Source organism: Legionella worsleiensis, assembly GCF_001467535.1.
GTDB lineage: Bacteria > Pseudomonadota > Gammaproteobacteria > Legionellales > Legionellaceae > Legionella > Legionella worsleiensis.
On record NZ_LNZC01000011.1, the window covers coordinates 1 to 57,671 of the forward strand.

The following is a 57,671-nucleotide window of genomic DNA, read 5'->3' on the forward strand; positions in this document are numbered from 1 at the left end:
TCAACCAAGATAATTTGGACAAATCCTGGTTGCAAGCAACCAGGCTACGTTTGCTAAGTTAGGGTTAATGTTCACGTTTAACATGTATTTTTCAGAGAACCCCATTGTGCCAGGGATAGGCAAATAGATTGTTAATCAGGCTCAGCAAGAGTAGATACTGTCTTAAAGGCAAGCAAAATTTTCATTAAAAGGTTGCTTGCTTTTAAAGACAGTATCTACCAAGCTATTGTCTTTTAGTTCAGGTTGTTTTTATAGGTTTCGTTAACGTAACAGGTTGTCCCAAGGACTATGATTGTCCATATAAAAACGTACCAGGCGGGTGCGAGCTGGTTATTGAACAGTTCAATGAGTGTAATGGCTATTAGCGGCATAGTACCACCAAATAAAGCTTGACCTATGTTATAGCCTGTTGAAATGCCACTGGCGCGAATGCGGGTTGGGAACATTTCAGCGAGCATGGTTGGAACGGTTGCGTTAATCGGTGCCAGTATCAATGCAAACACGAGTTCAGCAATAAGCACATACCACCAGTTCTTACTGAGGATTAATCCAAAAAAGGGAAATACATAGATTAAGAGGGTAATTAATCCCAAAAAATAAATGGGTTTTCTACCCAGAATATCTGATAGGTAACCCATAATTGGAATGAATAATGTAAGGGTTAATAAGGCTAACAGATTGATTAACAACGCATCGTATAATTTGAATCCTTGATAGTTGACCAAAAATGTAGTGACATATGCAATCAGTATGTAGTTTGACATGGCTAAAATACTGGTGAGCATAATTGCTTTAATTAGTGGTATTTTATATTCAGTACAGATAATTCTAATCGGAGAATTCTGTTTGTGTTTTTGGGGTTCAAATGTGGGCGATTCTTTGCTTTTTATTCGTAGACAGATACCTAATATGCCAAGCACTCCTCCAATCAGGTAGGGGTATCGCCATCCTGATTGCAAAAGTGATTCGCCTGTAAATATGGAGCTGAAAATAGAGGCAACCAGAGCACCTGAAAAAATACCTAAAAAAGCACTGCTCGAAACCAGGCTCCCGGCAAATCCACGTTTATTATGAAACATGTGTTCAATCAGATAGGTAGTTGAACCAGGAAGTTCGCCACCTACGGCAATACTTTGCATAAGCCTTAATATGGAAAATACCAGGGTTGCGGCTATACCTATAGAATTAAAATCTGGCACCAAGGCAATTAATGTAGTTGAGACGGTCATGATAGATACTGAAACAATCAGTGCTTTTCGTCTGCCAAAGTGATCGGCATAATGGCCAATAAGGAGGCCGCCTATAGGGCGCATGATAAATCCTATAGCAAAAAGACTGAATGTCGCCACTAGAGAAATAAAAGGAACTTCAGAGGGAAAAAAAATCCTGGCAAAAACAGGAGCAAAACTGGCGTAGAGGATGAAGTCATACCACTCCAGAGTATTTCCAAATAACCCCGCAACAATACTGTATTTTTCATTATTTTTCATGGCCGTCACTTTTATGCGGTTTATTCGATCTCATCCTTGCTCCATACCCAGTTCAAATGAAAAAAACTTTTTCAATGAGCTATGCAATGACGTGGTTTAGCGAAAAACCATTTAATATTCCCGGGGTAAATGGATTAACCTGGTTATTTGTTTTAAGCAAATAACGACCTGAATTACTGTTCACTTCAAACAGAATTTGTAAATTTGAACTGTCTTGTTCATCCACCAGAACATTCACTTTTTCTAACAGTCTAAATATAGCCCATGTGCCTTGCTCTGCAAGTTCATAGTGATTCCCTTCTATAGAATCTAATGCCAATTTGGCATTATTTTGTGGCCAACTGAATTGAATAAACGATTCGCTATTTTGCGTGTCTGTTAATTTAGTAGCACCGATTTCAAGTTTTAAACTGGCAACGACAGGATCCAGACTAATTTTTTGTAGACTGAATTCAATTTTACTTTCATCACTATGGGCGGGAAAAAACATATTGGTAATAATATTGGCACGAATGATTTCGTCTATCGCATCGTTGGAGATGGGTATTACAAAATCATTGACTGATTTTGTTTTCCACTCAGCATTGGAAACATCCAGAAATGGTTTGATGTATTGTTCTGAAAAGGTATTTAATATGCCATGCGTTGCAAAGAAACGATTAAAATCGTTTATTTGAATTTCCTGATGTTGTCTTGAATCAAAGGGATAACGTCCCGCTATAGTATTTTGAAACTCCCTATAAACCGTTTGCTCCCATTGTTGATTGATGTAGTTTCTGGTGTCTTTGATGAGAATAACCCAGGTATCTCCTGCCAATTGTTTTGTCCAGGAGCTGAGTGGTTCGGGGAGTTGACGGGATTGCATAAAAAGTGCGCTGATAGGATCTGCTGCATTTTCGTTAATAAATCGTGATTTAGTCAACGTAAATGCTGTTTTACCGCCATCGTTTACAACCGATAATGTGGCAATAAAATGCTCTAGTTCGTTGATTTTTATATTGATGTCTTTGATACTTGTGCTGCTGGTCAGGTTCAAATCGGTAAACTTATGCGCAACAAATTGATTGAAAACAGACGTGCCGTCATCAGATAAATCAGGTTTGGTTTCTCGTTGTACCAGAGAAATCAGTGTTCCTATGGCATCAGTTTGCTGCAGGGATTTTACAATTTGACGACCTTGTTGGTAATCGTGATAATGAATTGGTTGAGATTTCTTGATGAATGTTTGCCACCAGGTTACGTAATCAAAACAGTACGCCTGAATGAGCAGATTATTCAGTTGCGCCAGATCCTGGCGAGCAAGAACCCAATTTTCTGCCTGAAGTTTGCTGCTTATATTGGGAATAGTGCGAATCACAGTTGTAAAACCGGATTTGGTGAAATAGACAGGCAGTTCATTCGTTGATAAGTGAAATCCATCAACAGTAATTTTTTGTTTTGTCTGCGGAAAAGATTCTTTGGCAATTGAGTAATAAAGATAACTGGTTGGTAGAGCATTTAAGTAATTTCGTGCATCACTAATCACCTGAGGTTTGACGGGTACATTGTGCAGGGATTTACTTAAGGTCCTCTTAAGCAGTACTAATTGATTTTTATTTGCATTTGGCGATTGTTGCCACTGATTTTTAAACCATTCATAGACCTCATATTCCGAAAAATGTTCCGGTTGCCCAAGCATTAGATAGATTTTCAGTGCTTTATAACGAGTTATAGGAGTATTGCTGGGATTATTGATTACTTGTTCCAGCTCATTAGTTAAAGACGGGAGGAATTCGCCTTCCAGTTTGTGTTTGGCGTTATTGTGCAGGCTAACTTTTAACTGATGAACATTAGGAAGTGAAACGGAATTAGCTGATATATGGTCCATTTTGTCTGCTGCTTTTGACAAGTGGTACAACGCCTGCGGGCCATTTTGACCTTGATTATTCAAGGTATCATAAGCCAATAATTCTTTACTGGTTTCATCGAGTAAATGTGCTGTTTTGTAATGGTTATAACTTAACAAGAGCAAGCTCATTACTGCGATACCTGAAGCTATGGCTATGAGTGGTCTTTGAGATACGGGCTGAATTTGGGGAGCTTGACTGCATTGCTCTTGTATTGATTTTAATGCCCCTTCAACAAAATAGGCTCTGAAATTGGTGGCTTGTGGAAAGGTATCCTGAACCACCAAAGCATATTCGTGTTGAATTTTTTTATTAAGTCTGTCAATACTTACTCCACCTTGTTCTGCGCTGGTAAAATAGAGGGAGTGCAAATGAAACATCTTGGGAGATATGCCTTGGATTAATGCCTGAATAGGGGCTCTCAGGCTGGATAATTGCAGTGGAAATTCCCGAATTAAACTTCGTTTTATGGTGGAGCGAACGGGATGCATTTTGGTAATCACCTGGTGGCCAAGATGCTCGATTAATTGATTGAATTGTTGAGAATAGGTTTCAATTTTTTTGCGTGTTTGATTGATGCAATCCAGAGAAAAGCCTAAAGGTTTGGACAGTTCCATTGCATGATCCATCTGATAAAATTCAGTGAATCCTGCTAACGTGTCCATTTTAGTAAATATGAGTGCTAACTCAACTTGATAACCCAGATTGGAGCCAAGACGCTCCAGTAATTGCAGATGTGATTTTTTTGTTTCGGTAAAAGCAGCCGGATCTGCAATTAATAAATCATTTACGTCTACGCATAAGATTAATCCGGTAATTTGAAGATAGCGGTTACATCGATTGAGTTGTTTTAAGGTATTTTGTAAGAGGGTTTTGCTGTTTCTAAGCCAACTCTCTCCGAGTTCAACTATAATTCCCTGTTGATTAAAATAGATTTTTGCATTTTGCTCGCTAAATACAGGCATGATCTCCATGGCACTTTGTTTTAAAAGCGCAGATTTACCTTGTTCGTTGATGCCTGTCATAACAACAAAGGACAGTTGATTGTTTTGCGGTTTGAGCTGATTCAGTATTTTTTTTATAGCATCACATAATGCGTGTAAAGAGTTATCCATTAGTCATCCAGCATTGCAAGTTGGGTATGTCCAAATAAAAGGTTTTTTGCTTTATTTTCCAGCACTATGTGGCTGGTTAAATAGGCTAGGGCAACAAAACTGACTGCAACAATAGCAGTTATCAGTGAAGCCTTATAGTTTTTTTTAAGTGTTTTGGGTATGGGATTTTCATGAAACAGTTTATGAGGTTTATTGAATCGATATTGTTGAATAATTTGATATAAGTCTTCAATGGTATTGTCAAGTGCCTGACGACCATCTGCTTTTAAATGATACTCGCCTTCAAATCCAACGATAAGACAAAAATAAACCAGTTCGATTAAATCAAGAAATTGATTGGGTCGTTCTTTGATGTAATTCAGGATTTCAAAAAATCGTTGTTGTGGTTGAGCCCCATCACTTGTTAAAGGAGTAAACGACTTGAATTCAGCCGCCAGATTATAAATTCTTAAATAATTTTTACCTAGAATTTCATCAATAGTCGCTGATAATAAATAGTGCGCAATGCTGATGAGATCTTGTGGGTATTTAGAGGCATCCAGCTTGCTGTGAAAAGCTCGCAATTCATGCTCAATGTTTTCTCTAATTTGTTCAATGGGTGGAAGACTCGGACTTAAACACAGCCTTTCAAGCAATGAGAGTAAAGGCCCTGCTGCTGCAACCAGCGAGTTGGCAGAAAAGGGAGCGATAAAAAGTTTGGAACGATAGTATCCCTGCGAAACCAGGTTGGGTTCCGATATTGCAAGCCGGCTGACAAGTGAGGCCGGATAGTGCTCAGCTGTCATTAGTTTGCTCCAAAAGAATATTGACAATGCATTTAATTCTCAATGAAACGAACGGATAAAAAGCAGAGTGCTGTGATCATAGCGGAATATGGTTCAAGTCTTTTTATCTAACCCTGCTATTGCTTGCATTGATGCAATGCTAATCGCCATTATAGTTCGTTTAATACGAGATTTCGTGGTGCAATTGTACCGTTAAAAATAAGATGATACGTTATAAACTGCTCGTTGTTCAAGTTTACTTTATCGGATATCTCTTATTCCAGAAGTAAAAAGTTTCTGGAGAATAATTCATGAACTTTGTCAGGTTGCTCAAATCCCTTTTAGATTTAAGCAGAGCACGAACCAACTAGAGAGTTACCGTCGATTGAAGTATAAATGACCGATCTGCGTCAACCCTAACTTAGAGAGAAATCTCCTCATTGAGCAGTGTGTCTTTTTAAGGACTTCCTGATTGCTTTTGTGATAGCAATCGTTAAATGTCAATCTACAGTGACACACTGTTTTTGATAAGGGATTACTTGCGGGTAAAAACTAAAAGAGACCAGCCGTCCTGATGGGAAGTACCGGTGTGAGTGAACACATCCTGATACTCTTTAACGAGCGTTTCTGCTTGCTCTGTTAAAATGCCTGAAACAACCAGTTTTGCTCCTGGATTCAGCAGTTGATAAAACCGATCTCTTAATGACATAAGCGGAGCAAGAAGAATGTTTGCAATGATTAAATCAACCGGTTCTTGCAGCGCCTCAGGAGTACTTATGGACAGAAACTGTTCGTTAATGTGATTGGTCATCGCATTATTTTGCGTTGCTTGCAGGGCTTGATGATCTATATCCACACCAATCACATGCCTGGCTCCAAGCTTTATCGCTGCTAATGAAAGAATACCGGAACCACAGCCATAATCGATGAGCGTTTTATTATCGAGTTCGGCCTGTTCCAACCAGGTCAGGCATAGAGCCGTTGTTGGATGAGTTCCCGTGCCAAATGCCAACCCAGGATCCAGCATTAAATTCACAGCATCAGATACTGGAGGTGTCATCCAGGTAGGACAAATCCACAGGCGCCTACCAAATTGTTGTGGCTTAAAATCATCCATCCAGGCTCGTTCCCAATCTTTTTCGGGTAGAACCTCAATACTGCACTGCAAAGACCTTTTGGAATGGGTTAAGTGTTGTTTTGCTGCCTCGGCATCTTCCGCCTGCGCATATAATGCCTGAATAATCACTTCCGGCCATAACGGGGTTGTACCTGGTTCTGGTTCGAGCACTGGATTATCATTTTTATCTGTAAGCATAATAGACAAGGCTCCAGACTCTTCGAGTTCCTCGCTGATTTGTTCTATCTCATCGCTTGGGCAATGCTCTACTTTTAATTGATACCACACCATATTAATCCTTCAGCATTTTTTCCAGATAGTGAATATTGGTACCACCATCTATAAACGATTTGTCGTGCAGAATGCGCTGATGTAATTCAATGTTGGTTTTTATTCCATCAATGATGATTTCATCCAGAGCATTACGCATTCTTCCCATAGCTTCAGCTCGGGATTCGCCATAACTGATGAGCTTGCCTATCATAGAATCATAGTTAGGGGGTACGGTATAACTGCTGTAAATATGCGAGTCAAAACGGATGCCGGGACCTCCAGGCTGATGCAGTAATTTTATGGTTCCTGGTGATGGCATAAATGTTTTTGGGTCTTCTGCATTAATTCGACATTCAATGGCATGACCTCGGAATTTAATGTCTTCCTGAGTCAGGGTCAGTGGAATATCACTGGCAATTTTGATTTGTTCTTTGATTAAATCGATGCCGGTGATCATTTCGGTTACTGGATGTTCTACCTGGATACGGGTGTTCATCTCAATGAAATAAAAGTGGCCATCCTGGTATAAAAACTCAAATGTGCCAGCGCCCCTGTATTGCAAATCTTTACAGGCTTTTATTACAGAATCACCTACTTTTTTTCGCAGCTCTGCTGTAATTCCCGGTGCAGGAGCTTCTTCTATAACTTTTTGATGGCGTCTTTGCATGGAGCAATCACGCTCACCTAAATGAATTGCATGGCCTTTGCCGTCTCCAAGTACCTGAAATTCAACATGTCTTGGATTTTCCAGGAATTTTTCCATATAGACAATAGGATTGTTAAACGCCGCCTTAGCCTCGCTGCGGGTAAGTGCAATGGCATTTAACAAATTAGACTCGCTGTGCACAACACGCATTCCTCGGCCGCCGCCGCCACCAGCTGCTTTAATGATTACGGGATAGCCAATAGCTCGTCCAATTTCCAGATTGCGTTCATCATCATCCCCTAAAGGGCCATCAGAACCGGGAACACAGGGCACTCCAGCCTTTTTCATAGCCGCAATTGCGGAGACTTTATCGCCCATCAAGCGAATGGTATCACCTCTGGGTCCAATAAAACGAAATCCGCTTTGTTCCACTATATCGGCAAAATCAGCATTTTCTGATAAAAATCCGTAGCCCGGATGAATTGCCACCGCATCGGTGATTTCTGCGGCGGAGATAATAGCGGGTATATTCAGATAACTTTTTTGTGCAGGAGCCGGGCCAATGCATACGGTTTCATCGGCAAGTCGGACATGCAGCAGATCCTTATCAACGTCTGAATGAACGGCAACAGTTTGAATGCCAAGCTCTTTACAGGCACGTAATATACGAAGCGCAATTTCGCCTCTATTCGCAATAACTATTTTACTGAGCATAGACACGCCTCACTATTCTATAATAAACAAAGGCTGGTCGTATTCAACTGGTTCCCCGTTCTGAACCAGGATTTCCACAATTTTACCCGCACGATCCGCTTCAATTTCATTGAACATTTTCATGGCTTCAACAATGCATAAAGTATCACCGACTTTGACGGATTGACCCAGAGTAACAAAAGGAGGGGTTTCAGGTGACGGTGAGGTATACATGGTTCCAACCATGGGGGAACGAATTTTATGCCCTGATGCAACTACAGCGGCTGGTTTGCTCTCGTTATGATGTGCCGCTGGAGCATTTGGCGCTGCACTTGATAGATTTTGTTGTTGTATCGTAGAAGGCGCAACATAATGAACCTGAGGGGATTCCATGGTAACGCTGCTGTGGCGGCTTAGTCTTAGTGATTCTTCACCTTCTTTGATTTCAATTTCAGAAATGCCGGTTTCTTCCAACAATTCAATAAGCTTTTTGATTTTACGAATATCCATTGTTTATTCTCTCTACTTAAATTCTTGAATGATTGCTTTTAACGCCAATAAATAACCTTGTGTACCCAAACCACAGATAACGCCTGTCGCAATATCAGAAAAATAGGAATGATGGCGAAAGGCTTCACGAGTATAAATATTGCTGATGTGAACTTCTATAAAAGGAATAGCAACGCCAGTGAGCGCATCACGCAATGCAATACTGGTGTGGGTGTATGCAGCGGGGTTGATAATAATAAAGTCAATTTTGTCACTTTGAGCCTGATGAATGGTCTCTATAAGTTCCACTTCGGAATTACTTTGAACACAGGCCAGCTGGACTCCCGCAGCGTTTGCTTCATCAAGAAGCTGTGCATTAATCTCGCTTAAAGACATAGCGCCATAAACGGATGGTTCTCGAGTGCCTAGGAGGTTTAGATTCGGGCCGTGTAGAACAAGTATTTTTTTCATTAGACTTAAGCGTAGTCTGATTTTTGGCAGATTTTGCCTTATATTTGATAATTTGTCTATATATCTTCGAGGATATCGGCAAGATCTCTGCATGTTACCTCATTATTCTCATGACTTGAGTGCTTACCAGGAATGAGTTGCCCGCCTGTTCAGGCAGGATTGGTTTTATGCTTTTGGAGTGAATTAGTGCGTTTATTTATGCATTAAAATTAATCAAAATGTATTTGTTTTGAAAATAAAATTCCTTCGTAAATATTAATTTCAAAAATCTTGAAATTATGCTAGCTTTGAGTGGTTTGGAGAAATGTTTTTACATTTTGAAAAAAAACAAGTTGGTTTTATGTCAGTTGTCATTAAAATATTTGTGTTATATTACAATAAGTTAATTGAAAAAAGACGTGTTGAATGAGCCCTCTAATTCATTCAGTAAAAGCCAAGTTTAGATCATCCTTGATTTGGAAGTTTGAACGTAGTACAAACTACCAAGGTACGGCTGACGTAGCGGTACTTTGGTAATATAACTGAAAAATTAAAGGGTTATATAACAACATCGACGCTCCAGGAAGAGTTGTCGTATGGGAATTAAGTTTAAGGAGTTAGAATCAATGCACCCAAATTTTTATCTGTCACCTCTTGCTGTTGCTTTAGCATTTGGTATTTCCTCACCAGTAAAGGCAGCAGAGCCTGTGCCTTTGCAGAAGTCTTCTATTGTTGAACTAAAGCAAAAATTCAAATTATCCACGCCGGGTGCTGTAAAGGGCATTGCGGTTTCCAATGACACTTTAGAGTTTGTAAAACAACACACAGATAAAAATAAAGTGACTCATGTTCGCATGCAACAACACTACGCCGGTTTCCCTGTTTTTGGTGGCTACGCCATTATGCACAGTACATATAAGGCTGGAATGTTAGCTCGTGCTCAGGCTAATGTTCAAATGAATGGCCAGGTATATCAAGGTCTTCAAGCGGAACTGGGTCAACCTGAAGCTTCTTTTGTCAAAAATGCTGACGCAGCATTGCAACAATTCAAAAACAAATACGCCAATCAGCACGTCAGTGAAGAACATGTGACGCCTATGATTTACGTCGATGAAAAAAACAAAGCGCACTGGGCCTATAAAGTGAGTGTGTTTTTGCGTCATGATGATAACATTCCAGAGCGTCCAACAGCGATTATTGATGCCCAAACCCATAAACCTTATGTGGAATGGAATGATGTCAAGACTCGATTGTCTCCGGTGCACGGAATAGGTTTTGGTGGTAATCGCAAAGTTGGCGAATATCAGTTTGGTAAAGATTTACCTCTACTGGAGTTGAGCCGTGATAATCTTGTAGAACAGTGTTATATGGAAAATTCCTACGTTAAAGTAGTCGATATGGGACATAAATACTATTCAAATAATAAGCCAATGCAGTTTTCCTGCAAAACATCCGATCAATCTGATATTTTTTACACAGGATACTCAGGAGATGGATACGATAGAGATAATGGCGCCGCTTCACCAACAAATGATGCCATGTATGCTGGATATGTCATCAAACATATGTATCACGATTGGTATGGTATTGAAGCCTTGACCAAGTCTGATGGCTCGCCAATGCAACTGGTGATGCGTGTTCATTACGGTTACGGTTATGAAAATGCCTACTGGGATGGAAAACAAATGACCTTTGGTGATGGTGATACTATGATGTATCCATTAGTTTCACTTGGCGTTGGCGCCCATGAAATCAGCCATGGTTTTACAGAGCAACATTCTGAATTGGAATATTTTGGTCAGTCAGGTGGCATGAATGAGGCATTTTCAGATATGGCTGCTCAAGCTGCTGAATATTACTCTACAGGCAAAAGTAGCTGGCAAATTGGCCCTGAAATTATGAAAGAAGACAGTGGTTATGAAGCATTACGTTACATGGATAAGCCAAGTCGTGATGGCCGGTCTATTGATGTTGCCGATGATTATTACGGTGGTCTGGATGTGCATTATTCCAGCGGTGTGTTTAACCATTTATTCTATATACTGGCTAATCAACCTGATTGGACTATTCGTAAAGCGTTTGATGTAATGGTTAAGGCCAATATGGACTATTGGACGCCTTATTCAACATTTGATGAAGGCGGCTGTGGTGTATTAAACGCAGCGAAAGATCTGGGTTATAATCTGGACGATATTAAAAAGTCATTAAGTGAAGTCACCATTAATTATAAATCCTGTTTTACTCAAGGAAAATAATCAGTCCGTTTTGTAAAATCTCGCCAGAAGCGTCCCAACTGCTTCTGGCTTTTCCATATGAATATGATGCCCGCCATCAAGATGCTCAATAGTTAAATGTTTAATTGCTTTCATCCGGTTTTGCATCTGTTCTGAATTAAATGAAAATCCTTTGCTTGCCCAAATTAAACAGGTTTTTACTTTGATATTGTTCAGGCAGGAAATAATTTGTTGCTCCGTCATTCGCAAGGGGGATGGGTCTAACAATCTGCGATCATGCCGCCAATAATACAGTCCTTTGTCTTCTTTTATTCCACGCTCACATAATGATTGTGCTATATCCAGAGAAACATATCCTTTTAGGGCGCGTGCCAGGGCGGCACTGTGGAATTTTGGATATCCTTTTGCTTTTTTGCCTACTTTTCGGGTCAGTGAGGTACTGTATTGGGATAATTGTTCACATGCTGATGTGTCTGGAGATGAGAAAGGGCCTAAACCTTCGATGAGGGCTAACGATAAGAATCGATGAGGTGCCACACCAGCAACCAAACTACCCAGACAGGCGCCCATAGAATGACCGAGTAAATGCACTTTTTCTGCTTTCAAGGCATCCAAAATATGAATAATGGTGAAAATTCCATCAATGAAGTGGTAGTTGGCGCCTTCGGGGAGGTGGGAAGAATGCCCATGACCAGGAAGATCGACGGCAATAAAATAATAGTCATGGTGCAAAAGCTGAGCAAGCTTATCAAAACTGTTGGCATTATCCAACCAACCATGAAGGGCAATAACCGGTGGGTTTTCAGGATTTCCCCATGCTTTGCAGGCTATGGTTAATCCAGGGATACTCAGTTCAAGTGGTGTCATAGGTTATCTTAATAGTCTTTCTTCCTCATAGCATAGTACGTAAGCGGTTCAGATGTAAATCCAGATATTTCTTCTTGTGGCGGTTATTAATCCGTCTTAAGGAGAGCTATAATTGAATAAACGTATTATTTTAATTGTCTTGTTGATGCTATGATTGGAATAGAAACCTGGATAGGGTAAAACTAAAATGCAACACGGTGAAACCTCCATTTCGCTAATAACATATAATATTCATAAAGGTTTTGGTGTTGGTGCTGTTCGTTTTTTGCTGCCTGAAATGCGAGAGGCAATAACCACGTTAAGTCCTGATTTTGTCTTTTTGCAAGAAGTTCAGGGAAAACACCGAAAACGTGAAAAGCGTATTAATTCCTGGCCTGATGCGCCGCAATTTGAATACATAGCGGAGAATATATGGCCGCATTATATTTATGCAAAAAATGCAGTATATCAATCAGGCCATCATGGAAATGCCATTTTGAGCAAGTATCCCTTTGAACGATTTGAGAGCATCAATCTCTCCACGATTAACAGAGCTTCTCGTGGCATATTGCATACTCAATTGAATATTGGCGAGACTAAAATCCATTTATTATGCATCCATCTGGGGTTGTTTAAAGCGGAACGTGCTGAGCAATGCAAGGCGCTAATCCAGAGAATTAAAATGATGGTGCCAAGTAATGAACCTTTATTAATGGCGGGTGACTTTAATGATTGGCGTACGGTGATTTCAAAAACATTGGCTGATGACTTGGGTATTGAAGAGGCTTTTGTGACCGTTGAAGGGCAACATGCTCGTTCATTTCCAGCTATTAAGCCTGCTTTATGTGTTGATAGGGTCTATTTTAGAGGTATGAATGTAAAAGAGGTTGCCTGTTTGCAGGGCAAGCCCTGGCGGATGTTATCCGATCATCTGCCTCTCTATGCTCGCTTTGAATTGCTGGAAAAATCATCATCGGATAAAGGTGCTGATTAAAAATACAGGCAAGATAAGGTCTCTTGCCTGCATTGAATAGTAGCCGAACTGATTTTATTCCATATCGCTTTGGTATTCACCAAGACAAGCCATGCTGTTTAAGCGTGCTCTTTTAAGTAAAGCGTCCTGAGCTGCGGTGCAGTTTTCTTTTTTACCTGCCCAAGCTTTTAAGCAATCTTCCTGTAATGCTCGACCAAAAGAGAAGCTTAATAGCCAAGGTTGGTAGCCAATGATGTTCATGGCATTTAAGTTGGCTGTAGCTTGCTGTGGTGTTTGCCCACCGGATAGGAAGTTGATGGTTGGCACTGATGCCGGAACATTATTGCGAAAGACGTTAATGGTAAAATCAGCAACTTCATCAGGCTCACTGAACGGTTTCACCTCTTTGCCGCATGTAACCATACTGGGTTTTAAAATGATGTGTTCTAATTCAACCTGATGAATGAACAGCGCATGAAATACTTCATGTAACACCATCTCGCATACCTCGGCACATTGCTCAATGCTGTGATTGCCATCCATTAATACTTCCGGCTCGACTATAGGAACGATTCCCACGGATTGGCAGGCTGCAGCATAACGAGCCAGATTTTCAGCGCCAGATTTTATGGCGGTCAGGCTGGGAGTGCATTCGGAAATACTGTACACATTACGCCATTTGGCAAATCGGGCACCTAAGGCTTTGAATTCGATTAATCGTTCAGTTAAACCATCAAGACCTTGCGTGACTTTCTCATGTTCTGTATGCGGTAAATCTACAAGACCTTTGTCCACTTTAATACCAGGAATAATTCCTTTTTGAGCAAATAACGTTGCTATAGGAGTCCCATTATCGTCTTTTTGATAAAAGGTTTCTTCAAACAGAATGACGCCATTGATGTATTGCTCTAAATCAGGAGTTGTGGCAAGTAATAAGCGATAATCTCTGCGATTTTGTTCTGTATTTTCGGTATTGATAGACGCAAACCGCTTTCCTATGGTGCTATTGCTTTCATCAGCGGCTAATATCCCTTTGCCATCGTGTAGCATTTGCTCCATGGTATTTGATAGTTCTTCGTAATTCATCATGTGTTTTTTCTCCTAAATGTCGGAATGTTGCCCTTTCATCTGAATGGCAACGGTATTAAGCCTTAAGCAAAACAGATAAAATAACGGGGTGTTACCTTTCCAGATCCAATACGCATCCTTTAATTGTGGTGAATTAAAACAATGCCGCAGTAGAATAACGATGCTCTTGTTGTTCTTCAATCATAAAATAAAAAAAGGTGTAATGGTTTGGCAAATAAACCCCCCGATATTTAATTCGGTTTGCCTGGCCTGTTAACGTGAGATGTATTTTTCACGGATAATCTGCTGCATTGCAAAACCATGGTCTTTTAAATAATCAAAAGCGTCGTCGATCATACCTGGATTTCCACATAAATAAACAACATCATGCGCTGGATTTAAATTAAGTTCAGGAAAGGCATGCTGTACATACCCTTTAAACTCATTTTCTTGCAAATCATGATGCTCGGTACGGCTGAGATAAGGTCTGAACGTGACCTGAGGATGAGTGTTTGCAAAATGGCGAAATTCATCAGCATAAAGAATTTCTTCCCGGCGTTGTACGCCTTGCAGAATGACGACCTGTAGTTCAGGATTTTGTACTAAACGCTTGCTTAATTCGGTTAACATGGCTCTGTAGGGGGTGGTGCCAGTGCTGGTTGCAACCAAAATGTAGCGGCCTGGAATCTCATCTTTCAAGACTAATCGCCCAAAAGGGCCGTTGATATTAATTGTATCACCTTGCTTTAAATTAAATAATAACTCTGTCCCTGGCCCACCCTCAAAATAGCCTGCAGCGAATTCGATACGATTATCCTGCCCGGGAGCATTCGCAATACTGTAGCTGCGCTTTAAACTTTTACCGTCATGATCAAAATGAATTGTAATAAATTGACCTGGTAAGTAAGCAAAAGGCGGAGTGAGATTGCATTTAAAAATAAAATGTTTCACCTTGGGAGAAATCATAGATGATTCCTCGAGGGTAATAGGAAATGTATTTACTTGCATGACGTGCATCAACTTTTAGGATAAAGTGGTTAATATAGGGGAAAAATTATGCATTGCAAGAGTTAAGCACATATAATTAATATATGACGACCATAGATTTGATTACCATATTAGGCAATTTTAGCCAATCCCTTTATCCGGTGCAGCGCTTGATCACCGGTGCAGCTTATTTGTTAGGTATTTTGTTTGTCATGAAAGCTATTGGGAAATTTAAAAAAATCGGTGATCATCGAGCCCAGTCTTCATCACAGGAAAAAATGTATACCCCCTTGATGTATCTGGTCTTTGGTGCGGCATTGATTTATATACCCTCGGTGATTCAAGCCATGGCCAATACTGCTTTTGGCGTAGGCAACATCCTGACTTATAGCCCACCTCCCACTCCCAATATTTATAATTCCATAGGGATAATTATCCGCACTGCTGGTGTAATATGGTTTGTCAGGGGATGTGTTTTGGTCGCTCATGCCAGTGAGCCGGGAACGCAGCATGGTCCCAAGGGCCTGGTTTTTATTATTGCAGGGATTTTTGCAATCAATTTTGATAACACTATTGCCGCAGTTAATGATCTTTTAGGAAAATTTGTAAGCTGGACTTTAGCTGTTAAATCCAGCCAGGGTTATTAAAGCCTTATCAAAAAAGGTTAGCAGGTCTTGTTACTCTTCTTCGCCACAGATTTTCAGATTGTTTGCTCTGGCAAAATCCATAATGGATTGATATACCTGAGGGCTTGATTCTTTTAACTTGGGGTCGAGCAGAACGCAATGATACCCCTCACTGTTCACGCTAGGTTGCAGGAGTGGGGAATAATGAATGCGACTGTTTTTAAAGCTCGCCAGGGTGCCGCTCATGCGTTCAGCCCAGTCACTGGGACGAAATGTCTTACCCTGAGAGGTTACTCCTTCTATAACAATAGTCTTTTTCTTTCTATCGGTCATAAATCTATGCATAATAAATACAGTATGATAAGTATAACATCATCACGCTGCTGGCGGGTGGATATTTATCAATTTTGGTGAATTTTATTTTGATTAGGGGTTTAAAAATGCTTTTCAATAGTAGTTTTTGTCCCTTTTATGATAGCATGTCCATGATTTTGATATTAATGAGGTTTGATTGCGAATGAAAAAAGAAAGTCATTCTGGGATTTATTTGTTGCCAAATATATTAACTACCGCCAGTTTATTTGCAGCATTTTATTCTCTGGTCTCCTCAATGAAGGGACAGTATGAAGCAGCAGTTGTTGCGATGTTTATTGGTATGATCGCTGATGGGCTGGATGGCCGTATCGCCCGCTTAACAAATACGCAGACTGAATTTGGGGCGCAATACGACAGTTTATCGGATATGGTTACTTTTGGTGTGGCACCTTCCTTGTTGCTTTATAATCTCACCTTAAGCCAACTCGGCAAGTTTGGGTGGCTTGTTGCGTTTGTTTACACCGCTGCCGTTGCACTGCGTCTGGCACGCTTTAATACCCAGCTGGAAACTGCTGACAAGCGCTATTTTCAAGGGCTTCCCTGTCCTCCTGCGGCTGCGGTTATGGCTTCGTTTGCCTGGATTTGTTTTCAAAATGAATGGCAGAATTTATTTGTATCTGTTTTAACTGCAGTTTTTGCTGTATCCGCATCAGTACTCATGGTGAGCAACTTGCGTTATTACAGTTTTAAAGAGGTGGATTTTAAGGGTAAAGTTCCTTTCTTGTATGTTTTGCTGCTTATCATATTATTTGTTGCAATCGCTTTAAATCCGTCTATTGTTTTATTCTGCGGATTTAGTATTTATGGTTTGTCTGGCCCTGTAATGACTTTAATCTGCGTGCAGAAAATGAGAAAGCAAAGACGTGATGCAAGTAAATAACTGGTCTTTTTTAGACCAGTTATTCGCCTTCACCAAAATAATTATTAATGAGTTGAACCAACGCCTCATTCATCGCCAATTCATCGGGGCCATCAATTTCCAGCGTTAACTCGCTGCCTTTGTTGGCGGCAAGCATCATAACACCCATAATGCTTTTTCCATTAACGGTTTGCGAATCCTTGGTTACATCGATATGGCTTTGAAATCGTGCCGCAGTTGAGACAAATTTCGCTGAAGCTCTGGCGTGTAAACCCAGTTTGTTAATTATGGTTATTTTAGTCTTAATCATAGCGCATACAATGTACCACGAGTTAGCCATCAGGTATAGATGAGACGTGCTGAAATAAGGACAAAATCATTATTTTGTCGTTTTTGACGGATTTTTTGTAACTCCCAGGGAATGGCATCCTGAGAACGTCTTTTGATGCGAAGGATTAAGTACCTGAGGGGGCACGGTTCTCTTTAACAGCTTTGTAAGCACCAAAGCAGAAAATCGATAGAAAATTCTGTTTTGAGAGGAGGTATTCATACTTTATGGGCATCATCGTCACAATGAATGACGATGATGTGGGCGGTATAATGTGCAGTTTATTCTCGATGATCTCTTAAGCCCAGTATTTTTTCTTTGTGTTTTACCAGCTGCCTGTTTAACTTATCAACGAGTAAGTCAATAGCCGCATACATATCCTCAGACTCTGAACTGGCATGTACTTCACCTTTGGTGACTAAAATAGTTGCTTTAGCAATTTTTCTAAGTTCCTCTTCTATGTCAAACACCACGCTGATTGACGTAATGTGTTCAAAATGACGCTCAAGTCGTGCGAATTTTTCTTCCGTAAACGCTCTGAGTGCAGGAGTAACATCCAATCGATGTCCAGTGATGTTGATTTGCATAAGGCTCTCCTTCAGTTGAATAATTAATTAACTACGAATTACTTTTCGTTCATTAGATGGGGCTATTCCCATGGCTTCCCTGTATTTTGCAACTGTTCTTCGGGCAACCTGAATGCCTTGATCCGCTATTAATTCAGCGATTTTACTATCACTTAGAGGTTTTTTCCTATTCTCAGCTGAAATTAATTTTTTTATGATGGCGCGTATTGCTGTAGATGAACACTCTCCTCCAGCATCCGTATTCACGTGACTGGAAAAAAAATATTTTAGTTCAAATACGCCACGGGGGGTATGCATAAATTTTTGCGTAGTTACCCTCGATACAGTTGATTCGTGCATATCAAGAGCGGACGCCACATCATTTAATATCAATGGTTTCATGGCTTCATCGCCAAGTTCAAGAAATCCTTTTTGGTATTCTACGATACAGGTGGCTACTTTGAGCAATGTCTCTTGACGACTTTGAATGCTTTTTAAGAACCAGCGGGCTTCTTGTAAATTATTTTTTAAATATTGGTTGTCTGTACTGTTGTCTGCTCGCTGAATTAATGAGGCATACTGGTTGTTGATACTCAGATGCGGTAAAACGGTATGATTCAGGGCTACCTGCCACTCATTGTTGATTTTTTTTACAATTAAGTCCGGGATGATGTATTCGGTGATGTCCTGATGGATTAAATTGCCTGGCTTGGGATTTAGCCGTTGAATAATTTGTAAAATCTCATCTATTATTTTCTCATTGATTTGATGTTTTTTCATCAACTGTCGGTAATTGTGCTGCCCAAGCAAATCAATGTCTTCCAAAATAATTTTTTTTGCCACGGTTAAATAGTCTGTATCTAATGGCAGTTGCTCCAGTTGCACCAAGAGTGTTTCAGATAAATTGGTTGAAGCACAACCAACAGGATCAAATAATTGAACCCGGTGTCTCACGGCTTCAATTTCATCAAGATCAAGAGGAAAATCTTCACTATTCAAGCTGGCATAAAGCTCCTCAATGGATATAGTTAGAAATCCATCTTCGTTAATCGCATCAATAATAGTTGTTGCTATAACTCTGTCTATGTCGCTCATGGGAGATAGATCAAGTTGCCAGCGCAAATGGTCTTGCAAATTAGTCGTAGTGCAGTGTAAGTTGTCAAAGTTGTAATCGTTATCATCAAAATTGGTGCGTTTATTAGCATTATTGTAGAGTTGAGACCATTGAAAATCAGTTGGTTCATCATTATTTTGGCGTTCTGCTCCATTTTGAGTTGGTTCTTCTTTGTCTTCAACGGGCGTTGCTTCCAGCATAGGGTTTGATTCGACAACAAGTTGAATTTCTTGTTGTAAATCTATTGTGGATAATTGTAACAATCTGATTGCTTGTTGTAGCTGGGGTGTTAACGTGAGATGTTGCCCTATAGTAAGTTGCAATGACTGTTTCATGCAAATCCTCTTTGTTTTCACTGCTATTATTTATCAGTTTAAACGATTCACAGGGATAATCCAGTACCTAACAGGCTTAATTTAAATAGATCACATTTTGACTATGCGATTTTACTAACATAATGAAGGGGTTAAACTGGTGATAGTGACTTTCACTTTTTTGTTGATTATTGATGAGGAGCATATGCCCCAAATAATGGGGCAAAGGTAATTATTTAACTTTTTTCTCTTTAAACAGCACGTGCTTGCGTACTTTAGGATCGTACATCATCAGCTCCATCTTTTCAGGATGGTTACGTGGGTTTTTAGTTGTGGTTTTATAGTATCCAGTTCCTGCTGTGGATTCCATTTTGACTTTAACAGTAACAGCTGCCATGGCTTATCCCCTTGAATTATACTTTCTCGCCTTTAGCTCTGATTTGATCCAGAACCGCTTTAATACCTAATTTGTCAATAATACGCATACCTTTAGTACTCAGTTTTAATGAGACAAATCGATTTTCTTCTTCAACCCAGAACTTGTGGTTCTGAATGTTAGGCAGAAAGCGTCTTTTAGTTTTATTGTTAGCGTGCGACACTTTGTTACCAGTCATTGGTCGCTTGCCAGTTACCTGACATACTCTAGACATTCTGTTACTCCAAATAGGTTCTATATTGTAATCGTCTTTGTAAAATTCGGGGCTTTCTTTAAACAAAATAGCCGGATGTGAAATACAAGAGCGGTTTTATAACAAAAAAACTCCAATATTGCAATAATTTTTACTTCACCACGCTAATTTAATACGCTCTTTTGGCAATAAGTCATGCTAATATCATTCTTAAAAAAAACACTTTTTATAATTAAAAGAAGAGATTAGCCTATAGCACCACGGTTAAGTGAGTCATGGCGCTTTAGTCAATTTAGCAAAAAAAAGCAGGATGAGGAAGTGTGGTAGAAGTTTTAAACAAAACCAGTATAATTCTTCCTTTTCGAATTGAGTTGTTTTTAAAATGCATCGCAAGATTAAAAGTTATGTTCTCAGGGCAGGGCGGGTTAGTAATCGTCAGCAGCAAGGTCTGGATTTATGGCTTGCAGAGTACGAAATTCCCATGAACAATCAACCCTTGGATTTATCCAAAGAATTTAACAGAACGGCAGAAACAGTCGTTGAAATTGGTTTTGGAATGGGTACTTCATTGCTGACTATGGCAAAAAATAATCCTCAAACCAATTATCTGGGAATAGAAGTTCATAAAGCCGGTGTTGGTAGTTTGGTTGCCGATTTGCACGATCATCAACTGACTAACGTGAGAATTATGGCTCATGATGCGGTGGAAGTGTTTCAAACTAAGTTGAGTGATGAATCTCTGGCAGGGGTACAGATTTTTTTTCCAGACCCCTGGCATAAAAAACGTCACCATAAACGCCGCCTGATTCAACCGGAATTTATCCAATTGTTGACAAAAAAAATTAAAAAGGGCGGATTCATTCACTGTGCTACAGACTGGATGGAGTATGCAACACACATGTTGGAAGTCCTGAATGGAGAACCCACACTGGTTAACCAGCACGCAAATGGGGGATACTCGCCAAAGCCTGAGTCCAGACCACTGACGAAATTTGAACTCCGAGGCGAGCGTTTGGGACATGGAGTATGGGATTTAATTTTTCATAAAAAATAAGGATGTTCTATGTTAAGGAAAACAGTTTTAATTAGTAGTTTCCTCATATCATGTGCGGCTCATGCTGCTTCTGAAATGCCATTATTGGCGCATCTCACCGAAATGGCTGGTGCTTCAGGTTTTGAAAAACCGATACGACAGGCCATAGAAAAGACTTGGCAACCCTTACTGACAGATTTAAAGGTAGACGGTATGGGTAACCTGATTGGGCATAAAAACAATCAGAAAGGGCCAAAACTGTTGTTTATGGCGCATATGGATGAAACCGGTTTTATGGTGGAATCCATCACTCCAGAGGGATTTTTAAAGGTTGTTCCTTTAGGCGGAATTGCCAATGCGGTTATTTACGCCCAACGCTGGACTGTTACTACAGCGAAAGGCGCTGTATTGGCCTACTCAGGCATGGATTCACCCCATCTTTTGGGTGACAAGAAACTGCTCGGCTCGCCTGATATGAATTTTTTATTTCTGGATATAGGTGCGGAGAGTTGCGAACAGGCGCAAAATGAATTTGGAATGCGTCCAGGGCTTGAAGTGACGCCGGTCAGCGAGTTTAGTCAGCTAAGCCCTAACCGATTTTTGGCTAAAGCGCTTGATGATCGTATTGGCCTTGCGTCTATCAGCGATACTCTTGAATCATTAAAACAAAAACAACAACCTAACCGCCTGTACGTTGCCGCAACTGTGCAGGAAGAAATTGGGCTTCGTGGAGCCAGTACGGTTTATCAGGCAACACATCCCGATGTGGCAATTAATATTGAAGTGGGTATTGCTGATGATTATCCTGCCCTGATGGCTGAGCGTAAAAACCGCATCTTTTTAGGTAAGGGCCCAAGTGTCTTTGTATACGATCACTCGATGATACCCAATCAGGAATTACTCGAATGGGTTATTGAGCTAGCTAAAGTCAACAATATTCCATTACAGCTCGAGGTAGAGCCAGGATATGGTGAAGATGGGGCAAAAATACAGACAGCGGGTAACGGAGTTCCGGTTGTAAATATAGGAATTCCTGTTCGTTATGCCCATCAGCATGCCGGCGTTTTTGATAAAAGAGATTATGATAATGCGGTCAAATTGATGGCATTAATTGCAGAACATTTGAACCAGGATGTAGTAGACAAAATTAAAACGGGTTGATTTTTTAGTGTGCTTAAATAACTGTTGGACAGATGCAGATGCCTGTTTTTTTTAAGGTTATCAATCACCCACTAAATACGGTAACTTTTTGCTGCATAACGATCAAAAAGCAATAGACAGAGAGATGCCTCTTATGGATTTTATAGATGAAATGAACGCAGTAGTTGCCTTGCAATGCGATGAATTCCATGACTACATTAAAAAGAAGCTGAGCAAAGAAAAGGACTATCTGGATCGTCTTTTTTGGTTACCTGACGGTTCGCAAATGACTGTTTTCAATTATTTAATTGCTCAGCATCAGGAAGGTCAGGATTCAGCAACACATCTGACGGATAAAATTGATGTGATTTTAGATTTATCCGAAAATGTCAATATTGGTGAACCTCTTCATCAAGCTATTGCAGCAGGAAAAATTCAGTTAGCACTGCATCTTTTGTGCATCGATAATACAAACCGTCCCTTGTCTGAATGCAGTTCTGTAAACATTATTAATGCTCTTTCGGTCTGGCGAGAACAAATTAAAGAGCTCGCCTCGCAGTCAAAAGCATATATCTTTGATGTGAATAAGCGGGATAATGAAGGTCGAACCTTGCTTTCATTGGCTATTGATTCAAAAAATACGGAATTACTGATCTCCATTTTGGCGAGAAATCCCAATATTCATACAATCACCAACAAGTCTAAGGGGAATGCTGCTTTTCAACCTCTTCATCAAGCCGTTGTTCTTGATTATGTCGATGGTATTCGACTACTGGCTCATGAGGGAGCGAACCTTGCAAATCCTATTGGTATCATGAAAGATACTCCTGTTTTACTTGCCGCACGTTTGCTCAAAATGAATGCACTAGAGGTGCTTATGGAGTTTTCGGTAGACGACCTTAATCTGAATGCAGAAAATAATCATTATTTTGAAGACAAAAAAACAGGACATACCGCAATTGAAGAATTATGTCTGCATATTGCCAACAATAAGACTCGAGTTGAAGCGATTCGTGGCGTAGCGATTTTATTATGCCATGGCGCCGAACCGCCTCGTAATGAGGTTATGCGGGCTTTATTGCGTACCCATCGTGTTGATTTGTTAAAGGCTGTTCACTGTTATCTGGAGGATAAACCAGACCTTGTAGACCCTTTTGTAAAACGATGTCACCTTTCTGAAAGCGCCCTCCATTGTATCGTTTATGCAGATCATTCCTGGGGAAATGCTCTTCGACATCTGTTCGGCAGCCCTTGTTCCGCAGCGTTTCTGGTTGAAGACCTGGTCATCAGAAAATACAGCAATACCCTTGTTAACCAGGGAACTCATGAGCCGCTTCACATTGCGATAAATCAGCAATTGCCCTCCGAGCAGGATTCGGTAAAGCTCTATGCTGAATTCGTAAGACGATATCAACACGCTTATGATAATCAATTGCTGCCAAATTGTTGGAGTACCATGCGATGGAAAATAGCCAAAGGAGATAGTGATTGGGGTACTGTCGAACGTTATGCAACAACTTATCCTAAGAGTAGAACGGGAATTATTTACAAGGAAATGTTTACAAAACCTTATGTGTCTGACCTAATAGGTAATGCGCTCGAAGCAAACTTATAGTTTGGTCCTGCTGACTAATCTTTTGATGCGTTGTCTTCAACATAACAGGATGAGACACTGGATCTAAAAATTAAGTCTTGAAACAGTATCTACTTGCTTAAACTTCATATACCCCATAGAATTCTAGCTTAATTTAAACATGCTAGGAGTAGTACATGGGATGGAATGAGCCGGAAAAAGGCAAGGATCCATGGAAGGGTAAAAATCAGCCGCCTGATCTTGATGAGGCTTTAAAGCGTATCCATGAAAAATTAAAGAGAACCTTTTTTGGGGGTAATAGCCAATCAGACAATCCCGCATCAGGTGGGTCTGGTGGTGGTTTAATTGCAACCATAGTTGCTCTTGTTGCTTTTATTCTTTGGGTTCTTGCGGGAATATTTATCGTTGATCCTGCTGAGCAGGCCGTTATCTTACGGTTTGGCAAATATGTAGAGACTGTTGGTCCTGGTCCTCACTGGATTCCAAGAATTATTTCTTCCAAAGTGGTGATGAACGTTGATAGAGTCATGGATTATTCCTATTCTGCTCAAATGTTAACCCGAGATGAAAACCTGGTCGCAGTCTCTTTGGCTGTTCAATATCGTATCAGTGATTTGCAGCAGTACTTGTTCAATGTTGCCAATCCCGAAGAGAGTTTGCAACAAGCGACATCCAGCGCTTTAAGACAAGTAGTCGGTACTACTACCTTGGATCAGATTATTACCGAAGGTAGGGAAATCTGGGGAAATAGTGTCCAGGATACCCTGGTCAAAACTCTGGACATTTATAAACCGGGTATTTCTATTGTGAACGTATCACCTCAGCCGGCTCGTGCGCCAGAAAGTGTTCAGGATGCTTTTGATGACGCAATTAAAGCTCAGGAAGATGAAAAACGCTTTAAAGAGCAAGCTTATGCCTATGCGGCAAAAGTTATTCCAATTGCTGAGGGTAATGCAAGCCGTATAGAACAAGAAGCACAAGCGTACTCCAAACAGGTCGTTTTGCGTGCTCAGGGTGAAGTGGCCGAGTTTTTAGCCTTACTTCCTCAATATGTCTTGGCTCCTAAGGTAATGTCAGAACGGATGTATCTTGAAACCATGCAAAAAGTCTTAAGCAAGAGCACCAAAATCATTGTTGACAGTAAATCAGGTAATTTGCTCTATTTACCCTTGGATAAAATCATGAGTTCATCCACTGAAACACAATCGAATGCGATGAACACTAAAGCGAATTCTGCTGATAATGGTAATGATGGGGATAGTTTAATTCTTGCTGGACGTGATCTCACCAGACCTACTTACAGTCAAGGGAGGGATTAATTATGAATGCTGCTAAAACAACTTTGGGTATTTTGTTCTTCTTAGTTTTAGTTTTACTGTTAACGAGTGTGTTTACCGTGACTCAAGGTCAACAGGGTATCATCCTGCGTTTGGGACGGTTGGTTGAGGATTCGCAGACCGATAAAGTCAAAGTTCTGCAGCCAGGGCTTCACTTTAAAACGCCTTTTATCGAAAATGTTCGGATTTTTGATACCCGTATCCAGACCATGGATATTAAATCAACTCGAATTGTAACCAAAGAGAAAAAAGACGTCATGGTTGATTATTATGTTAAATGGCAAATCGCCGATTTAGCACAATATTTCAAGTCAACCGGAGGGAATCAGTTTAAAGCTGAAACATTATTAGAGCAGCAATTAAATACGTTACTCCGGGCTCAATTTGGTAAAAGAACTATTTCAGATGCCGTTTCAGGCGGACGTGAAGACGTGATGGAGCTCCTGCGCAAGGCTGCTGAAAAGCAAGCGAGTGAGTTAGGTATCAATGTTATTGATGTTCGTATTAAGGGTATAGAATTACCAGCCAATACCAGCAATGCGATTTATCAGCGCATGCGAGCCGACATGCAGAAAATAGCAAACAGACACCGAGCTGATGGCCAGGCCGCTGCGGAGGAAATTCAGGCAAAGGCTGATGCCAATGTTATGGTCTTGCTTGCGAAATCAAGAAGTAATGCCCAACAAGCCAGAGCAATTGGTCAAGCCGAAGCAGCAGCTATTTACGCCAAGGCATACAGTCAAAACAAGGACTTTTTTGCTTTATATCGTAGCTTAGCCGCTTATGAGGGCAGTTTTAACACGAAAAAAGATATACTGGTTTTGGATCAAAGCAGTTCATTTTTTGATTACTTTAAGCACGCAATGCCAAAAAATGATGGTGTAGTTGCTAAAAATTAATTATAATGTCCGATTTTGCTGAAATCGGGTTCAAGATAAATCAGCTTTCGCAGACTTAAGAGTAGATCATGGGTAAGAATGTTGTTGTTTTAGGTACACAGTGGGGCGATGAAGGCAAGGGTAAAATTGTCGATTTATTGACTCAGGATGCGCAAGTGGTTGTTCGTTATCAAGGCGGGCATAATGCTGGGCATACATTAAAAATTAATGGAGTGAAAACGGTACTTCGTTTGATTCCATCAGGTATGCTCAGGCCGCACGTAACCTGTTATATCGCCAATGGAGTCGTGCTTTCTCCACAAGCTTTGCTCACTGAGATTAATGAATTGGAACAAAAAGGCATTAATGTCAGAGAGCGATTACGCATCAGCTTGGCTTGTCCATTGATTCTTCCCTGTCATGTTGCTTTGGATAAAGCCCGTGAATTACACATGGGGAATGCTGCCATAGGAACAACAGGCCGTGGTATAGGCCCTGCTTATGAGGACAAAATTGCACGGCGCGCCATCAAAGTAAGTGATTTATTTCATCCAGAGCGATTAACCCAAAAATTATCCAGTCTGTTGGATTATCATAATTTTGTTTTGACACAATACTACAAGCAACCCGCTGTGGAATTACAGCCTATGCTCGATGAAGCACTGCTCTGGGCTGAGGAATTACGCTCTATGGTCTGTGATGTGTCGGCTCGATTGCATGAACACCGTGAGCATGGGGATAACATTTTATTCGAGGGTGCTCAGGGCGTTTATCTTGATATTGATCATGGAACCTATCCTTTTGTTACCTCTTCGAATACCTGCGTTGGCTCGGTTATCAACGGTGCGGGATTTGGTCCCAGATACCTCGATTACGTGCTGGGTATTACCAAAGCATACACTACACGTGTGGGCGGAGGACCTTTTCCTACAGAATTGGTTGATGAGGTAGGAAAGCGAATAGCTGAGCGTGGTCAGGAGTTTGGTGCAGTAACCGGACGACCAAGACGATGTGGATGGTTTGATGCTGTATTACTGAGACGCTCCATAGAATTGAACAGTATAACTGGCCTTTGTATCACGAAACTGGACGTACTTGACGGTCTGGATGTGCTGCGTATTGCGGTCAATTATAAAGACGCCAGCGGTAACTTATTATCCCGTCCACCACAAGCGGCTGATGACTTTGAGGGATTAATTCCGGTTTATGAGGAAATGCCTGGATGGACTGAATCAACAGCTGATGTGACTGTGATGAGTGAGCTTCCTGCAAATGCTATTGCTTATTTAAAACGTATAGAAGAACTTTTAGGTATTCCTATTCATATGTTATCTACAGGGCCTGAAAGAGATTCAACTATTATTTTACGTGACCCGTTTACCGCATAGTCTCTTATTAATCAATAAGCAACGAATTGTAACTCCGCATTTTATCCCTTACTCTCGCACAGCGAGGATAAGGGATTTTTCGTTTTATAACTCTTTAAATCTGGGGTATTGAGTTTAGTTCTTCTTGTTATTGTTCGTTCACCGTCATGCTGTCCACTTTACAAGGATTCCATTATGATAAAAATAGATATTGATTATTAATTTATCGATATGACCACAAGAAGCACCTTGCTTTCCCTCTCCATGCTATACGTGGTGAAGAGAGGAAAACTCGGTAAGTTCAATGAAGTACGTTAGTTATAAAAACCATGATAAAAGAAAATAAATAGCTTAAAAAGCTTTAAATTAACGCTATTAGTTTTTTTGAATAAAATTCTGGTGCAATAAATAACGGGGAGAATGTTCTCAACTTTATTGCCAATATTTTTTAAAAAGTATTCTCGAAGGCTGTTAATTTCTGTTCCAGATTCCACTGAAGTTTTGCTTTTTCATTGTAATTAATGAACTTGAGGCATTCAAGGCTATTAAGAACTTTGCATTCTGCAACTGGTTCGGCTGTTTCTGCATTGCTCCAAAGACTTTTACCCGGAAGAAAGGCGTATGTCAGGGTGTTTCTGTTAATCTGTTTTAGTGTTGGGTAATTCAGTCCATGATTTAACACTGCCTCTACATACTGGCGGGTTAAATCCGTTCTTAAAATGCCTTCATCATCGGTGGATAAAACCACAGGAACGTGATGCTTGAGGTAGAAATTAAGGGGATGATTAGGACCAGAAACATTCAGTAGTTTTTGATTGCTGATCAAATTAATTTCAACGGGTATTTGGTGTTTGGCCATGTAGTCAAGCGTTTCTTCTGCATTATTTTCATAGGATATTGAAACGCCGTGGCCAATTCTTTGCGCTTGCCCAATAATTAGCGCATCATGAATATGAAATCTTAAGTCTTTAGGAGTAACCGACTCGGGTGCTAATTCACCAGCATGCAGACTAATGGGGACATCAGGATATTGTCGGTGCAGATAGTTAAAAATTTGCATTTGTTGGTGATAGTCACGTAATGAAATAATCCCGTCTTCAGGCTGAACCAGGTTAACTCCTGCCAAATTGCCTTTAGACAAGTGAACCGCTGCAAATGCATTTAATGCTTGGGCAAATACATTGTCTATGGGTTGTTCACGCAGGACGTAGTAGAGGATTTTCACTTTAACCTGACACGCATTTGCATCTGGGGTGGTTTTACAGCCTAATTCCTTATAGGCTTCATCAAGCACTCGGTCGCTTTCTGCAACAGTATGCTCCACATTTTGGACAAATTCTTTATTAGCGAGGAGGATATTTTTCTTTTGCTCAAACTGCTTGGCATTTTTGATGAGATCGCCAAATCGAAGCGAATTGGCGTTATCCGTAATATCCATAATTTCCAGATAGTGTTCGTTTTGATCAGCGGCTGTTTTAATGACATCAGCAATTAATTGCGGACGGTAATCAATGACAATAGGCATAAACTTCATAAAGCTACTGAAAAAATGGTCGTGTCCTGTTTCCTTGCCGGGAATGAAGTCTTTTAACGACCAGGCACGAACTACAGAGGCATAAAGTTCGGGTTTTTGACTGAGTTCACCAAGCATTAATCCAGCACAAGGCGTTGCACTCTTATTGACTGACAAAGTGGATAAATCAAGACAGTAATCATTTTTTGCCGCCATGGTTATCATGGTTTCGGGGTAGGGGCCTCCTGCCAAGTGATAATGTAATTCACCACCTTTGGGCATATTTTTAAAAAATTCATAAAGGGCATTTGGATCTGTTTTTATTTGATTAAAATAATCAGTAACGTGTGCATGTGCAGGGAAGCAGAAGAAAAACGCAAAAAACAGCGACAAATAGTTATTAATGTTCATAATGTGTCATTGGTATCGTTTAAGCAGCGATTATCGCATAAAACCGCATGATTCCCTAGGTTTGCTGAACCTATTTTGCAGTCTATAGCAATTAGCTTTCTCCATACGTTGCATAAAGCACTACTCTTGATAGTCATGTTCTGAGGTTTTATATAAAATAGAGCTAATTGAAATTTGAATAGACAGTGTTTTAACTGGAAACAGCGCAGTACAGAGAACTATAAAAACAGTAGGCATCATTATTTTCATAATGATGCCTACTAGGTAGCGGAGTGGAGCCTGTGATTAGCGATTAGCTAATGCCATGCCTTCCAAGACTGTTAAAGCAGCATAAAGTTGATAATCTTCGTGAATCAAATCTTCCGATTTGGCTTCTTTTTTTGCATTTGGATTTTCAGCATTGTTTTTATTAATCAGATGTCCACTTAGATCCGCTTCGCTAAACCCGGTAGCGTCTGATTTTTTGATGGATGTTTTGGGGACATCCATTTCTTCTACAACGATATCAGGAATTATGCCTTTTGCCTGAATGGAGGTTCCTGATGGAGTGTAGTACAAAGCCGTAGTCAGTTTGATTCCAGTTTTGGCATCCAGTGGCAACACGGTTTGAACCGAACCCTTGCCAAAACTCTTGGTTCCAAGAATTATGGCTCGTTTGTTATCCTTCAGGGCGCCTGCGACAATCTCAGATGCGGAAGCTGAACCGTTGTTAATCAAAACCACTATTGGTGCATTATCCAATACGTCTCCGGGATTAGCCAAGGCAGTAAATTTAGAACCGGGCAAGCGTCCTTCGGTATAGACTATCAGTTCCTGTTTTCCTGATTTGTTGTTACCCAGGAATGCATCGGAAACCTGAATGGCGGAATCTAATAATCCCCCCGGATTATTTCTTAAATCCAATACTAAACCTTTAAGCTTACCGTTAGATTGTTGTTTAAGTTGTTCTATTGCTTGCAGCATGTCTTTGCCAGTCAGAGCCTGGAATTGGGTTAAGCGGATGTAACCGTAGCCATCACTTAGCATTTTACTTTTTACGCTTTTTATTTGAATGACTTCTCTTATCAAATCAAAAGTGAGAGGTTTACTAACGCCTTTGCGTAATACAGTGAGTTCTATTGTTGTTCCGGCTTTACCTCTCATTAAAGTTACTGCTTCTTTTAAAGTCAGTCCTTGTACCGATTCCTTGCCCAGTTTGATGATGTAATCACCTGATTTTATTCCCGCTTTAAAGGCAGGAGTATCAACCAAAGGAGTAATCACTTTCACTACACCGTCTTCCATGGTTACTTCTATGCCTAATCCACCAAATTCACCGCTGGTTGATGTTTGCAGTTCTTTAAATTCTTCTTCATTAAGATAGCTGGAGTGTGGATCCAGTCCAGTGAGCATCCCTCGAATGGCATTGTCGAAGAGTTCTTTGTCGTCTATGGGTTTGACGTAGTATTTTTTAATCTCGCCTATTGCATTAGAAAATCGTTGCACATCTTCCAATGGGATGCGTTTGGTATTTGTTTTTTCCGGATCGGATTCATCGGCTGTAAATGCAGTTAATGGCAGCATTAACGTGAGTGCAAAAAATAATGCTATCGTACTGGGAAGAACTTTTTTGATAACCATAGCGATCTCCTGGGATGCAAGGCCATAAAATCAGCCGCCTTCTTTTGTTTTTATTAAATGTTGAAATGCAATTTAAATGCCAGGCGTGAAACCTAGGACAACCAGTCAAGCGGGGGCACCGCTTTTCCTCTTAGTCTTATTTCAAAGTATAGACCGTTTTGTTTAATTCCACCGCTATGCCCCACGCTGGCTATATGCTCGTTTTGATAGACCATTTGCCCTTTGTGTTTGAAGAGTGATTGATTGTGTGCGTAAAGAGTCATAAAACCTTGGCCGTGGTCTATGATGAGCAGTAAACCATACCCCTTTAACCAATCGCTAAATACGACTTTTCCGGGATAAACGGCAGTAACTACTGTTCCTTCATCGGCAAAAAATGTCACGCCTTGATTCATTCGGCGTAAGGATCTTTGCACGTTTTGTACTGGTAACGGCAATTTTTTGCGCATTTGATTGAAGGGTTTGCTGCTTTGGACAACGCTTTGTTGAGATAAAGATTTGAGTAGACGTGATAAGTTAGCCTTATCCTTCTCAAATTCCTCTAAGTCGTGTTGTTTATTTTGTATTTCATTATTCAGAGACTGAATCAGGGTTGTATGATACTGCTTGTTCTGTTCCAGTTGTTGTTGATTGAGAGACAGTTGGTTTTGCAGTTTTTGATTTTCAGCCAGTTCATGATGCAGTTTGTCTTTATTTTCTTTTAATTTGTTTTGCGTTTCGCCAATTTTGTCGATCAATTCTTGCCGGGATTTTACTATGTATTGGTAATAAGTAAGTATTCGGCTTATTTTATAGGGATCGTCTTGATTCAAAATCCATTTTAAAGGTTGATATTCGCCCATTTGATAGCGGGCTCGCAAGTGGCTTGCCAGTAATTGTTGTTGAGTCGCCAATTCATTGTTCAATAATTCGGCTTTGGTATGTAATTCGGCAATTTTTTGTTCTTTGGATTTTATGTCATGCTGAAGGGATTGCAGTTTGTGTATCCCTGCGCCAATTTGTTTTTCAGTATTGGCAAGTTCGTTATTTAAAATACTGCGAGTATCATGAGCGGTGGCCAGTGTTCGCTTCAGATTGTTAATCTGTGCGTCCAGCTGTTTTAATTTCGTTTGAGTCTGAATTACTGGTGATGGTGAGGGGATTGCCGCAACGCTTAAAGGAATCAGCATGCCCAGGGCTATTCCGCCCCAGCAGCTGTTTTTTTGAGTTTTTGGGTTAGTGCGAGTGCGCATGACTTTGTTCCAGTAAATTATGGCCCGTCATTTCTTGCGGTAGGGTAATGCCCAGAATTGATAATACGGTTGGGGCTATATCTATAAGGCTGCCCTCAGCTTGTGTGAAATGCCAGTGCCCACCAATACACACAAAGGGGACCGGTTCACTGGTATGGGCTGTGTGAGCCTGATGGGTCGTGTCATCAAACATTTCTTCCGCATTACCATGATCAGCGGTAATCAACAAAACACCATCCTGTTTTTTAAGCGCTTCCCAAACCCGTCGCATGCATTGATCAAGACATTCAACAGCACGGACTGTTGCTTCGAAATTACCACTGTGTCCTACCATGTCTGCATTGGCGTAATTACAAATAATGACATCATATTTTTGTTTGTTAATTGCATCCACCAAAATATTGGTTAGTTCTGGTGCACTCATTTCAGGCTGAAGATCATACGTTGCGACTTTGGGTGAGGGAACTAAAATGCGTTCTTCATGGGCAAATACATGTTCACTGCCGCCGTTAAAGAAAAAGGTGACGTGAGCGTATTTTTCAGTTTCTGCAATTCTCAGTTGTTTTAAACCTTGGCGAGCTATTACTTCCCCAAGAGTATTATGCATGGCTATAGGCGGAAATGCGGGTGTTGTAGCCAGATTTTTATCGTATTGAGTCATGCTGATAAAGCTGGATAATCTGGGTATTGAGCTTCTTTTGAACCCTGAAAATTCTGAGTCAATAAATGCAGAGGATAGTTGACGAGCTCTGTCTGCACGAAAATTAAAAAATAAAATCGCATCTCCATCTTTTATTGGTTGAGTCTTGCCAATAAGGGTAGGGGGTATAAATTCATCTGAGCGTTCGTTTTGATAAAAATGAGTGATGGCTTGTTCTGCGCTGGCAAACTGATGACTGCTTTGTCCCAATGTAAGCAAATTATATACAGGCTCCACACGATCCCATCGATTATCTCTGTCCATAGCGTAATATCGTCCACAGATTGAGCTTATGGTGATTTCGGGGTGTTTTTCGATGATTTGATTTAAGCGTTGCACACTATTCAGGGCACTTTGGGGCGGTGTGTCTCTGCCATCCAGGAACAGGTGCAAACACACAGAGCTTAATTTCTTTGCACAACATAAATTCAGTAGTGCATACAAATGTTGCTCATGACTATGCACTCCTCCTGGGGAGAATAATCCCATGATATGCAGAGAGTTACCTGTTTGGTTTAGCGTATCTATGGTTTGGTTAAAAACCGGATTATGAGCAAACTCCCCTTGTTCTATCGCTTTGTTGATTCTGGTGAAATCTTGTTGTATCACTCTGCCAGAACCAATATGCATGTGACCGACCTCAGAGTTGCCCATTTGTTTGTCTGGAAGTCCTACGGGTTCACCCGAGGCCTGGAGAAGAATATGTGGACAGGTTTGCCACCATTGATCCCATTGCGGAGTATGCGCCATAGCAATTGCGTTATGTTTATCACTTGAGTTATAACCCCATCCATCAAGAATCATAAGCACCAGGGGAGTATTTTGGGACATGAATAAAATCCTGAGTCAAACCGTTAAAATGATTATACCTTCGGTCATTATAGAGGTACAGGATTTCAGGGTAACTTGCAATATTCTGCGCTAATTTGCATGCTGCTTGTTATGCTGTTTTGTTTTTTTAGACTTACAATCTCTCACTACGTTTTTGGTAAGACACAGTGTTTATTAAAGTATCAACCATCTGTATTCCCAGGAAAATCAGATTAATACAGGTGTCATGAGCTATCCTTGTTGCTCATGATACAGGCCGGACTAGGGGGCACTTATAAATTCACCTGAAGAGGGATACAAAGTGTAGATATCTCTCATAAACCCACAAATCACCGTATTTTATACGGATAGCACAGCTGACATAAATTATGTAAAATAGGTTTTGAACAATCCGTAAATTAGAGCGTCAATGTTTAAATTTCTTATGCATTTTTTATTAAGAAAATTTTTAGAATCGAGGATTAAATCCGCTTTTATTGACCGTGATGAAAAAAAAACTCGCCTGAAACAATGGTTGGCTGTAGCTCATGGAGGTCAGTTTGATTCGGAGGCTTGGAACATTCAATTGAATGATCAACAATCATTGGTTGATTTTGGAATAGATGTTTCAGACCAATATCTTGCAAAAAATAGAATGGCTTTATCATGGTATGAGCGAATTTTTTTTGGGACTTATTTTCGCCGAAGTGATCTGGCACAATCCCAAACTTACTACAAAAGCATTGTAGAGATTTGGTTAGAACAGAAAAGGATTGAGCAGTCTAACGATATAGAACCAGTAAAATTTCACTGGTATCAGCGTTTTCTTAATTGGTGTGTTCGTGTATCAGGTTTGGAATGGACATTTAATGCCACTAACCTTAAAGAAAATGCGCTATTTGAAACATTGCGACAGCATGAGGGAATAGAAGATGGGAGCAGAAATCCCCATCCTCCTCAAGTTGCCAATGAACCAACATCAGCTTTAAAAATGGAAACTCCCTCAATACGAGAAAAATACTCAGTTGCCAAGTTGTTAAATTCACCTGATATTATAGCGAAACGAATGACTAAACCCTCTGAATTTGAGGACCTTGTTTCCAAAGACACAAATCAAGACAATACGTATTCCAATACCCCACCCCACATGCGACAATGGCTCACCGCTTTACGCTTAAATCAGACTGTTGATCATTTACATCAACAACAGGTACAACACAATCAGAATTTGGATAATTTTGTTAATGCACACGACCTGCAGCGTATTCAGGAAACCACAAGATGGACTGATGATTCGGTTCTAAACCCGCTTTCTACGGGGAAGAATCGTTTAAATGAGTTAAAATATTCAGCATCGCAAAACTGGTTAATGGCTCTTGATAGAGCATGTAAGGCAGAATGGGAAGCAATCAAACCAAACAGAAATTTTACCAACCATCAATTATCAATCAGTACAACGGCATTGGAGAAGCTATTAAACGCTAAAGGTCATATTCGTTCAGCTCTTTATACTCTTGATCTTGATGCTTTGCCATTAGGCTTTTTTATTGATAAAAATACTGAAGGGAATATTTTTGTTCTTAAATACAATGAAAAATATCGATTGCATCAGTTAGCAACATTACGTGATGCAGCATTAAGACTGGATGTAAATAATCCGGCTTCAGACTTTCATCTGGATTCAACAAAACGTGCTTGCACTGTCACCAAAAATGAGTTACTGAACACACTTAGTGAACGACATATTGAACTGAAACCAAGGCATCTGGATTTTCTTAATAAATTGGATAACGAAACACACCGCGTTACATTTAAAGGAGCCGAAGGAGACACACCGTTAATTGAGACAAAGGCATATGCCTTTAGGGCATTGAAGATAATGGCAGAGACTATTTATCCTCTGACAACTCAACAGACATCACACAAAGACTGCGATCCTTTTTTGTGTGAATTTATAGATATTTTAGATAGTTTTTCAAAAATTGATACGTCACAATTAACTGGAATTTTAAGAATTCATGATTATGAACATTCTTCAACAACAGTTTATTTGAACAACTTTATACTCAATTATCTAAAAGGTATAACTAATGGTAAAGAATTTTATGCTGAAGAAATACGTGATGCCTTAAAGCGTTATGCAACATTTAATCGCAATGAATTTATGTGGCTGATGGAAATTGAATCTGCAACAAGAAAATATAATCTGAATTTTTCTGAAACGAGCAAAGGCTTACTTTATTTTTTTGATTTCTTTGAGGGTTTAGGTATTCCTGTTCCTGCTCGAAGCACTAGCCTCAGTGGTTATTCTCCACTTGGTGGGTTTATAGAGCTAAAACATATCCTGGACTGTATTAGCTTGGCAGGTCATGGCAAAAATATTCTCGCAAAACAGTTTCAGGCTGAATACGCAGTCAATATTCCTAAAAATTATGCCCTGGCAAAAAGCGCTTTAAGAGCAGGATATGCTTTTGTCCACGAATCAATGTTATTTGGTATTGCGAATGGCTTAACAGACTTTGATTTTGATCATCAATCGTTTGATTTACATCAGGTAACTCGGGAGGAGTTTGAGCGATTACACTATGGCGCCGCTTCAATGAAAGGAGTAACTGATGGTGTTTATTTTCGAGCAATGTATCTACGATTTATTTCTTTCAACGTAGATCCTCGCTATTTTAAAGAAGCAATTAATACATGGGAGCGTATAACCGGTACGACTTTAACCGCTTTTTCAGGTTCAAGTACCAATGGAATAAATGATCTTGAGACGTTAAATAGCGCATTACAGAATCATTGGAAGGAGCTTCAACACTATGGATTAGCGCTGCCCTCTGTAATGGCTGCAAATAAAAAACAAGATGCTGTAAAAACTGCCAGCGATGTTCCTGAAGCATTCATAAATGTGAAAGAAGCGTTACTCCATGCAGAAAAAGAATATCTTTCAGAGAACGTTGACTCCCTACTAGAAAAAATAAAGCTCCCAGTGATGTTGGAGGATACAATAAAGCAGTCAATTTACCAGATAAATAAACTGACCAAACACTATGCAGAGATGTCTGAGAGCGACTTGCAAGACAGATTAAAGTCAGCGAAACAATGGTCTCTTGAAGAACGGATTGCATGCCTGCGAGAAACTCATTGCAGGCTCACCTGTTCTCAATCCTCAGCAAACCCACCAAAAGGAGAGTGGTTGCGTCTGGAACAATTAGTTTCAGTATTAATAGCTATGAAGGAAAAATGTCTTCTGCAGATAGATACTGGAGAAGGTAAAACTTTTATTTTGCAATTAATCGCACTGCTTAAAGCATTGGATAATAAAAAAGTAAATGTGATAACCCATAATGAATCCCTTGCTTTAGACGCTGGCGATAAAATTAAAAAACTGGCGTACTTTTTAGGATTGAAAACAGCAAAGAAAAACGACTCTACCGCATCAATCATTAATGCAGATATTCTCTACACAGATATATCTTCTGCAGTAATCAATGATTTATTAGCAAAACATTGTTCTGATAATCAGTTACTACCAGGTCATAGGAAAGCTGATGTAGCTGTTATTGATGAAGTTGATAATGTCGTCATCGATATTCATGCAAACACAACCATGCAGATTTCTCAGGGAAGCGAAGAAGCCAGTGAAGATTTGGCGTTTTTTTTAAAGCGCTTGAATTCTATTGTAAGAACAGAGCTACCCAAGCGACAGGATTTACCGAAAAGGAATGAGCAACGAGACTTTATAAGACAAAGATTAAATGAAGAACTAAGTGATAATCTGTTTTATAGAGATCAATGTGGTGATGATTGCGAACTGGATCAATTCATTCGTGCCGCAATTTCTGCTGCAACATTGACACGCGATATAGATTATGTGGTGGAAGATGATCCTTTAGTTATAAATGAAGTGTCTATTTTACGTAAAGTAGTTCACATCATGCACAAAGACACTACGGGTCGAGCAGATAAACTGTCTCAATGGGGGGAATATATTCATCAATGTGTTGCTGCTCATGAGAATGAACATAACAATCCATCGGTAGTAATTCCTGGTATTTCAAATATATTGGCAGAAGGTGATGTATTGACCTATTTAAATGAATGCTATACCTCTCGAATTGGTGTTACTGCAACCATGGGAAATCAACGCATTAGAAATAAAATAGAAGAAAGCATCAAGACTAATCTTATCGTAGAAATTCCAAGAGCAATAAGACCTCTTGGGACTGAGGCGAATTGGCCTCTTAAAGAGGGAAAACCTGTATATAACAGACTATATAGATTTCCTCCAATGTATAAAAATTCCAAATCAACTCATTATGAAACTTTATTGGAAGTAATAACAAAAATTCAAGAGAACAATCAGTCCTGTATTATTTTTTGGAATACAATTGCTGAGTGTGATGACTTTTTTGCGTACCTAAAACAAAAAGGGATTAGCACACAAATGATTCAAATTTTGGATGACACCCATGATACAGAAAAAGCCTTAACTACCCAGGCCTTTCGCCCTTCTGAAGCTACAGTGATTGCACGAGCCAACGAATCCAGAATGATCACACTCACGACAGCAGCAGGAAGTCGAGGTACCGATTTTGATAACATCAACATTGGCATTCTTGCCAAACCTAATCTTGGGCGTGTTACCTTGCAAAAATCGGGACGTATCGCACGAAATGGACAATTTGGACAAGTATATGAAATATATTATAAATACGATCTTAATAGGTCAGGTATAAATAATAAATCCGAGCGGCAAGAAAGCAATAAAGAGAACTGCCTCGTTTTACATCGTTCACGTATTTTTACGCATGAAGTACTTCAGGAAGAGCATACGTTAAGAGCCATAGAACACCGAAAACCCAAATAATGTTTGAGTGATTATGAAGAGAAGCCATATTAATGAGTATCTGACACAGTCGATTCTGTATTAGGAGAAGTCCTGATGCAGGACTTCTCCTGCACCAGTTAATTGCTTTTACCTGTCTTTTATATCAATCTTATTTCCCTATAAACGGAAGGATTTTTTTAACGAACTAGAACGTACTCGGCACCGAACTTCCTTTCAATACTTGGAGTAATGAATAACTTCCTGTATTGAATTTAGGTTACTTAGTCGCAGCTTTGGGTTTGAGTACAATTTCCATAAGAATCACATTGTTGGGTTGATTGGCAATTGTAGTCCCCGTCGTCATCCGAGTTATTAATAATATAGGCTGGGGCATCATAGCCTGGTGCGACATAAACTGGAGCAACCCAGCCATTGCCTGGTCGATAATTTCCCACTCCTATGTCATTATTGTGGTAATAGTAATCAGGGTGGTTGAATCCGCCAACACCGACATTAGGATGAAATCCACCACCAAAACGATCGCCAAAGCTCATCATGGATGCAAGTAAACCTATGGTAAATAATAAGACTCTGGAAACAGGGTATCTGCATTTGGATGAATTCATAATCTTCTCCTTAAAGAGGACTCACTCCATTTACTACCATCAACTGTCTCAAAGTATAGCTCTTTTATGAAACAAAATGTTTTTTAATGATAAAAAAATAGTTCATCATGTTCTTGGTTTGATGAACGAGTTTTCAGCGTTTCAACACAAAGTCATTCTAAACAATAACAAACCTGGTGGTTTGGAACTATTAGAAAAACGATAAAAATTTAACCAGTTTTTTTACTTTTCTGGAGAATAATTTGGGGGTGTAGAATTGGCTTGCTACCCGTTTGCTGAGTTCACTTAGGGTGGGATAAGCAACTATAGTATCTGTAAAGGTTCTCAATGTTTTCCCTTCTCTGATGGCAATAACCCAGGGAAGTAATAATTCTCCGGCTTGTTGCCCTACTATAGTTACACCCAGAATATGCCCTTTGGGTGTTACGATAACTTTGATAAATCCTTTAGTTTGTTGCATGGTCTGAGCTCTGTCGTTGCATGAGTAGTCTGCTTTCAATACTTCGTAGTTTATGCCCAGAGCAGAGCACACGGATTCGCTTTTACCAGCATAAGCTAATTCGGGAGTGGTATAGGTTACCCATGGGATGGCGTTATCCTTGATCTTGACCGGAAGTTTAAAGGCAATATTTTGCAGTACTATGCCCGCATGATAGTTAGCAATGTGCGTGAATTGGAACATTCCTGTTACATCACCTATGGCAAATATTTTTTTATTACTGGTTCTAAGCCTTTTGTCGACCAATATTCCTTTAGGATTAAATTGTATTCCCGCACATTCACAGTTCAACTGCTCAATATTTGGCTTTCTGCCGGTTGCTACAAGCAGATGAGTCCCTGAGATAACGAGTGCATCCGTATTTTTGTTGCATTGAATGCTTATTTGATTCGGTTCATTGCAATCAATACGCAAAATATCTGTTTGTTCGTAAAAAGTAACCCCGAGTTGCATCAGCGACAGGCGTACTTGATCCACTGCGTCAGGATCGTCATGATTTAAAATGCGATCTCTTTCTATCAGGGTAACTTGTGAACCCAGCATGGCAAAGGCCTGGGCTAATTCACAACCAATTGGCCCACCGCCTATTATTAATAATTGTTTGGGTAAATGGTCTAAATTAAAAACAGTCTCATTGGTAAGGTAATGAACAGTATGCAGGCCTGGTAAAGGGGGGATGGCTGCTGACGAACCCGTAGCAATAACAAAGCGTTTTGCTTTGATTTCGGTAGAACCTGCTTTTACAGTTTGGCCATCAATGAAGGAGGCATTAGCATGAATGACTTTAACCCCCATTCCTTCAAATCGTTGGCTTGAATCATGAACCGCTATTGTGGCAATAACCTGTTTTACATGGCGCATTACCTGAGCAAAATCGACAGGTTTTTGCGGTGTACTGATTCCCAGAACGTCATTATGATAAGTGTGCCAATGTGCTTTTGCAGCGGCTAAAAGAGACTTTGAGGGCACACATCCATAATTTAAGCAGTCTCCGCCCATTTCTCCTTGCTCAATTAAAACAACTTTGAGACCCAACTGTGCAGCCCCTGCTGCTAAACTTAAGCCTCCTGCTCCTGCACCGATAATTGCCAAATCACAGTTAATTTTTTTGTTCATGAGAGCCTTTAAATTTTTTATAGAATACAGGCATTAGCGACAGAAACGCCAAAGCCAGAAGAGGCAGGAATAATTCTGGAGAAAAAATAACCGCTAAATCGGGTGGCTGCCCCTGCTCAAAAAGATGATTCAGACTGTTTCCGACCGAAGCATAAATCATCGATCCTGGAATTATTCCCAAAAATGTTGCCAGGATAAATGTTCGGGCTTTTACGCCAAGTAATGCGGGTACAATGTTTACCGCCCAGAATGGAAATATGGGCATCAAGCGTAAGACAAGTAAATAGGAGAACGCATTATGGTGAAATCCATGGCGCATTTTAGTGACCCATCCGGAAGTCCTTTGCGCAACCCAGTCACTAAACGCATATTTCACTATTGAAAATATGAGTATGGAACCCAGAGTTGCACTGAGGACTACAAAAAATGTTCCCCAGAATATGCCAAATAAAAGTCCGCCAGTTAAGGTCAGGATCAATGCTCCCGGAAAGGAAGCGGCAACACAAACAATATAAGTTATCATAAACAGAGCTACCGCAAGAGGGTAGTGATTATGAGTCCATAAAATGAGCTGTTGATGATGCAGATGCAGGGATGAAAAGGTTAAATACTGATTGACTTTGAAAAAATAGAGAAGAAAAAAAATCAGTAATGCAAGCAATACAGGCCAAATTTTTCTTAAGACACTCAAGGTCATTAGTTAGTTCTCCCTGATAATGAATCATGATGACTCGTGATTGCTCGTTGAATAAACAGGCAGATCATACCCAACGATAATGAAGATTTTAAGCGACAAGATCAATTGATTTCTCGCTAGCTCTTAAAATTTTATTGCAAAGAGGTTAGACTATGTGCCATTTTGCATGGGGAAGAGTAGTTTTGGATTCTAAAATACCGCAGCACATTGCCATAGTGATGGATGGCAACGGTCGGTGGGCTGAAAATCGAGGTTTAGCTCGTATAGAAGGGCATAAAGCAGGAGTTGAGACTGTTAAGGCCATGATCCGTTCCTGTCTCGAAAAAAAAATTGCCTGTCTTAGTTTGTTCGCATTCAGTTCTGAAAATTGGTCCAGGCCCAGTGCTGAAGTCAATTTCCTTATGGAATTATTTGTTGAGGCATTAAGAAAAGAACTGCCCGAATTAAATCATCATAAAATCCGTATTCGCTTCACTGGAAATCGAAATCCTTTGTCTGTTGTTTTGCAAAAAGAAATGGAGGAAGCCGAATTCTTAACCAGAAACAATGATCAATTAATTTTGAATGTGGTGGTTAATTACGGTGGAAAATGGGATATAGTTACGGCGGCTAAAAAAATGTATGAGGCTGTCAATCAGGGAAAAATAACTCTGGATAGTCTTAGTGAATCTGATTTTGCTCAATTTCTGGATACGGATGGGTTGCCAGAACCTGATCTTTTTATTCGTACCAGTGGCGAGCTACGAATTAGTAATTTTTTTCTTTGGCAGTTAGCTTATACCGAGCTTTATTTCACCGAAGTGCATTGGCCTGATTTTGATAATAAAGAGTTTGAGTTGGCTTTGGCTTCGTTTGGCAAGCGCAAGAGGCGGTTTGGCCAGATAGAGACAGTTTAATTAAGGGTATCCCTATGTTTATGCAACGTTTAATCACATCATTAATACTCGTACCCTTGGTTCTGATGACCCTTTTTTATGCGCCCGCATGGGCTTTATTGGGGGTGATTTTGCTGGTTTATATTGCGGCATGGAACGAAAGCATGCGACTGATTCCGATAAATCAGCTGGTTTTCCAGTTAGGCTATCTGGCACTCATGCTGTTGGCTTTGTGGTTTTGTGGTTATGTGTTTTCCTATTGGTTGACTATTGGTCTGGTATTTTGGTTGTTTAACTGCATTGCAATACTAGGATTTCCTCATTCTCAACGCTATTGGGGATATGCTGTTGTTGTCGGATGCGTTCTTTTAGTTCTTTTGCCGCTGTTTATCCAAAGCCTGATTCATGTCTATGAGCTGCCTCAAGGAAAGGGACTGGTTGTGTATTTGCTTTTTTTAATCTGGGCTTCTGATGTTGGTGCTTATCTGGCTGGAAAACAATGGGGAAAACACAAATTAATTCCTCAGGTTAGTCCCGGTAAATCCTGGGAAGGTCTGGCCGGTGGTTATTTACTTTCTTTGCTTGTGGCCGGGGCTGGTTTTTATTATTTTGTTCCCTATTCTTTTGCTGTCTGGTTTGGCTTGGCACTATTTACGGTGACCATTTCTGTTTTTGGTGATTTATTCATCAGTATTTTAAAAAGGCGTTGTCACTTAAAAGATACCGGAGCCCTTATTCCAGGACATGGGGGTATTTTGGATCGTCTGGATAGTTTGATTGCAGCCTTGCCCGTGTTTTACTTTGGTTTGACTTTTATTCCTTTGGGAATTTAGTTTTCGGATTTGAGCACTTTTGGGATAGCGCCATGCTTTTAACTCTGTTGTATTTTTTACTGGCTTTATTGCTACTGGTTACCGTACATGAGTACGGTCATTTTCAGGTGGCTCGGTGGTGTGGAGTCAAAGTATTACGATTTTCATTTGGTTTTGGAAAGGTACTTGCCAAATGGCAGGATAAAAAAGGGACTGAGTACGCTTGGTCGCTGTTTCCGCTAGGCGGTTATGTCAAAATGCTTGATGAAACTGAGGGCGAAGTTGCGGAGCAAGACAAGCCTTACGCATTTAACAACAAATCGGTTTGGGTGCGAATTGCGATTGTTCTGGCAGGTCCTTTGTTTAACTTTATTTTTGCTTTTGTCGCATTATGGTTGGTTTTGGTTATAGGGATGCATTCATTGGCACCTATGATTGAATCGGTGAAACCGGGCAGTCTTGCTGCTCAGGCGGGCTTGGGTCCTAAACAGGAAATCATAGCGCTTAATGATAAAGCGATAAACAGTTGGCGAGATTTTCAATACGCCATGATGCCGCTCATTGGTTCACATGACACAGTTAAAATTACAGTAAAGTCAGAAGTGGATGGTCGTCAAAGTCAGATTCGCTTGCCTTTGACTGACTGGAAGTTGGATGACAAAGCTCCAGATGCATTAGACAGTCTTGGCATAGAGCCCTTTATACCGACCATTCCCCCAGTAGTTGGCGAAGTTGTACCTGATTCTCCGGCAGCAAAAGCTGGATTAATGGTTGGTGATTACATTATCAGTGTTGACGGCAAGCCGTTAAAAGATTGGATCTTTTTGGTAGACTATGTCAAAGAACGACCTGATACCCGGTTAATAGTGCAAGTAAAAAGAAACAATGCAGAGCAGCGCATTGATATCCTTACCGGAAGTCAAAAAAATAAAGACAAAACAGAGGGATTTATTGGCGTTCGATCGCAAAAAGTAGATTGGCCGGAACATTGGCTTCGTCTGGAAAGGGAAGGGCCAATTTCTGCTTTGGGTACGGCATTTAATCAAACCATAGAGCTGACTGGAACCACATTTATCTTGATGGGACGCTTGGTTACTGGCCGTTTGGCATTAAACAGCATCAGTGGTCCAGTGGGTATTGCTCAGGGTGCTGGAAATTCAGGACGAAGCGGTTTGACATCGTATTTATTTTTTCTTGCTTTGGTCAGTATTAGTTTGGGTGCTTTAAATTTACTACCCGTACCCATGCTCGATGGCGGCCATTTATTGTATTATGCCTTGGAAATTGTCAGACGTAAGCCTCTTTCTGATCAAGTGAAGACTGCCGGAGCTTATTTGGGGCTGATTTTATTGGTGGCTTTAATGTGTGTTGCACTAACTAATGATATATCACGATTAACGGGGTAGGATTTTTTATTCTTTTCATGTGGTTTTAATGCATATTTTAGTAGGATGTTGGGGATCGCGGGTTCCGGAAGAGGTTTAATAAAAACAGGGTAATAGAGTGAAGAAACTTGACAGTAGTTTCTACTTCCTATAAAACGGTTTCAATTTTTGGCGTGACTGAACTGTCTTTTATTTTCAGAAGATCGCGTAGTACTGGACGTAAAAAAATAATGAAAAAAGTCGGTAATAAAATAATTCTAGGTGTTTGTTGTTCTACTCTTTTGGCATGGTCTGCGCAAACCTTGGCTGCTGATGGCTTTGTGGTTTGTGGTATCAAGGTTACCGGGCTGCAAAGAGTCTCTACCGGAACCGTATTAAATTACATTCCTGTGCAGGTTGGCGAAGAAATTGATGCCAGCTCAACCGGCCAGATTATTCGTACTTTATACGATACTGGTTTTTTTCAGTCCGTTTCATTGGAGCGCCAAGGTAATATTCTAATTGTTAACGTGGTTGAACGGGCAACTATAGGCAGCATCACCGTCGTTGGCAATAAAGATATCCCTAGCGATAAAATGAAAGCATTTCTTAAAGAAATGGGTTTGGTTAAAGGCCGAGTATTTCAAAAATCATCTTTAGAGCGCCTGGAAAAGGAGCTCAAACAAGCCTACACTGCTCGAGGTAAGTATAATTCGCGCATTGATGCCAAAATTTCCTCTTTAACAGACAATAGGGTCGCCATTACTATTACCGTTTCCGAGGGACGGGTTTCTCGAATCAAAGAAATAAAAATAATCGGTAACCATGATTTTACAACCAACGAATTGTTACCCGAGTTTGCTCTATCAACAAGTAATGTGTTCACTTACTTTACCAAAAAAGACCAGTATTCCAAGGCAGCCATGGATGCCTCACTGGAGGCGCTGCGCTCATTTTATCTCGATAGAGGTTATTTGAAATTTAATATCGTTTCGTCACAGGTTCTTTTATCCCCTGACAGAAAAGATGTGTATATCAACGTTCACATAGAAGAGGGCCCACAATATCGCTTTGCCGGCTATTCAGTTGTTGGACGAACGATATTACCAAAAGAAAAAATCGACCCGCTGGTTCAGGTAAAAAAAGGAGAGGTATTTTCTCGTAAAAAAGTCACCGAATCCATTTCGGCTATCGGTTTGGCTTTAGGTGATGTGGGTTATGGTTTCCCGGCGATAAGTGCTGAGCCACGTATTGATGAAAAAGATAAATCAGTATTTATTACCTTTGTTGTGGAACCTGGCCGTCATGTTTATGTGCGAAGAATTAATTTCCATGGCAACACTAAAACAGCTGATTATGTTTTGCGGAATATCATTCGCCAAAATGAGGGCGGACTTTTATCCTTACACAATATCAAAGAATCAGAGAGACAACTACGATTATTGGGGTATCTAAAAAATATAGACGTCAAAACCAATCCTGTTCAGGGCACTAATAACCAGGTTGACCTTGATGTCCAGGTCGAAGAAGCGCCTTCTGCTGAAGCAACGGCATCTATAGGGTATGGAACAAACGGATATCAATTTAACACCTCTGTAAAACAGCATAACTTCATGGGTACTGGTCGCTCTATGGGGGCATCTTTTAATGCCAGTCAATGGGGACAGGATTATTCATTTAATTACTATAATCCCTTCTATACCGATACCGGCGTTGGTCGTGGTGGAAGTCTTTATTATTCGCGAATAGATCCTAAAAATCTTAATGTCAGTACCTACAGCTCCAATCGATTTGGTGGCGATATTAATTACAATTTCCCACTAGGAGAAGCAAGCAGCTTTCAGTTGGGTTACGGTTATCAGGATATAGACATCCGGTCTGTTGGTTTTGTAATTCCCATTAAGAATTTCGTTAATTTATACGGAACTCATTTCCAGGAAATTCGTTTGACTTCTGGATGGAGCAGAAACAGTTATGATCAAATGCCCTATCCAAATAGTGGTATCAATCAGCAGGCAATTGCATTCGTTGCATTGCCAGCAACATCACAATCTTTAAGTTACTACAAGACGTCTTACCAGGCTCATGTGTATTATCCTTTATATAGAGGCTGGATTTTATCAGTTTTAGGTAATGTGGGTTATGGAAATACATTTAGTTACAATGGGTTGCCATTCTTTGAAAACTATTATGCGGGGGGTATTGCACAGCCTGGTCAGGTTCGTGGTTACGACAGTTACTCTTTAGGTCCTCAGGATAATGTGGGCAATGCTATGGGTGCCAACTTTCTGCTGAATGCGACTGCTGGTCTTATTTTACCTTATCCATTAAGTCGAGATAACATAAGAACTACCATTTTTGCCGATACCGGTAATGTGTTTTCCTATGGAACTCCGGTTGCTTTACGCGGAACCCCTGCAGGCCCAATGCGTTATTCTGCCGGTGTGTCTTTAGAGTGGCGTTCTCCTTTTGGCCCATTGGCATTTAGCGTTGCCAAAGCTCTAAATCCACAACCACTGGATCAAACACAGTACTTCCAATTTGCGCTTTCTTCAGGATTTTAGAAGGCAAATTGACGCATTATTCAAAAGAGGGGGTTGTTGAAAAGTACGGTTGTGTATATCGCAACCCTTTTCGAATTATGCTAGCATCATTATCTTTAAATCAGGAGAGAATTATGAATCGTTTTACTACGGCGTTAGTCGCATTGTTTTTCAGTTTGGTTGGCACAAGCGTTTTTGCTGATTGGGCCAAGATAGGTGTTGTTGATTTGCAAAAGATTATGCAGACCTCCAGTCAAATGAAAGAGATACAGGCGAAATTGGAAAAAGAATTTAAGCCACGTCGTGATGAACTGATGAAAGCTGAAGCCAGTTTGAAAAGTGATATGGAGCGTTTCAAGCGTGACAGTGCCATTATGAGTGCGTCACAAAAGAAAGATTTGGAAAAGAAAATTGTAACAGCACAACAACAGTTTGAGCGCAATGGCCAACAGTACCAGCAAGAGTTGAGCACTGCACATAACGAAGCAATGGAAGGTTTGTACACCAAAGTGCGTGCTGCAATTACTAAAATTGCGAAAGATGAAAAATACGATATTATCGTCCAGAAAGATGCAACTCCTTTCAGTTCTGATTCATTGGATGTAACTGATAAAGTTGTTAAAGCAATAAACTGATTTGGCGGATGAGTTGCTGACTCTTGCGCAATTAGCTGACCTACTGGATGGCGTTTGGCATGGAAATGCCAATTACGCCATCTCGGGCGTGTCTTCTCTGGTGCGAGCTACCGCCAAAGATATTGCCTGTTTTGCAAATCCCCTATTACGTAATACACTCACGCAGACAGCGGCAGGTGCCGTAATTCTTAGCGCCGAGCACCTCGATTGGTGCCCTGTGAATTCTATAGTAGTTTCTGACCCCTTGGCTTCTATGACCAAGGCAGCTTCGTTGTTTTCTTCTCCTGATTCCTTGAATCGAGGAATCCATAAGACTGCTCAGATTCATCATTCCGTTCAAATGGGTGACGATGTGTGTATAGGTGCATATGCGGTTATAGGCGAAAATGTCCAGATAGAAGATGGTTCTGTTCTTGGTGATAACACCATCGTTGAGTCAGGAGTATCTATAGGCAAACAGAGCAGGATAGGTTGTGGTGTAGTCATTCATACAGGATGTCACTTGGGTAGAAGGGTACGCATTAACTCAGGAAGTGTTATTGGAGCTTCACCCTTTAACTATTCGAAACAGCACGGTGTCTGGCAGCAAGGGCCTGATTTGGGAGCTGTAGTGTTATCTGATGACGTACACCTCGGTGCAAATACCGTAATTGATAGAGGAACTTTGGGGGATACCTATCTTGCTGATGGCGTCTGCGTGGACAACCTGGTGCATATTGCTCATGATGTGTACGTTGGTGCTCATACCGCAATTGCCGGTTGTGCGGCTATTGGTGCTTTTACGCAAATAGGCTCTGATTGCATTATTGGGGGAGCAAGTACTATTGCTGCTTCCATTAAATTGACCGATGATGTGGTTATTACCGGTATGTCTACAGTCATTAAATCGATAACCAAGTCGGGCATTTATTCCTCAGGGACTTTGGTTCACGAACATAATCGTTGGCGCAAAAATGCAGCTCGATTCAAGCGCTTGGATGATTATATAGATAAATTAAGTGCGTTAGAAAAAAAAGTCAGGGGCGATGGTTCGTTTTCATAAGCAGTAGCAAATACCTTCTGCATTTTCTAAATTTTGCCTGTTTCAGCAAATCAACCGGCTATTTTTTGAATTTTATAATTGATTAGAGCCGTGTAAAACAAGATAATGAGGGTTCTTTTAAAGAGTTCAGTGATGAAATGATTCAACGGGAAGCAGTGTATGAGTGAATATATTGATATAAACCAGATAATAAGTTTGTTGCCGCACCGTTATCCATTTATTTTGGTTGACCGAGTTCTGGATTACAAAAGTATGGATTATTTGACGGCCATTAAAAACGTCACCATTAATGAAAACTTTTTTACTGGTCATTTCCCGGGAAATCCGATTATGCCAGGGGTTCTAATGCTCGAAGCATTAGCTCAGGCGTGTGCCATTTTATCCAATCTTTCCAGAAAACCGAAAGAGGGATATGAGTTTTTGCATTTTTTTGCAGGAATTGATAATGCTCGCTTTAAACAGGTGGTCACACCAGGTGATCAGTTAAGATTGGAAGTTAAATTAATTGGGCAAAAAAGAGATTTTTGGCGTATGCATGGTGAAGCTTATGTAGGTGATAAATTAGCTTGTTCTGCAGACTTGTTAAGCGCAGCGAAGGAAATTTTAAAGTGATAGATGAAAGAGCAATGATTCATCCATCTGCAAAATTGGCAAAGGGTGTGAGTGTAGGCCCTGGGTCGATTATTGGAGCAGATGTTGAGATTGGTGAAAATACCTGGATAGGCCCGCATGTGGTCATTGAGGGGCCAACGACTATTGGTAAAAATAATAAAATTTTTCAATTTGCCTCAGTAGGTGATGAGCCCCAGGACATTACTTACAAAGGCGAACCCACACGTTTGGAAATAGGGGATAACAACGTCATTCGTGAATACTGCATGATCAGCAGAGGCACGGTCAAAGGTGGTGGCGTTACCCGAATTGGCAATAATAATTTTTTGATGGCTTATTCTCACATTGGCCATGACTGCATGGTAGGAAACCAGATCATCATGGTGAATTACGCCGCTTTATCAGGACATGTGATAGTTAATGATTATGCAATCATTGGCCCTTATGCTGCGGTTCATCAGTTTTGTCATGTAGGAGCCTATGCATTTATTGCCAGGGCAACCTATGTGACAAAAGACGTTTTGCCTTACGTGATGATTGCCGGACATGAAACTTCTGCTTGTGGAATTAATACGGTAGGATTACGTCGGCGTGGTTTTTCCTCTTTCGCAATTGACAGTTTAAGACGTGCGTACAAAACTATTTTTCGCAAAGGCTTAACGGTGCAACAAGCCGTGGCTGAGCTTGAACTGATGCAAAGTGAATGTCCTGAAGTGATTCCTATGATTGATGCATTGAATCAATCAACTCGTGGTATAGTGAGATAGACGATGATCGCTCCTTATTTGGCTGTTGCTTTTGGCGGAGCACTGGGAGCTGTGTCACGCTATGCAACGGTACTTATGGCGCAGAGCATGTGGGGATTGCGATTTCCCTATGGTACACTCATCGTTAATACCCTGGGTTCTTTTCTGGCCGGTTTTTTTCTGACTTTATTGGTCGGACGATTTAGTGCTGAAGAGTATTGGCGCTTATTTTTCTTTACTGGTTTTTTAGGTGCATTTACCACCTTTTCAAGTTTTGCTGCAGAATCACTGTTTTTGTATGAACAAGGGCTTTGGTTAAAATTACTGATTAATGTATTGGTCAATAATATTGGCGCATTGATGATGGTGCTCGCAGGAACCTGTATTGCTCGTTTTTTGCTGACAGGATACCTTGATCCAACTTAATACTTAGAGTGTTTAAATATGTTAGATAATCAATTACTTCGTGAAGATCCTCAGGCCGTTGCTACTGCGCTTTTGAAACGTGGTTTTAAATTTGATGCGGCAGCATTTGCACAATTGGAAGAGCAACGAAAGGCATTACAAGTCAGTACGCAATCGTTACAAAACGAACGCAATATGCGCTCAAAAGCTATAGGTGCGGCAAAATCTCGTGGTGAGGATATAGAGCCTATGCGAGAAGAAGTCAATTTATTAGGTGTACGGCTTGAACAACAAAAAGCAGAATTAGATGCCGTGTTACAACAAATCGAGTCCATTGCGGCATCGTTGCCTAACATTCCGCACGCATCGGTTCCGGTAGGCAAGGACGAACAGGATAATCAAGAAGTGAGGCGGTGGGGCGTCATCCCCGAGTTTGATTTTCAGGTCAAACCGCATGATGAGCTGGGTGATGCGCTAGGACAAATGGATTTTGCCCTGGCCGCCAAAATTACAGGCAGTCGTTTTGTTGTCATGAAACAGCATATAGCCAGACTGCATCGTGCGTTAATTCAGTTTATGCTGGATACGCATACCCAACACCATGGTTATGAAGAGATCAATGTTCCTTATATTGTGAATTCTGACAGCTTGTTTGGGACTGGGCAATTACCCAAGTTTGAGGAAGATTTATTTAAACTGACAGGCGATAGCGGTTATTATTTAACGTCTACCGCTGAAATTCCTGTAACCAATACCGTAAGGGATACCATTTTGGCTATGGAATCCTTGCCCGTGCGCTATGCCTGCCATTCCCCCTGTTTTAGAAGCGAGGCGGGTTCCTATGGAAAAGACACTAAAGGTATGATTCGCCAACATCAATTTGAAAAAGTAGAACTGGTTTGGGTAACCAAACCAGAAGATTCATATGATGCTTTGGAGCAGTTAACGCATCATGCTGAGGTAATATTACAACGTCTGGAGTTACCCTACAGAGTCCTTACTTTGTGTACCGGTGATATGGGTGCAGGTTCAGCAAAGACCTATGATCTGGAAGTTTGGATACCCAGCCAAAACACCTACAGAGAAATTTCTTCTTGCTCTAATATGGAAGCGTTTCAAGCACGTCGTATGAAAGCCCGCTACCGAAATCCAGAGACTAATGAAATTGAGTTGGTTCATACTCTGAATGGTTCAGGATTAGCGGTGGGCAGAACTTTAGTTGCAATTATGGAAAATTATCAGAATAAAGACGGAAGTATTCGCATACCTGAGGTATTAAGACCCTATATGGGTGGCCTGGAAGTTATTACCCGTTAGTCACTAACGGGTAGTTTCCCTGCTTTTGTTTACAACCAGAATAAACGTACCCAAAGGTATAGAACGGTCATTCCGATAACCGGAATAATAACAAATCCAAGAAACAGGTGTATCTGAGTTTTATTTTCAACAGATGAGTGATAATACTGCAACAATTTTTTGAAAACGGACATAAAATTCAGCCTTTTGTAAATGGATTTTTCCCGTCCTTAATTTCCCGGGAGTTTTTTGCTCACTTAATATCGTTCTTCTTTCCCGTTTGATAAGAATCATTACAGGATTTTAATTTATACTACCATAGCTCAGAAGCAAGTCTATTAAAATATTGGATTGAACAATAGGGGGAATTTGTTGCATACTTCATCCCTGATTTTTTTGATACACATGACGTCATGAATAAATTAACTCACATTACCTGTCCTATTTGCGACAAAAAAAATACCTGGCATGCGGAAAATGCCTTTAGACCGTTTTGCTCCGATCGGTGCAAATTAATTGATTTGGGCGAGTGGGCTAGTGAAAGCCGTAAAATTCCCGGGGAGCCAGTAGACCCCTATGATCTGAATGGCAAAAATGATGAGCAGGATCCCTTGTTCTGAACGTTCCTTTTTAAGTAATTTAAAATTGAGGCATAGACTCTGGCAATACGAATGATCCAATTTCAAAAACAGTCGCATGATCAGCACTGGGTATGAGATCGTCCAACTGGGGAATGCTGTTTTCATGGTAGTATATTCAAGAGATTATTCATCTGGTGCCACCTGTTTTTCACATTAAATTGATGAGACAGGCAATCTGACTACCTGTATTACGACTTTGTCTAATACAGGCTAAGCTAGCTCACATAAGATGATATGATTTTTTGTCCCGTACAGATGTACTCATGATAAGTAATTCCTTTTTTATCCATAGTCTATTTCCGTTAGTCGAGCTCCTTTTAAAGCCAGGCTCGATGAGAGCCAAAAGGGGACATTTCTAATTTGCTCCTACAAATACGGTGTTACGGTTGACTCAAATAAACTATATGTGTAAATATTTGAACACTGCGGGCTGCTCTTTAGATTTATCGCCTGAGGGCTCAGCTTAAAAACGAGGTGAACATTATGTCTGCACATACAGTTGACGAATTAATAAAAAAGGATAGACAGGACTTGATATCGCTTGTTGCTCAAAATCCATCTTTACTTTTGGAGCAAGACAGCGATGGCAAAACTCTACTTCATTGCGCCGTCTTAGACGCCCGGATGGGAAACAGCTGGGTATTGAGTCTGGAGCCTTACATAACAAAAGAAGCTTTGTCTGTAACTGATAATAGGGGGAATACACCTATTCATACAGCAGCTTTATATGCTAATAACCTAAGGATATATGTACAAGTTATGCCCTTGTATCTCAAAAAAGCCGCAATATTCAGGCTGGATGTGAATTTAGTTAATCATGCCGGGGAGACGCCCTTGAGCCTGACAGAGGTATGCGACAGGATTTGGCGACAGAACTGCTCGGCCCCGCGACAGGATGCCAAAGGGTATTTTATGAGAGCTATGACCATTGATTCAGCATCCCTTTCTCCCCAGGAACACTTTGAATACTATATAAGACTATTAGAAGAGTATATCGAGACAAGGAAAAAAGAACCTGAATACTTTACCTTCTTTAGAAGGTGGCGGGGCATGACTCGAACCGTCAAGCTGGAAGCTGCCGAAAAACTGCTTGCTTTTCTTAATGGAGATACATCGATAACGTTCAGCCAAAACCAGCAGGATGCCTTAAATGATGGCAGGTTGAAAGCTATTTATAGTCAAATAAATATCGACAAAACAAACTGGAGTTTCAAGGATTCCCCAAACAGTTTTTCATGATTTACACCTGTGACACCAGACAAATCGTAGCCCTTATTTGCGAAGCATAATACGGGCTATGCTACAAAAACAGTCCAGCCATTTTTGCATAAGTTTTAAATGTTTGATATGTGGCATATTTGTTCAGCTGATTAAGAAATTTTGATGAATGTACTCAAGAAACTCAGCATATCGATATGTTCGGCATATGAAGCTGATTATCTTCTAATCATTCCCTTAATTTTTGCTTAACAAATAATCGTTATAATTAGAAATAAACCATTGGTTTCGGAAATATTATGACTCGAATTGCAGTTACTTACAGTTCTGAAGTAGGTGGTTCCAGTGTCATTTCGTTGAAAAAATCCTTTTTGAGTGTTCATTGCGATGTTGTGGATGCTGATTATAGAGAAATGATGAGAGATATACCTAAGGAGGAATTTGACGAAGCCTATCAATCTGCGGAAGGGCGTAGCAGAATTTTTGCTCATGCTAAATTTAGAGCTGAGAACTTCCTTGATCATGTCGACTGCTTGGTTTTGTCAGGTAATATCGCCATGATTGACCCCGAGTTATTTCATCAGGAGCGTTTTGAAAGCCAAACATACGATTTCTCTCGTACTATCGCCGAATTAGCTCTAGTTCACGTAGCTACTCAGCGTGGAATGCCTATAATGGGTATTTGTGGTGGTCATCAGGTTGTTGCTGTTTATGGTGGTGGAACTTTAAAAGATCTAAATGCTGGAGAGCTCAATAAACAGCGGTTTATGAACTATGAATCCATCCTGTTTCATGTGGATTCATTGTTAAAAGCAATTATCAGCCAACATTTAAATGCAGAGCCTTCATTGGAGCTGGAGCATAAATTTTTTGGTGCTCACAATCAGGTTGTTGAAGAGTTGGCTCAGGGCTTCGTAGCAAAAGCAGTTGGAAGTGATGGTCATAATATCGAAGCAGCAGAGTCTCAACATGGCTCTCCGGTAATTACCACACAATTTCATCCAGAGGTTACGGTACATGGGCTGCCAAATGTTCCTTTTTTATATAAAAAACATGGGGCTGATAGAGAAGTAAGTTTAAAAATATTTGAATTTTTCGCCAAAGCAGGTGAGGCCTATAAAAATAAGAAAAATTTGGTGAGTGAAATAAAAAGCAAGTCATGTCCAAGGGAATCTTCTTTTAGCAAAGACAAACAAGACAATATCAATTTAAATACTGGCAAAACAAATGTGAAAAAGCAGATTAACTCTTCTAAAAAAACGACTGGTCTAGTTAAAATAATTGCAAGTAACATTTTAAAATTAATAGATAAAATAAAGTTATTTTTTATTGCCGTCATTTCATATAGATTAACTACTAAAAAAATCAATCAAGTAAAAAGACGAAAGCGATTAATTGCCAAGGGTGGTTCGAAAAATATTCGAGCGCATAAGAAATCTGGAACTAAAGAATCAACAGTAAAAATAATCGAAACCCAAATGAAGCATGGTCAACCGTTGTCTAAAAAAAATGCGGAACAAGCGAGGGATCTTGAACAAGAAAATATTTCTCCTTTACATATAATGGGTAACACGCCAGCTCGACTATGGTCCGCAAATAAACCTGGCGAGGGAGTGTTAGATAACCAGGATATCACTTCACAAAGTAATACTCACCCGTGAGGTCTGCGAACAAACATACGTAAAGTCAGTTGAAATTTAAATGACGGTCATCTCCACATAACGTGGATCTCCTGAAAATTATATTGTGCGCAATGAGGAGATTTTTTTTGATGTTTGGAACATTATTAAAATTAAAGCAGGCAACTTAATTTAGATGAGGATCAAGGCGTACAATAAGTTGCCCTAGGTTAATGCTAACTGCTGTTACAGTCATACCCCCACCCATCCCTACCTCGAATGGTTTTAATAATCCCTAACTTCGTCAGATTTTGAATAATTTATATCAGGTGGCTACTTGAAATAGCATAAGCGTTTGTTATGCCCTGGAAGGTGCATGATTCCTTACGAAGAGCAATATAAATTAAGCTCGTAATGAGTACTCGGTAAATTGAGTAAGCTGCATGATAACTCCTGATGGTTGTTGACTTGCATTATTTCTTTTTATAAGATGTATTACAAATACATCTTATAAGGGGGTTGTTATGTCTGGGTCACTATATGAGCGCTTAGGAGGTCAAACAGCAGTAAATGCTGCGGTTGATATTTTTTATCGTAAAATGCTTACCGATGATCGAGTGAGTTATTTTTTTGATGATGTAGATATGGAACTGCAAATTTTGAAACAAAAAGGGTTTTTAACCATGGTATTTGGGGGGCCGAATCAATACAGTGGAAAAAACATGCAAGAAGGCCATGCGCATCTGCTCAAGCGAGGATTAAACGACTCTCATGTGGATATTGTGATCGAACATTTGGGTGCTACTCTCTCTGAGTTAGGTGTTAGTGATGAGGATATTCATCAGGTTGCAACCATAGCCAATAGTGTTAGAGATCATGTGTTGAGTCGCTCATGAATACTCTGATCTACAAAAATAAATCCTATTTATTGGATGCTTCCGAAACGGTTTTGCAATGCTTTCTCAGACATGAAGTCACATATCCTAACTCATGCCTGACGGGAATATGTCAATCGTGTTTGATTAAGGCAAAAGATGGAGTGGTTCACCCCTCCTGGCAAGAGGGATTGCCTGAAATCTTAACATCGCAAGGTTATTTCCTTGCCTGTCTTGCACAGCCACAAAGTACGCTGCAGGTGGAAGAACCTGATAGTGCTGAGTGTGAAGTGCATGCAAATATTTTGGCGCTGAACTTATTAAACCATAATGTAATGCAGGTCAAATTAGGTGTAGAAGACCTTCAGTCCTGGGTTCCTGGCCAATATCTTAATCTGATTAATCCTGAAGGAATCACTCGAAGCTACTCTATTGCTAATTTGCCATTGCAGGAGGGATTTATTGAGTTACACGTGAAAATCCACCCTAACGGCAGTATGGGGCAATGGCTTTTAAACCATGCAGCTTTAAATACCGAGGTAATGCTCCGGGGGCCTTTTGGTCGGTGCTTTTATCATAATCCTGATCAATTAGCCTTTGATATGGTTTTAGCGGGAACAGGAACAGGTCTTGCACCACTGATAGCCATAATAAAAAATGCACTCGCTCAACATCATCAAGGGCAGATCACGTTAATCCATGGCGGTGTTAGTGATAGGGATATTTACTATCGTGACGAACTGGACATGTTAGCTGCGGTATTTCCATCCTTTGTTTATGACCCTTGCGTGCTGCAAAGTCAGGGCGGTTACCCTGAGGCCTCTGTAGAAAAGAGGGTATTGCTGCACTTAACAAAGCCTCAAACAACCCGTGTGTACGTTTGTGGCCCTAAGGAAACAACCAACACATTGAAAAAACATATTTTTCTTTCCGGAGTCCCTTCAAAATCCATCTTGAGCGATGTATTTTTATGAGCAGATTCTCTTGGTGATTTGCTTAGCCTGTTTCCTCGCAAATGGGCTTGCTTGTTGCTTTCCTTGGGAATCAACGCATGAAATCCTCTAATGCGTTTTTATTTCCATTCATGATGTCCAATACATGCGTTTGAATTTGTTCAATGGGCCAATTCCACCATTGCAGCTTAAGCAAAAAGTCAATTGTTTCCTCATCGAAGCGTTTGCGAATCACTTGAGCCGGATTTCCTCCGACAATTTCATAAGGCATTACGTCTTTAGTAACGACAGCACGAGTTCCAATAATAGCACCATCGCCAATAGTCACTCCTGGCATAATAGTCGCATCATAGCCAATCCAGACATCATTACCGATTACAGTGTCTTTTTTGCGACTTTCTATGAACGGTACTTCAGGCCAATAAGATTTAAAAATGATAAATGGAAAAGATGAAAACCCACCTAAGGGATGATTACCGCCATTCATGATAAATTTGACCTGAGTGGCTATTTGGCAAAATTTGCCAATGATGAGTTTGTCACCAATAAAATCAAAATGGTAAAGCACGTTTTTTTCAAAATGATGAACATCAACAGGATCATCATAATACGTATAATCCCCAACTATAATGTTGGGATTTGTGATAATATTTTTTAGAAAAACGGTGCGCTCAGTACCCTGTATTGGATACAAATCATTGGGATTAGGATGCATTATTCAACTCCTTAATTTGCAATAAGCAACACTACCAAGGCATTATTAAGATGGTCGGAGTGACAAGAATCGAACTT

The 57,671-nt window shown here is 40.3% G+C and carries 51 protein-coding genes and 1 tRNA gene (1 of these 52 running past the window's edge); 27 read left to right on the plus strand and 25 right to left on the minus strand.

The genetic code is table 11. The features are described 5' to 3' along the window. Positions 1–233: 233 nt before the first annotated feature. The 7 genes from Lwor_RS05270 to aroQ form a co-directional block, all read right to left on the minus strand. Entirely contained in the window at positions 234–1,490 is a 1,257-nt protein-coding gene (locus Lwor_RS05270; protein ID WP_058492863.1) for an MFS transporter, read from the minus strand. A gap of 79 nt (positions 1,491–1,569) precedes the next feature. Then, positions 1,570–4,491 (minus strand): type IVB secretion system protein IcmF, encoded by a 2,922-nt coding sequence (gene icmF / locus Lwor_RS05275; RefSeq protein WP_058492864.1) that lies wholly within the window; start codon positions 4,489–4,491, stop codon positions 1,570–1,572. Then, complete coding sequence (gene icmH, locus Lwor_RS05280; RefSeq protein WP_058492865.1) at positions 4,491–5,276, minus strand: type IVB secretion system protein IcmH/DotU; 786 nt, start codon at positions 5,274–5,276, stop codon at positions 4,491–4,493. Before icmH ends, icmF begins: the two co-directional genes overlap by 1 nt. Before the next feature lie 514 nt (positions 5,277–5,790). After that, positions 5,791–6,660, minus strand: a complete 870-nt coding sequence (prmA, locus tag Lwor_RS05285; protein WP_058492958.1) for a 50S ribosomal protein L11 methyltransferase — start codon at positions 6,658–6,660, stop codon at positions 5,791–5,793. A 4-nt stretch (positions 6,661–6,664) separates the two neighbouring features. Next, positions 6,665–8,005 (minus strand): acetyl-CoA carboxylase biotin carboxylase subunit, encoded by a 1,341-nt coding sequence (gene accC / locus Lwor_RS05290; RefSeq protein ID WP_058492866.1) that lies wholly within the window; start codon positions 8,003–8,005, stop codon positions 6,665–6,667. A 12-nt stretch (positions 8,006–8,017) separates the two neighbouring features. Beyond that, positions 8,018–8,494, minus strand: coding sequence for an acetyl-CoA carboxylase biotin carboxyl carrier protein (gene accB / locus Lwor_RS05295; RefSeq protein WP_058492867.1), 477 nt, complete (start codon positions 8,492–8,494; stop codon positions 8,018–8,020). 12 nt (positions 8,495–8,506) lie between these two features. Beyond that, positions 8,507–8,944: a type II 3-dehydroquinate dehydratase gene (gene aroQ / locus Lwor_RS05300; protein ID WP_058492868.1), complete on the minus strand. Its 438-nt coding sequence runs from the start codon at positions 8,942–8,944 to the stop codon at positions 8,507–8,509. A 605-nt stretch (positions 8,945–9,549) separates the two neighbouring features. Between aroQ and proA the strand changes: the two genes are divergently transcribed. Beyond that, positions 9,550–11,178: a zinc metalloprotease ProA gene (gene proA, locus Lwor_RS05305; RefSeq protein WP_058492869.1), complete on the plus strand. Its 1,629-nt coding sequence runs from the start codon at positions 9,550–9,552 to the stop codon at positions 11,176–11,178. Here the strand turns inward: proA and Lwor_RS05310 are convergent, their stop codons facing one another. After that, the gene (locus Lwor_RS05310) at positions 11,179–12,024 is read right to left on the minus strand and encodes an alpha/beta fold hydrolase (RefSeq protein ID WP_058492870.1); all 846 of its coding nucleotides are present in this window, start codon (positions 12,022–12,024) and stop codon (positions 11,179–11,181) included. A gap of 187 nt (positions 12,025–12,211) precedes the next feature. Between Lwor_RS05310 and Lwor_RS05315 the strand changes: the two genes are divergently transcribed. Continuing rightward, complete coding sequence (locus tag Lwor_RS05315; protein ID WP_058492871.1) at positions 12,212–12,997, plus strand: endonuclease/exonuclease/phosphatase family protein; 786 nt, start codon at positions 12,212–12,214, stop codon at positions 12,995–12,997. 54 nt (positions 12,998–13,051) lie between these two features. Here the strand turns inward: Lwor_RS05315 and Lwor_RS05320 are convergent, their stop codons facing one another. Both Lwor_RS05320 and Lwor_RS05325 read right to left on the minus strand, forming a co-directional pair. Next, positions 13,052–14,062, minus strand: coding sequence for a class I fructose-bisphosphate aldolase (locus Lwor_RS05320; RefSeq protein WP_058492959.1), 1,011 nt, complete (start codon positions 14,060–14,062; stop codon positions 13,052–13,054). A 255-nt stretch (positions 14,063–14,317) separates the two neighbouring features. Next, the gene (locus Lwor_RS05325) at positions 14,318–15,052 is read right to left on the minus strand and encodes a ferredoxin--NADP reductase (RefSeq protein ID WP_058492872.1); all 735 of its coding nucleotides are present in this window, start codon (positions 15,050–15,052) and stop codon (positions 14,318–14,320) included. 83 nt (positions 15,053–15,135) lie between these two features. Between Lwor_RS05325 and Lwor_RS05330 the strand changes: the two genes are divergently transcribed. Beyond that, positions 15,136–15,678: a hypothetical protein gene (locus Lwor_RS05330; RefSeq protein WP_058492873.1), complete on the plus strand. Its 543-nt coding sequence runs from the start codon at positions 15,136–15,138 to the stop codon at positions 15,676–15,678. Positions 15,679–15,708: 30 nt separating this feature from the next. Here the strand turns inward: Lwor_RS05330 and Lwor_RS05335 are convergent, their stop codons facing one another. Beyond that, complete coding sequence (locus Lwor_RS05335; protein ID WP_115090948.1) at positions 15,709–16,002, minus strand: DUF3579 domain-containing protein; 294 nt, start codon at positions 16,000–16,002, stop codon at positions 15,709–15,711. A gap of 172 nt (positions 16,003–16,174) precedes the next feature. Between Lwor_RS05335 and pssA the strand changes: the two genes are divergently transcribed. Then, entirely contained in the window at positions 16,175–16,912 is a 738-nt protein-coding gene (pssA, locus tag Lwor_RS05340; protein WP_058492875.1) for a CDP-diacylglycerol--serine O-phosphatidyltransferase, read from the plus strand. Between the two features lie 19 nt (positions 16,913–16,931). On the opposite strand, the gene Lwor_RS05345 is transcribed toward pssA, so the two are convergent. The 5 genes from Lwor_RS05345 to rpmB form a co-directional block, all read right to left on the minus strand. Continuing rightward, the gene (locus tag Lwor_RS05345; protein WP_058492876.1) at positions 16,932–17,201 is read right to left on the minus strand and encodes an HPr family phosphocarrier protein; all 270 of its coding nucleotides are present in this window, start codon (positions 17,199–17,201) and stop codon (positions 16,932–16,934) included. Positions 17,202–17,500: 299 nt separating this feature from the next. Then, entirely contained in the window at positions 17,501–17,806 is a 306-nt protein-coding gene (gene hpf, locus Lwor_RS05350; RefSeq protein WP_058492877.1) for a ribosome hibernation-promoting factor, HPF/YfiA family, read from the minus strand. A gap of 27 nt (positions 17,807–17,833) precedes the next feature. After that, positions 17,834–19,234, minus strand: coding sequence for an RNA polymerase factor sigma-54 (locus tag Lwor_RS05355; RefSeq protein ID WP_058492878.1), 1,401 nt, complete (start codon positions 19,232–19,234; stop codon positions 17,834–17,836). 211 nt (positions 19,235–19,445) lie between these two features. Continuing rightward, entirely contained in the window at positions 19,446–19,610 is a 165-nt protein-coding gene (gene rpmG / locus Lwor_RS05360; RefSeq protein ID WP_006872450.1) for a 50S ribosomal protein L33, read from the minus strand. 16 nt (positions 19,611–19,626) lie between these two features. After that, a complete protein-coding gene (gene rpmB / locus Lwor_RS05365; protein ID WP_028383682.1) occupies positions 19,627–19,863 on the minus strand; it encodes a 50S ribosomal protein L28 in 237 nt (78 codons plus the stop codon). 361 nt (positions 19,864–20,224) lie between these two features. Between rpmB and trmB the strand changes: the two genes are divergently transcribed. From trmB to Lwor_RS05395, 6 genes are all read left to right on the plus strand, one after another. Then, a complete protein-coding gene (gene trmB, locus Lwor_RS05370; protein WP_058492879.1) occupies positions 20,225–20,896 on the plus strand; it encodes a tRNA (guanosine(46)-N7)-methyltransferase TrmB in 672 nt (223 codons plus the stop codon). A 9-nt stretch (positions 20,897–20,905) separates the two neighbouring features. After that, positions 20,906–22,036 (plus strand): M42 family metallopeptidase, encoded by a 1,131-nt coding sequence (locus Lwor_RS05375; RefSeq protein WP_058492880.1) that lies wholly within the window; start codon positions 20,906–20,908, stop codon positions 22,034–22,036. A gap of 88 nt (positions 22,037–22,124) precedes the next feature. Beyond that, positions 22,125–23,630 (plus strand): Dot/Icm T4SS effector AnkC/LegA12, encoded by a 1,506-nt coding sequence (gene ankC, locus Lwor_RS05380; protein ID WP_147279852.1) that lies wholly within the window; start codon positions 22,125–22,127, stop codon positions 23,628–23,630. A gap of 155 nt (positions 23,631–23,785) precedes the next feature. Beyond that, positions 23,786–24,928: an FtsH protease activity modulator HflK gene (hflK, locus tag Lwor_RS05385; RefSeq protein ID WP_058492881.1), complete on the plus strand. Its 1,143-nt coding sequence runs from the start codon at positions 23,786–23,788 to the stop codon at positions 24,926–24,928. A gap of 2 nt (positions 24,929–24,930) precedes the next feature. Further along, positions 24,931–25,845 (plus strand): protease modulator HflC, encoded by a 915-nt coding sequence (gene hflC / locus Lwor_RS05390; RefSeq protein ID WP_058492882.1) that lies wholly within the window; start codon positions 24,931–24,933, stop codon positions 25,843–25,845. Between the two features lie 68 nt (positions 25,846–25,913). Then, on the plus strand, positions 25,914–27,212 hold the full coding sequence (locus Lwor_RS05395) for an adenylosuccinate synthase (RefSeq protein WP_058492883.1): 1,299 nt from the start codon (positions 25,914–25,916) through the stop codon (positions 27,210–27,212). 427 nt (positions 27,213–27,639) lie between these two features. Here Lwor_RS05395 and Lwor_RS05400 read toward each other — a convergent pair whose 3' ends face one another. From Lwor_RS05400 to gpmI, 4 genes are all read right to left on the minus strand, one after another. Further along, positions 27,640–29,115 carry an adenosine deaminase family protein gene (locus Lwor_RS05400; protein ID WP_058492884.1) on the minus strand — a complete coding sequence of 492 codons (1,476 nt, stop codon included), beginning with the start codon at positions 29,113–29,115 and terminating at the stop codon, positions 27,640–27,642. A gap of 285 nt (positions 29,116–29,400) precedes the next feature. Next, positions 29,401–30,735, minus strand: a complete 1,335-nt coding sequence (locus Lwor_RS05405) for a S41 family peptidase (RefSeq protein ID WP_058492885.1) — start codon at positions 30,733–30,735, stop codon at positions 29,401–29,403. Between the two features lie 92 nt (positions 30,736–30,827). Further along, the gene (locus tag Lwor_RS05410) at positions 30,828–31,967 is read right to left on the minus strand and encodes a murein hydrolase activator EnvC family protein (protein ID WP_058492886.1); all 1,140 of its coding nucleotides are present in this window, start codon (positions 31,965–31,967) and stop codon (positions 30,828–30,830) included. Next, positions 31,951–33,498: a 2,3-bisphosphoglycerate-independent phosphoglycerate mutase gene (gene gpmI / locus Lwor_RS05415; RefSeq protein ID WP_058492887.1), complete on the minus strand. Its 1,548-nt coding sequence runs from the start codon at positions 33,496–33,498 to the stop codon at positions 31,951–31,953. Before gpmI ends, Lwor_RS05410 begins: the two co-directional genes overlap by 17 nt. Positions 33,499–33,907: 409 nt before the next feature. Here gpmI and Lwor_RS05420 point away from each other — a divergent pair, with 409 nt between their 5' ends. Further along, positions 33,908–38,344 carry a DEAD/DEAH box helicase gene (locus tag Lwor_RS05420; RefSeq protein ID WP_058492888.1) on the plus strand — a complete coding sequence of 1,479 codons (4,437 nt, stop codon included), beginning with the start codon at positions 33,908–33,910 and terminating at the stop codon, positions 38,342–38,344. Between the two features lie 242 nt (positions 38,345–38,586). Here the strand turns inward: Lwor_RS05420 and Lwor_RS05425 are convergent, their stop codons facing one another. Then, the gene (locus Lwor_RS05425) at positions 38,587–38,931 is read right to left on the minus strand and encodes a hypothetical protein (RefSeq protein ID WP_058492889.1); all 345 of its coding nucleotides are present in this window, start codon (positions 38,929–38,931) and stop codon (positions 38,587–38,589) included. A gap of 76 nt (positions 38,932–39,007) precedes the next feature. Here Lwor_RS05425 and Lwor_RS14200 point away from each other — a divergent pair, with 76 nt between their 5' ends. After that, positions 39,008–39,136, plus strand: a complete 129-nt coding sequence (locus Lwor_RS14200; protein WP_274519225.1) for a hypothetical protein — start codon at positions 39,008–39,010, stop codon at positions 39,134–39,136. On the opposite strand, the gene Lwor_RS05430 is transcribed toward Lwor_RS14200, so the two are convergent. Together Lwor_RS05430 and Lwor_RS14075 are read right to left on the minus strand one after the other, a co-directional pair. Further along, the gene (locus tag Lwor_RS05430) at positions 39,122–40,546 is read right to left on the minus strand and encodes a dihydrolipoyl dehydrogenase family protein (protein ID WP_058492890.1); all 1,425 of its coding nucleotides are present in this window, start codon (positions 40,544–40,546) and stop codon (positions 39,122–39,124) included. The two genes, Lwor_RS14200 and Lwor_RS05430, sit on opposite strands and share 15 nt — an antisense overlap. Further along, positions 40,530–41,243 (minus strand): TVP38/TMEM64 family protein, encoded by a 714-nt coding sequence (locus Lwor_RS14075; protein ID WP_065235840.1) that lies wholly within the window; start codon positions 41,241–41,243, stop codon positions 40,530–40,532. Before Lwor_RS14075 ends, Lwor_RS05430 begins: the two co-directional genes overlap by 17 nt. 182 nt (positions 41,244–41,425) lie before the next feature. On the opposite strand from Lwor_RS14075, the gene Lwor_RS05440 reads away from it, so the two are divergent. From Lwor_RS05440 to Lwor_RS05510, 15 genes are all read left to right on the plus strand, one after another. Next, complete coding sequence (locus Lwor_RS05440) at positions 41,426–42,139, plus strand: isoprenyl transferase (protein ID WP_058492962.1); 714 nt, start codon at positions 41,426–41,428, stop codon at positions 42,137–42,139. A gap of 14 nt (positions 42,140–42,153) precedes the next feature. Continuing rightward, positions 42,154–42,951, plus strand: a complete 798-nt coding sequence (locus Lwor_RS05445; RefSeq protein WP_058492891.1) for a phosphatidate cytidylyltransferase — start codon at positions 42,154–42,156, stop codon at positions 42,949–42,951. 32 nt (positions 42,952–42,983) lie between these two features. Further along, on the plus strand, positions 42,984–44,336 hold the full coding sequence (gene rseP, locus Lwor_RS05450) for an RIP metalloprotease RseP (protein ID WP_058492892.1): 1,353 nt from the start codon (positions 42,984–42,986) through the stop codon (positions 44,334–44,336). A gap of 209 nt (positions 44,337–44,545) precedes the next feature. Then, positions 44,546–46,858 (plus strand): outer membrane protein assembly factor BamA, encoded by a 2,313-nt coding sequence (gene bamA, locus Lwor_RS05455; RefSeq protein ID WP_058492893.1) that lies wholly within the window; start codon positions 44,546–44,548, stop codon positions 46,856–46,858. 113 nt (positions 46,859–46,971) lie between these two features. Then, positions 46,972–47,472 carry an OmpH/Skp family outer membrane protein gene (locus tag Lwor_RS05460; protein WP_058492894.1) on the plus strand — a complete coding sequence of 167 codons (501 nt, stop codon included), beginning with the start codon at positions 46,972–46,974 and terminating at the stop codon, positions 47,470–47,472. Between the two features lies 1 nt (position 47,473). Beyond that, a complete protein-coding gene (gene lpxD, locus Lwor_RS05465) occupies positions 47,474–48,514 on the plus strand; it encodes a UDP-3-O-(3-hydroxymyristoyl)glucosamine N-acyltransferase (RefSeq protein ID WP_238584624.1) in 1,041 nt (346 codons plus the stop codon). Positions 48,515–48,673: 159 nt separating this feature from the next. Further along, the gene (fabZ, locus tag Lwor_RS05470) at positions 48,674–49,126 is read left to right on the plus strand and encodes a 3-hydroxyacyl-ACP dehydratase FabZ (RefSeq protein ID WP_058492895.1); all 453 of its coding nucleotides are present in this window, start codon (positions 48,674–48,676) and stop codon (positions 49,124–49,126) included. Next, complete coding sequence (gene lpxA, locus Lwor_RS05475) at positions 49,123–49,893, plus strand: acyl-ACP--UDP-N-acetylglucosamine O-acyltransferase (RefSeq protein ID WP_058492896.1); 771 nt, start codon at positions 49,123–49,125, stop codon at positions 49,891–49,893. The genes fabZ and lpxA overlap by 4 nt, the downstream gene beginning before the upstream one ends. Before the next feature lie 3 nt (positions 49,894–49,896). Then, a complete protein-coding gene (crcB, locus tag Lwor_RS05480) occupies positions 49,897–50,298 on the plus strand; it encodes a fluoride efflux transporter CrcB (protein ID WP_058492897.1) in 402 nt (133 codons plus the stop codon). Positions 50,299–50,316: 18 nt separating this feature from the next. Further along, a complete protein-coding gene (gene serS, locus Lwor_RS05485) occupies positions 50,317–51,594 on the plus strand; it encodes a serine--tRNA ligase (protein ID WP_058492898.1) in 1,278 nt (425 codons plus the stop codon). Between the two features lie 392 nt (positions 51,595–51,986). Beyond that, complete coding sequence (yacG, locus tag Lwor_RS05490; protein ID WP_058492899.1) at positions 51,987–52,193, plus strand: DNA gyrase inhibitor YacG; 207 nt, start codon at positions 51,987–51,989, stop codon at positions 52,191–52,193. Between the two features lie 504 nt (positions 52,194–52,697). Continuing rightward, the gene (locus Lwor_RS05495; RefSeq protein WP_058492900.1) at positions 52,698–53,453 is read left to right on the plus strand and encodes an ankyrin repeat domain-containing protein; all 756 of its coding nucleotides are present in this window, start codon (positions 52,698–52,700) and stop codon (positions 53,451–53,453) included. Between the two features lie 371 nt (positions 53,454–53,824). Continuing rightward, positions 53,825–55,093, plus strand: a complete 1,269-nt coding sequence (locus Lwor_RS05500; protein ID WP_238584625.1) for a gamma-glutamyl-gamma-aminobutyrate hydrolase family protein — start codon at positions 53,825–53,827, stop codon at positions 55,091–55,093. A 482-nt stretch (positions 55,094–55,575) separates the two neighbouring features. After that, on the plus strand, positions 55,576–55,947 hold the full coding sequence (locus tag Lwor_RS05505; RefSeq protein WP_058492902.1) for a group I truncated hemoglobin: 372 nt from the start codon (positions 55,576–55,578) through the stop codon (positions 55,945–55,947). Next, positions 55,944–56,900, plus strand: a complete 957-nt coding sequence (locus tag Lwor_RS05510) for an FAD-binding oxidoreductase (RefSeq protein WP_058492903.1) — start codon at positions 55,944–55,946, stop codon at positions 56,898–56,900. The genes Lwor_RS05505 and Lwor_RS05510 overlap by 4 nt, the downstream gene beginning before the upstream one ends. A 70-nt stretch (positions 56,901–56,970) precedes the next feature. Here the strand turns inward: Lwor_RS05510 and Lwor_RS05515 are convergent, their stop codons facing one another. Both Lwor_RS05515 and Lwor_RS05520 read right to left on the minus strand, forming a co-directional pair. Beyond that, the gene (locus tag Lwor_RS05515) at positions 56,971–57,594 is read right to left on the minus strand and encodes a CatB-related O-acetyltransferase (RefSeq protein WP_058492904.1); all 624 of its coding nucleotides are present in this window, start codon (positions 57,592–57,594) and stop codon (positions 56,971–56,973) included. 51 nt (positions 57,595–57,645) lie between these two features. Next, positions 57,646–57,671: transfer RNA gene (locus tag Lwor_RS05520), tRNA-Pro, on the minus strand (it continues 51 nt past the right edge of the window).

Excerpts from the sequence above, each read along its gene's own strand:
- Lwor_RS05445 (WP_058492891.1), top strand. The coding sequence starts at position 42,154 with ATGTTTATGCAACGTTTAATCACATCATTAATACTCGTACCCTTGGTT.
- Lwor_RS05460 (WP_058492894.1), top strand. The coding sequence starts at position 46,972 with ATGAATCGTTTTACTACGGCGTTAGTCGCATTGTTTTTCAGTTTGGTT.
- hflK (WP_058492881.1), top strand. The coding sequence starts at position 23,786 with ATGGGATGGAATGAGCCGGAAAAAGGCAAGGATCCATGGAAGGGTAAA.
- Lwor_RS14075 (WP_065235840.1), bottom strand. The coding sequence starts at position 41,243 with ATGACCTTGAGTGTCTTAAGAAAAATTTGGCCTGTATTGCTTGCATTA.
- Lwor_RS05510 (WP_058492903.1), top strand. The coding sequence starts at position 55,944 with ATGAATACTCTGATCTACAAAAATAAATCCTATTTATTGGATGCTTCC.
- Lwor_RS05420 (WP_058492888.1), top strand. The coding sequence starts at position 33,908 with ATGTTTAAATTTCTTATGCATTTTTTATTAAGAAAATTTTTAGAATCG.
- icmH (WP_058492865.1), bottom strand. The coding sequence starts at position 5,276 with ATGACAGCTGAGCACTATCCGGCCTCACTTGTCAGCCGGCTTGCAATA.
- Lwor_RS05320 (WP_058492959.1), bottom strand. The coding sequence starts at position 14,062 with ATGAATTACGAAGAACTATCAAATACCATGGAGCAAATGCTACACGAT.
- serS (WP_058492898.1), top strand. The coding sequence starts at position 50,317 with ATGTTAGATAATCAATTACTTCGTGAAGATCCTCAGGCCGTTGCTACT.
- Lwor_RS05405 (WP_058492885.1), bottom strand. The coding sequence starts at position 30,735 with ATGGTTATCAAAAAAGTTCTTCCCAGTACGATAGCATTATTTTTTGCA.
- yacG (WP_058492899.1), top strand. The coding sequence starts at position 51,987 with ATGAATAAATTAACTCACATTACCTGTCCTATTTGCGACAAAAAAAAT.
- Lwor_RS05315 (WP_058492871.1), top strand. The coding sequence starts at position 12,212 with ATGCAACACGGTGAAACCTCCATTTCGCTAATAACATATAATATTCAT.
- Lwor_RS05325 (WP_058492872.1), bottom strand. The coding sequence starts at position 15,052 with ATGCAAGTAAATACATTTCCTATTACCCTCGAGGAATCATCTATGATT.
- rseP (WP_058492892.1), top strand. The coding sequence starts at position 42,984 with ATGCTTTTAACTCTGTTGTATTTTTTACTGGCTTTATTGCTACTGGTT.
- hpf (WP_058492877.1), bottom strand. The coding sequence starts at position 17,806 with ATGCAAATCAACATCACTGGACATCGATTGGATGTTACTCCTGCACTC.
- icmF (WP_058492864.1), bottom strand. The coding sequence starts at position 4,491 with ATGGATAACTCTTTACACGCATTATGTGATGCTATAAAAAAAATACTG.
- aroQ (WP_058492868.1), bottom strand. The coding sequence starts at position 8,944 with ATGAAAAAAATACTTGTTCTACACGGCCCGAATCTAAACCTCCTAGGC.
- Lwor_RS05375 (WP_058492880.1), top strand. The coding sequence starts at position 20,906 with ATGTTAAGGAAAACAGTTTTAATTAGTAGTTTCCTCATATCATGTGCG.
- Lwor_RS05410 (WP_058492886.1), bottom strand. The coding sequence starts at position 31,967 with ATGCGCACTCGCACTAACCCAAAAACTCAAAAAAACAGCTGCTGGGGC.
- Lwor_RS05330 (WP_058492873.1), top strand. The coding sequence starts at position 15,136 with ATGACGACCATAGATTTGATTACCATATTAGGCAATTTTAGCCAATCC.
- hflC (WP_058492882.1), top strand. The coding sequence starts at position 24,931 with ATGAATGCTGCTAAAACAACTTTGGGTATTTTGTTCTTCTTAGTTTTA.
- Lwor_RS05355 (WP_058492878.1), bottom strand. The coding sequence starts at position 19,234 with ATGAAACAGTCATTGCAACTTACTATAGGGCAACATCTCACGTTAACA.
- fabZ (WP_058492895.1), top strand. The coding sequence starts at position 48,674 with ATGAGTGAATATATTGATATAAACCAGATAATAAGTTTGTTGCCGCAC.
- gpmI (WP_058492887.1), bottom strand. The coding sequence starts at position 33,498 with ATGTCCCAAAATACTCCCCTGGTGCTTATGATTCTTGATGGATGGGGT.
- Lwor_RS05270 (WP_058492863.1), bottom strand. The coding sequence starts at position 1,490 with ATGAAAAATAATGAAAAATACAGTATTGTTGCGGGGTTATTTGGAAAT.
- bamA (WP_058492893.1), top strand. The coding sequence starts at position 44,546 with ATGAAAAAAGTCGGTAATAAAATAATTCTAGGTGTTTGTTGTTCTACT.
- Lwor_RS14200 (WP_274519225.1), top strand. The coding sequence starts at position 39,008 with ATGTTTTTTAATGATAAAAAAATAGTTCATCATGTTCTTGGTTTGATG.
- trmB (WP_058492879.1), top strand. The coding sequence starts at position 20,225 with ATGCATCGCAAGATTAAAAGTTATGTTCTCAGGGCAGGGCGGGTTAGT.
- rpmB (WP_028383682.1), bottom strand. The coding sequence starts at position 19,863 with ATGTCTAGAGTATGTCAGGTAACTGGCAAGCGACCAATGACTGGTAAC.
- rpmG (WP_006872450.1), bottom strand. The coding sequence starts at position 19,610 with ATGGCAGCTGTTACTGTTAAAGTCAAAATGGAATCCACAGCAGGAACT.
- accC (WP_058492866.1), bottom strand. The coding sequence starts at position 8,005 with ATGCTCAGTAAAATAGTTATTGCGAATAGAGGCGAAATTGCGCTTCGT.
- pssA (WP_058492875.1), top strand. The coding sequence starts at position 16,175 with ATGAAAAAAGAAAGTCATTCTGGGATTTATTTGTTGCCAAATATATTA.
- Lwor_RS05400 (WP_058492884.1), bottom strand. The coding sequence starts at position 29,115 with ATGAACATTAATAACTATTTGTCGCTGTTTTTTGCGTTTTTCTTCTGC.
- Lwor_RS05425 (WP_058492889.1), bottom strand. The coding sequence starts at position 38,931 with ATGAATTCATCCAAATGCAGATACCCTGTTTCCAGAGTCTTATTATTT.
- Lwor_RS05505 (WP_058492902.1), top strand. The coding sequence starts at position 55,576 with ATGTCTGGGTCACTATATGAGCGCTTAGGAGGTCAAACAGCAGTAAAT.
- Lwor_RS05515 (WP_058492904.1), bottom strand. The coding sequence starts at position 57,594 with ATGCATCCTAATCCCAATGATTTGTATCCAATACAGGGTACTGAGCGC.
- Lwor_RS05345 (WP_058492876.1), bottom strand. The coding sequence starts at position 17,201 with ATGATTAAGACTAAAATAACCATAATTAACAAACTGGGTTTACACGCC.
- Lwor_RS05395 (WP_058492883.1), top strand. The coding sequence starts at position 25,914 with ATGGGTAAGAATGTTGTTGTTTTAGGTACACAGTGGGGCGATGAAGGC.
- crcB (WP_058492897.1), top strand. The coding sequence starts at position 49,897 with ATGATCGCTCCTTATTTGGCTGTTGCTTTTGGCGGAGCACTGGGAGCT.
- Lwor_RS05495 (WP_058492900.1), top strand. The coding sequence starts at position 52,698 with ATGTCTGCACATACAGTTGACGAATTAATAAAAAAGGATAGACAGGAC.
- accB (WP_058492867.1), bottom strand. The coding sequence starts at position 8,494 with ATGGATATTCGTAAAATCAAAAAGCTTATTGAATTGTTGGAAGAAACC.
- Lwor_RS05430 (WP_058492890.1), bottom strand. The coding sequence starts at position 40,546 with ATGAACAAAAAAATTAACTGTGATTTGGCAATTATCGGTGCAGGAGCA.
- Lwor_RS05310 (WP_058492870.1), bottom strand. The coding sequence starts at position 12,024 with ATGACACCACTTGAACTGAGTATCCCTGGATTAACCATAGCCTGCAAA.
- Lwor_RS05335 (WP_115090948.1), bottom strand. The coding sequence starts at position 16,002 with ATGCATAGATTTATGACCGATAGAAAGAAAAAGACTATTGTTATAGAA.
- proA (WP_058492869.1), top strand. The coding sequence starts at position 9,550 with ATGCACCCAAATTTTTATCTGTCACCTCTTGCTGTTGCTTTAGCATTT.